This window comes from Pseudarthrobacter sp. NPDC055928 (assembly GCF_042270935.1).
In the GTDB taxonomy this organism is placed as follows: domain Bacteria; phylum Actinomycetota; class Actinomycetes; order Actinomycetales; family Micrococcaceae; genus Arthrobacter.
This window is the reverse complement of sequence record NZ_JBHJZH010000011.1, coordinates 111738-169408: the sequence shown is the minus strand read 5'-3', so window position 1 is coordinate 169408 and position 57671 is coordinate 111738. Positions and strand designations below refer to the sequence as shown.

The 57671-nt window shown below is 66.2% G+C and carries 49 protein-coding genes, 2 tRNA genes and 2 riboswitches (2 of these 53 cut by a window edge); of the genes, 37 read left to right on the top strand and 14 right to left on the bottom strand.

What is annotated here, in order from left to right; all coding sequences use genetic code 11:
• From ACFC25_RS14905 to ACFC25_RS14840, 14 genes are all read left to right on the top strand, one after another.
• On the top strand, positions 1 to 2563 hold the 3' portion of the coding sequence (locus ACFC25_RS14905; RefSeq protein ID WP_376046409.1) for a transglutaminase domain-containing protein. It extends 68 nt beyond the left edge of the window; only the last 2563 of its 2631 coding nucleotides appear in the window; its start codon lies beyond the left edge, outside the window; it ends in the stop codon at positions 2561 to 2563.
• Positions 2560 to 4245, top strand: a complete 1686-nt coding sequence (locus ACFC25_RS14900; RefSeq protein WP_376046406.1) for an RDD family protein — start codon at positions 2560 to 2562, stop codon at positions 4243 to 4245. Before ACFC25_RS14905 ends, ACFC25_RS14900 begins: the two co-directional genes overlap by 4 nt.
• Positions 4242 to 5162: a PP2C family protein-serine/threonine phosphatase gene (locus tag ACFC25_RS14895; protein ID WP_376046403.1), complete on the top strand. Its 921-nt coding sequence runs from the start codon at positions 4242 to 4244 to the stop codon at positions 5160 to 5162. The genes ACFC25_RS14900 and ACFC25_RS14895 overlap by 4 nt, the downstream gene beginning before the upstream one ends.
• Positions 5149 to 6990 carry an FHA domain-containing protein gene (locus ACFC25_RS14890; RefSeq protein ID WP_376046400.1) on the top strand — a complete coding sequence of 614 codons (1842 nt, stop codon included), beginning with the start codon at positions 5149 to 5151 and terminating at the stop codon, positions 6988 to 6990. Before ACFC25_RS14895 ends, ACFC25_RS14890 begins: the two co-directional genes overlap by 14 nt.
• Entirely contained in the window at positions 6987 to 8864 is a 1878-nt protein-coding gene (locus ACFC25_RS14885; protein WP_376046397.1) for a protein kinase, read from the top strand. Before ACFC25_RS14890 ends, ACFC25_RS14885 begins: the two co-directional genes overlap by 4 nt.
• Before the next feature lie 62 nt (positions 8865 to 8926).
• Positions 8927 to 9631, top strand: a complete 705-nt coding sequence (locus ACFC25_RS14880) for a hypothetical protein (RefSeq protein WP_337349153.1) — start codon at positions 8927 to 8929, stop codon at positions 9629 to 9631.
• Entirely contained in the window at positions 9628 to 14073 is a 4446-nt protein-coding gene (locus ACFC25_RS14875; protein WP_376046394.1) for an FtsK/SpoIIIE domain-containing protein, read from the top strand. The genes ACFC25_RS14880 and ACFC25_RS14875 overlap by 4 nt, the downstream gene beginning before the upstream one ends.
• 155 nt (positions 14074 to 14228) lie before the next feature.
• Positions 14229 to 14792, top strand: a complete 564-nt coding sequence (locus ACFC25_RS14870; RefSeq protein WP_376046391.1) for a hypothetical protein — start codon at positions 14229 to 14231, stop codon at positions 14790 to 14792.
• Positions 14793 to 15161: 369 nt separating this feature from the next.
• Positions 15162 to 15512 (top strand): hypothetical protein, encoded by a 351-nt coding sequence (locus ACFC25_RS14865; RefSeq protein WP_376046388.1) that lies wholly within the window; start codon positions 15162 to 15164, stop codon positions 15510 to 15512.
• 204 nt (positions 15513 to 15716) lie between these two features.
• The gene (locus ACFC25_RS14860; protein ID WP_066286164.1) at positions 15717 to 15980 is read left to right on the top strand and encodes a WXG100 family type VII secretion target; all 264 of its coding nucleotides are present in this window, start codon (positions 15717 to 15719) and stop codon (positions 15978 to 15980) included.
• Positions 15981 to 16074: 94 nt separating this feature from the next.
• Complete coding sequence (ligA, locus tag ACFC25_RS14855; RefSeq protein WP_376046385.1) at positions 16075 to 18357, top strand: NAD-dependent DNA ligase LigA; 2283 nt, start codon at positions 16075 to 16077, stop codon at positions 18355 to 18357.
• Between the two features lie 5 nt (positions 18358 to 18362).
• Complete coding sequence (locus ACFC25_RS14850; protein ID WP_376046432.1) at positions 18363 to 19172, top strand: inositol monophosphatase family protein; 810 nt, start codon at positions 18363 to 18365, stop codon at positions 19170 to 19172.
• 108 nt (positions 19173 to 19280) lie between these two features.
• On the top strand, positions 19281 to 19784 hold the full coding sequence (locus tag ACFC25_RS14845; RefSeq protein WP_337347511.1) for a GNAT family N-acetyltransferase: 504 nt from the start codon (positions 19281 to 19283) through the stop codon (positions 19782 to 19784).
• Positions 19785 to 19830: 46 nt separating this feature from the next.
• Entirely contained in the window at positions 19831 to 20214 is a 384-nt protein-coding gene (locus tag ACFC25_RS14840) for a RidA family protein (RefSeq protein ID WP_337352618.1), read from the top strand.
• A 15-nt stretch (positions 20215 to 20229) separates the two neighbouring features.
• On the opposite strand, the gene ACFC25_RS14835 is transcribed toward ACFC25_RS14840, so the two are convergent.
• Positions 20230 to 20892 (bottom strand): response regulator, encoded by a 663-nt coding sequence (locus ACFC25_RS14835; protein WP_376046380.1) that lies wholly within the window; start codon positions 20890 to 20892, stop codon positions 20230 to 20232.
• Entirely contained in the window at positions 20885 to 22615 is a 1731-nt protein-coding gene (locus ACFC25_RS14830; protein ID WP_376046377.1) for an ATP-binding protein, read from the bottom strand. The genes ACFC25_RS14835 and ACFC25_RS14830 overlap by 8 nt, the downstream gene beginning before the upstream one ends.
• 181 nt (positions 22616 to 22796) lie before the next feature.
• Here ACFC25_RS14830 and ACFC25_RS14825 point away from each other — a divergent pair, with 181 nt between their 5' ends.
• From ACFC25_RS14825 to ACFC25_RS14805, 5 genes are all read left to right on the top strand, one after another.
• Entirely contained in the window at positions 22797 to 24266 is a 1470-nt protein-coding gene (locus ACFC25_RS14825) for a CitMHS family transporter (protein WP_376046374.1), read from the top strand.
• A 146-nt stretch (positions 24267 to 24412) separates the two neighbouring features.
• Entirely contained in the window at positions 24413 to 24709 is a 297-nt protein-coding gene (gatC, locus tag ACFC25_RS14820) for an Asp-tRNA(Asn)/Glu-tRNA(Gln) amidotransferase subunit GatC (RefSeq protein ID WP_066286151.1), read from the top strand.
• A 7-nt stretch (positions 24710 to 24716) separates the two neighbouring features.
• On the top strand, positions 24717 to 26306 hold the full coding sequence (gene gatA / locus ACFC25_RS14815; RefSeq protein ID WP_376046370.1) for an Asp-tRNA(Asn)/Glu-tRNA(Gln) amidotransferase subunit GatA: 1590 nt from the start codon (positions 24717 to 24719) through the stop codon (positions 26304 to 26306).
• Positions 26306 to 27814 (top strand): Asp-tRNA(Asn)/Glu-tRNA(Gln) amidotransferase subunit GatB, encoded by a 1509-nt coding sequence (gene gatB, locus ACFC25_RS14810; RefSeq protein WP_376046367.1) that lies wholly within the window; start codon positions 26306 to 26308, stop codon positions 27812 to 27814. The genes gatA and gatB overlap by 1 nt, the downstream gene beginning before the upstream one ends.
• A gap of 198 nt (positions 27815 to 28012) precedes the next feature.
• Complete coding sequence (locus tag ACFC25_RS14805) at positions 28013 to 28615, top strand: hypothetical protein (RefSeq protein WP_376046364.1); 603 nt, start codon at positions 28013 to 28015, stop codon at positions 28613 to 28615.
• Positions 28616 to 28659: 44 nt separating this feature from the next.
• On the opposite strand, the gene ACFC25_RS14800 is transcribed toward ACFC25_RS14805, so the two are convergent.
• Entirely contained in the window at positions 28660 to 29580 is a 921-nt protein-coding gene (locus tag ACFC25_RS14800) for a LysR family transcriptional regulator (RefSeq protein ID WP_337347518.1), read from the bottom strand.
• 135 nt (positions 29581 to 29715) lie between these two features.
• On the opposite strand from ACFC25_RS14800, the gene tdh reads away from it, so the two are divergent.
• The 5 genes from tdh (at position 29716) to ACFC25_RS14775 (ending at position 35252) form a co-directional block, all read left to right on the top strand.
• Positions 29716 to 30762 carry an L-threonine 3-dehydrogenase gene (gene tdh, locus ACFC25_RS14795; RefSeq protein ID WP_337352611.1) on the top strand — a complete coding sequence of 349 codons (1047 nt, stop codon included), beginning with the start codon at positions 29716 to 29718 and terminating at the stop codon, positions 30760 to 30762.
• 8 nt (positions 30763 to 30770) lie between these two features.
• The gene (locus tag ACFC25_RS14790; protein ID WP_376046361.1) at positions 30771 to 31967 is read left to right on the top strand and encodes a glycine C-acetyltransferase; all 1197 of its coding nucleotides are present in this window, start codon (positions 30771 to 30773) and stop codon (positions 31965 to 31967) included.
• Positions 31968 to 32032: 65 nt separating this feature from the next.
• Positions 32033 to 33145, top strand: a complete 1113-nt coding sequence (locus tag ACFC25_RS14785) for an NAD(P)/FAD-dependent oxidoreductase (protein WP_376046358.1) — start codon at positions 32033 to 32035, stop codon at positions 33143 to 33145.
• Positions 33146 to 33156: 11 nt separating this feature from the next.
• Entirely contained in the window at positions 33157 to 34368 is a 1212-nt protein-coding gene (gene hutI / locus ACFC25_RS14780; RefSeq protein ID WP_337347522.1) for an imidazolonepropionase, read from the top strand.
• A gap of 95 nt (positions 34369 to 34463) precedes the next feature.
• The gene (locus ACFC25_RS14775; protein WP_376046355.1) at positions 34464 to 35252 is read left to right on the top strand and encodes a DeoR/GlpR family DNA-binding transcription regulator; all 789 of its coding nucleotides are present in this window, start codon (positions 34464 to 34466) and stop codon (positions 35250 to 35252) included.
• Between the two features lie 12 nt (positions 35253 to 35264).
• Here ACFC25_RS14775 and ACFC25_RS14770 read toward each other — a convergent pair whose 3' ends face one another.
• Positions 35265 to 35945, bottom strand: a complete 681-nt coding sequence (locus ACFC25_RS14770; protein WP_337352607.1) for a histidine phosphatase family protein — start codon at positions 35943 to 35945, stop codon at positions 35265 to 35267.
• 85 nt (positions 35946 to 36030) lie between these two features.
• Between ACFC25_RS14770 and ACFC25_RS14765 the strand changes: the two genes are divergently transcribed.
• The gene (locus tag ACFC25_RS14765) at positions 36031 to 36807 is read left to right on the top strand and encodes a type II CAAX endopeptidase family protein (protein WP_337352606.1); all 777 of its coding nucleotides are present in this window, start codon (positions 36031 to 36033) and stop codon (positions 36805 to 36807) included.
• Positions 36808 to 36958: 151 nt separating this feature from the next.
• Here the strand turns inward: ACFC25_RS14765 and ACFC25_RS14760 are convergent, their stop codons facing one another.
• The gene (locus tag ACFC25_RS14760) at positions 36959 to 37597 is read right to left on the bottom strand and encodes a VOC family protein (RefSeq protein ID WP_337347526.1); all 639 of its coding nucleotides are present in this window, start codon (positions 37595 to 37597) and stop codon (positions 36959 to 36961) included.
• Positions 37598 to 37769: 172 nt separating this feature from the next.
• A riboswitch (SAM riboswitch) is annotated at positions 37770 to 37885 on the top strand.
• A gap of 43 nt (positions 37886 to 37928) precedes the next feature.
• Here ACFC25_RS14760 and ACFC25_RS14755 point away from each other — a divergent pair.
• Positions 37929 to 39248: a bifunctional o-acetylhomoserine/o-acetylserine sulfhydrylase gene (locus tag ACFC25_RS14755; RefSeq protein WP_337347527.1), complete on the top strand. Its 1320-nt coding sequence runs from the start codon at positions 37929 to 37931 to the stop codon at positions 39246 to 39248.
• Between the two features lie 122 nt (positions 39249 to 39370).
• Positions 39371 to 39486, top strand: a riboswitch (SAM riboswitch).
• A gap of 12 nt (positions 39487 to 39498) precedes the next feature.
• Positions 39499 to 40614, top strand: coding sequence for a homoserine O-acetyltransferase (locus ACFC25_RS14750; RefSeq protein WP_376046350.1), 1116 nt, complete (start codon positions 39499 to 39501; stop codon positions 40612 to 40614).
• A gap of 52 nt (positions 40615 to 40666) precedes the next feature.
• Here ACFC25_RS14750 and ACFC25_RS14745 read toward each other — a convergent pair whose 3' ends face one another.
• Genes ACFC25_RS14745 through ACFC25_RS14735 form a run of 3 tightly spaced genes read right to left on the bottom strand, consistent with a single transcriptional unit; the run spans position 40667 to position 43276 of the window.
• A complete protein-coding gene (locus ACFC25_RS14745; RefSeq protein WP_337347529.1) occupies positions 40667 to 41161 on the bottom strand; it encodes a hypothetical protein in 495 nt (164 codons plus the stop codon).
• Between the two features lie 13 nt (positions 41162 to 41174).
• Complete coding sequence (locus ACFC25_RS14740; protein WP_337352604.1) at positions 41175 to 42380, bottom strand: winged helix DNA-binding domain-containing protein; 1206 nt, start codon at positions 42378 to 42380, stop codon at positions 41175 to 41177.
• Positions 42381 to 42424: 44 nt separating this feature from the next.
• Positions 42425 to 43276, bottom strand: a complete 852-nt coding sequence (locus ACFC25_RS14735) for an SGNH/GDSL hydrolase family protein (protein ID WP_337347686.1) — start codon at positions 43274 to 43276, stop codon at positions 42425 to 42427.
• A 95-nt stretch (positions 43277 to 43371) separates the two neighbouring features.
• Here ACFC25_RS14735 and ACFC25_RS14730 point away from each other — a divergent pair, with 95 nt between their 5' ends.
• Entirely contained in the window at positions 43372 to 44022 is a 651-nt protein-coding gene (locus ACFC25_RS14730; RefSeq protein ID WP_337352603.1) for a phospholipase, read from the top strand.
• 76 nt (positions 44023 to 44098) lie between these two features.
• On the opposite strand, the gene ACFC25_RS14725 is transcribed toward ACFC25_RS14730, so the two are convergent.
• Complete coding sequence (locus tag ACFC25_RS14725; protein ID WP_337352602.1) at positions 44099 to 44332, bottom strand: RNA-binding S4 domain-containing protein; 234 nt, start codon at positions 44330 to 44332, stop codon at positions 44099 to 44101.
• Between the two features lie 33 nt (positions 44333 to 44365).
• On the opposite strand from ACFC25_RS14725, the gene ACFC25_RS14720 reads away from it, so the two are divergent.
• The 3 genes from ACFC25_RS14720 (at position 44366) to ACFC25_RS14710 (ending at position 47923) form a co-directional block, all read left to right on the top strand.
• The gene (locus ACFC25_RS14720) at positions 44366 to 45355 is read left to right on the top strand and encodes a DMT family transporter (protein ID WP_337352601.1); all 990 of its coding nucleotides are present in this window, start codon (positions 44366 to 44368) and stop codon (positions 45353 to 45355) included.
• A 148-nt stretch (positions 45356 to 45503) separates the two neighbouring features.
• Complete coding sequence (locus ACFC25_RS14715) at positions 45504 to 46889, top strand: glycine--tRNA ligase (RefSeq protein ID WP_337347534.1); 1386 nt, start codon at positions 45504 to 45506, stop codon at positions 46887 to 46889.
• Between the two features lie 2 nt (positions 46890 to 46891).
• Positions 46892 to 47923, top strand: coding sequence for a GNAT family N-acetyltransferase (locus ACFC25_RS14710; protein ID WP_376046344.1), 1032 nt, complete (start codon positions 46892 to 46894; stop codon positions 47921 to 47923).
• Between the two features lie 79 nt (positions 47924 to 48002).
• Here ACFC25_RS14710 and ACFC25_RS14705 read toward each other — a convergent pair whose 3' ends face one another.
• Positions 48003 to 48803: a DUF1295 domain-containing protein gene (locus tag ACFC25_RS14705; protein ID WP_376046342.1), complete on the bottom strand. Its 801-nt coding sequence runs from the start codon at positions 48801 to 48803 to the stop codon at positions 48003 to 48005.
• Positions 48800 to 49528 (bottom strand): alpha/beta hydrolase, encoded by a 729-nt coding sequence (locus tag ACFC25_RS14700; RefSeq protein ID WP_376046429.1) that lies wholly within the window; start codon positions 49526 to 49528, stop codon positions 48800 to 48802. The genes ACFC25_RS14705 and ACFC25_RS14700 overlap by 4 nt, the downstream gene beginning before the upstream one ends.
• Positions 49529 to 49643: 115 nt before the next feature.
• Here ACFC25_RS14700 and ACFC25_RS14695 point away from each other — a divergent pair, with 115 nt between their 5' ends.
• From ACFC25_RS14695 to ACFC25_RS14670, 6 genes are all read left to right on the top strand, one after another.
• Positions 49644 to 51167: a YibE/F family protein gene (locus ACFC25_RS14695; RefSeq protein WP_376046339.1), complete on the top strand. Its 1524-nt coding sequence runs from the start codon at positions 49644 to 49646 to the stop codon at positions 51165 to 51167.
• An 80-nt stretch (positions 51168 to 51247) separates the two neighbouring features.
• On the top strand, positions 51248 to 52426 hold the full coding sequence (gene dusB / locus ACFC25_RS14690) for a tRNA dihydrouridine synthase DusB (protein ID WP_337347538.1): 1179 nt from the start codon (positions 51248 to 51250) through the stop codon (positions 52424 to 52426).
• Entirely contained in the window at positions 52410 to 53708 is a 1299-nt protein-coding gene (locus ACFC25_RS14685; RefSeq protein ID WP_337347688.1) for a deoxyguanosinetriphosphate triphosphohydrolase, read from the top strand. The genes dusB and ACFC25_RS14685 overlap by 17 nt, the downstream gene beginning before the upstream one ends.
• Positions 53709 to 53757: 49 nt before the next feature.
• On the top strand, positions 53758 to 55689 hold the full coding sequence (gene dnaG / locus ACFC25_RS14680) for a DNA primase (RefSeq protein WP_337347539.1): 1932 nt from the start codon (positions 53758 to 53760) through the stop codon (positions 55687 to 55689).
• Positions 55690 to 55777: 88 nt separating this feature from the next.
• Positions 55778 to 55850: transfer RNA gene (locus ACFC25_RS14675), tRNA-Asn, on the top strand.
• Positions 55851 to 55977: 127 nt separating this feature from the next.
• Positions 55978 to 56050 (top strand) — tRNA-Asn (locus tag ACFC25_RS14670).
• A gap of 85 nt (positions 56051 to 56135) precedes the next feature.
• Here ACFC25_RS14670 and ACFC25_RS14665 read toward each other — a convergent pair.
• From ACFC25_RS14665 to ACFC25_RS14655, 3 genes are all read right to left on the bottom strand, one after another.
• Positions 56136 to 56543, bottom strand: coding sequence for a hypothetical protein (locus ACFC25_RS14665; RefSeq protein ID WP_376046335.1), 408 nt, complete (start codon positions 56541 to 56543; stop codon positions 56136 to 56138).
• Between the two features lie 95 nt (positions 56544 to 56638).
• Entirely contained in the window at positions 56639 to 56818 is a 180-nt protein-coding gene (locus ACFC25_RS14660; RefSeq protein ID WP_376046332.1) for a hypothetical protein, read from the bottom strand.
• A 41-nt stretch (positions 56819 to 56859) separates the two neighbouring features.
• Positions 56860 to 57671, bottom strand: partial view of a multidrug effflux MFS transporter gene (locus tag ACFC25_RS14655; protein ID WP_376046329.1) — the 3' portion only. The gene runs 445 nt beyond the window's last position; 812 of the gene's 1257 nt are visible here — the last part of the coding sequence; the start codon falls outside the window, past its right edge; the stop codon is at positions 56860 to 56862.

Here is a 57671-nt window from a genome sequence, read left to right as displayed (position 1 = left end):
GTCAGCATTCGCGGATGGCCAGCCTGCGTGGCATTTTATGGTCGACGCCGGTGCGCTCACCATCCTGCTCGGGCTGGGCGTGCTGGGCTTCAGCCTCAGCTTCGGCGGGGACGCCTACTATCTCATCTCCGGGTTCGGCGGCATCATCCTCGGACTCGGCCTCGCCGCCGCCAACGCCCACCTGCGGCTTGGCCTGCTGATCACCTCCGCCCTGGCGCTGGGCGCCTACCTGGTGCTGGGAACCGTGCTGGCCGTGCCGGACGCAGCCATCGCGGGCTTCGTCCCCAGCCTGGACTCCCTCCGAACGCTGCTCCTGGGGGTGGTGTTCGCCTGGAAGGACATGCTGACCGTCGGTGTGCCGGTGGGGACCGCCGGGGGAGTCCTCATTGTTCCGTTCCTCAGCTCCCTGCTCACCGCGCTGGTGGCAGGAATCCTCACTTGGCGGGCCAAGGCTCCTTATTGGCCGCTGCTGCCTGTGCTTGCCCTCTTTGTCACGGGCATTGCATTCAGCACCAACGCCGCGTTCCTGACGGTGGAGCGGGGCATTGGCCTGACGGTCATTGCGATCGCTTGGGCCACGTTCCGCCGTGATGCACTGCGCCGAAGCGACACCCGGAAAGTGTCCGTCAACCGCCCCCAAAGCGACGCCGGCACTGCCCAGCGCGCCAGGATCCGCAGGCTCGGCACCGCCGCTGCCGTCATCGCCGCAAGCATGGCCATCACCGCCGTCGCGGCCCCGTTGGTCACGGCGAGCGACGACAGGAAAGTGCTGCGCAACGTGGTGGTCCCGCCATTTGACCCCAAGGACTACATCACGCCACTGGCAAGCTTCCGGACCTTCGTCAAGGACAAGAAGGACGACACGCTGTTTGTGGTCACGGGCCTGCCGCGGGACGGACGGGTGCGGCTGGGGGCGCTGGACGCGTTCAACGGCACCAACTACAACATGGACCCCAACGGTTCCGGCAATTTCAGCAAGGTGGGGGATACCAAATCCATCAACACCCTGGCCGATACTTCCAGTGTTGTGCCTACCAATGACTACGCCATTGACATCACCATCGAGGACTACCAAGGCTTTTTCGTCCCGGGGGGCCGAAAGACCACGGGGCTGAGCTTTGACCAAAGTGCGTCAGGGGCCGCTTCGGGCCTGTACTTCAATTCGGGCACGGACACCGCAGTGACCACCAAGGGCCTCTCGAAGGGTGACTCCTACAGTGTCCAGGTGTCCGATCCGGTCAAGCTGGAGCATGGCCAGCTGACCCAGTACGACTTTGCCAAAGTCACCCTGCCTGACGCTTTGGAGGTGCCGCCGGTGGTCGGCTCGCAGGCCAACGACCTCTCGGCCGACGCACCCACCGCCATCGACCGCGTCCGCCAGATCGAGGCCCACTTCCAGAAGACCGGCGCTTTCAGCAACGGGCTGGTCACCGAAGGGCAGCTGCCCAGCGTCTCCGGGCACAGCTCGTCCCGGATCAGGAACCTCCTGACGGCCAAGCAAATGCTCGGCGACGACGAACAGTATGCCGTGGCGATGTCGCTGATGCTCCGCCACCTGGGGATCCCCTCACGCGTGGTCATGGGCTTCTACCCCGATCCGACCAGCCCGGAGAACGGCGCCGGCGAAGTGAAGATCACCGGCAAGGACGTCCACGCCTGGGTGGAGGTGGCCTTCGACCGCGTGGGTTGGGTCAGCTTTGACCCGACACCGCCCAAGGACAACATCCCCATCCCGCCGGACCCGGAAAACAAATCCAAACCCAAGCCACAGGTGCTTCAGCCGCCCCCGCCCCCGCAGGAGCCCGCAGACCTGCCGCCGGACTCCTCCCCGGATGCGCTGGATGCGGACCAGAAGAAGAACAACCCCTGGCTGTTCTGGGGCGCGCTCCTAAGCGCCCTCGGGGTTGCCCTGATTCCGTTGTCGATCCTGGCGCTGCCGCTGCTGATCATCGCCCTGCTCAAATCACGACGACGGAAGTCCCGGTTCACCGAAGGCCACCCGGCGCAGCGCGTCGGCGGGGGCTGGAACGAGGTGCTGAGCCTCGCCACGGACATGGGGGCGGGAATCGACACCCGCGCCACGCGGCGGGAAAGCGCTGCGGTAGTGGCGGAAGCTTTCCCTTCGACCGGGACCACCACAACGATGCTGGCCCGCCGTGCGGACGCGTCAATCTTTGGCGCCGGGCAGCCGAGCGAGGAAGAGGTCAAGGAATACTGGACCATCGTGGACGGCTCCCTCAAGGAAATGACCGCGACCGTGGGCTTCTGGCGCAGGCAGCGGGCCAGGTTCTCACCCAGGTCCCTGCTGGCGGACGGGCGGGCAGCCCTCAAGCTGCGCAGCACCGGCCGGGGGCTGGCGTCGCTGCGGCGGCCAGGCGACGCCGCAAAACAGCCCCGCGACGTAAAGCAGCCCGGCGCCGCACCGCAGGCTGGCTCAGCTGTGCCGCAGTCGGCCGAAGGTAGGGTGGAGAGCGGTCCGGCGGCAACCCCCGCAGGCCCCTCCGAACCTGATGAGTCCACTGTTCTGAGGAACCCTGGCAGGAAGAACCACACCGAACCATGACGCAAGACTCCGAGCGCTGCCAGCGCTGCCAGCAGCTGATCCGCGCCGGTGCCACGTTCTGTACCGCCTGCGGAGCCCCTTTGCCCAACAGGGCTGCCCGGAATGCCCGCTACGTGGACCACGCCCAGCAGGCGTTGATGGAACGTGCGGCTGAGCATGCCGCCGCGATTCCCGGTACTATCCCGGTAGTACAACGGGTCCCGGCTGACAGCGGTCCCGGAATGGCACAGGCCGTCCACGGTCAAGGGGGAGGAACGGGCATGGCAGTTAATCTTGGGCTTGTTCCGGCTGCGTCGGGTAAGCGTCTCGGGGCTGCCGTGCTGGACTGGCTCGCTCCGCTGGTGGTCCTGGGAGTGACATTTGCCATTGGCTTCGCCGGGGTGACGCGCACCCAAAGCGGTGGATTCATCATTTATGACACGGGATCGCTGGTCCTGTTCGGCGGCATTGGCCTCGGGCTGACGCTCGTCTATATTGTCGTCCTGCTGGGTCTGGAAGGCCGGTCCGGAATCACGATCGGCAACCGGCTCATGGGCATCCGCAGCGCCGACAACGACGGCTATGCGCCGGGCGGGGGAGCAGTTTTCCTCCGCGGGCTTGTCACTGGAGCGGGCGTCCTGTTGGCCGTCGTTGCGGCGGCTGCGCTGGTCATTTTCAAGTGGTTCGACGCGGCACTCTTCATCCTGGCGCCGCTGGTCCTGGCCGGTGCCGCGTGGGCGGTACTCGTGGTGGTCTCGAACTCCTGGGACAAGAACGGCAAGCTCCGGGGCTGGCACGACACCGCCGCGAAAACCCTCGTCTTTGACGTCAAGGCCGGACGGAACCCCATTGCCACTGGCGGGATCCAAGGACCCTATAGTTTCGCGCCGCTGGACCTGCCGCCCGTGCAGCAGGTCGCGTCGCCCGTGGCCGGAGCAGCCAAAGCCCCGCAGGTCATCAACGCCCAGGCGCCCCTGAACCCCAACCAGTGGCAGCCGCCGGCAGGGCAACCTGCCAGCCAGGCACCACGCGCCGCCGTACACCCGGAGCCTGCACCAATGGCCCAGGCCGTTCCGCCCGCCCCGGCCACCCCTCAGGGGCCGGCAGCCCAGCCAGCCGCGCAGCTGCCTTACGCCGCTCCCCAGGCGTTCGCTCCGCAGCCTTTCACGCCGCCCGCCCCCGCAGCCGCACCCGTGCCGCCTGGCACTCATGGCACAGCCGGCACGCCGGGCCAACCCGCCGCGCCGATTCCCCCCGCCCATCCGGCTCCGAGGGAACACAGTGCCCCAGGCCAGGCTCCCGCAGCAGCCCACCCCGACGACGACCACGACCGCACGCAGATGCGCGGGGGATTCCGTGAGGTGGCGCCCGTGGCCGTCCTTCGGATCAGGCTCGACGACGGCCGGGACTTCCAGCTTGACCGGAACGTCCTGGTAGGCCGCAACCCCGTGGGGCAGGCGGGCGAGCAGCAGGCCCAGTTGCTGGCCGTGGACGACCCCGGCCGATCAATTTCGAAAACGCATCTTCACGTCCTCTCGGATGGCGCGGGCGTGTGGGTGACGGATCGGAACTCCACGAACGGGAGCGCCGTCACCACTCCGGACGGCCTGCGCACCCCACTCAAGCCGGGCGTGCCCGCCTTTGTCAGCCCGGGATCCACTGTCCACTTTGGTGACCGCTCCTTCCACCTAGGACAGGCATGAATTCCCAAGCCGCCAGTGTTCCCGCCGCCGCAGACCACGACTCCGGGCTGAGCCTCAGCTACGGCTACGGCACAGACCGTGGGCTGCGGCGGGAGCTCAATGAAGACTCCTTCATTGCTTCGGACCCGGTTTTTGCCGTGGCTGACGGAATGGGCGGCCATGAAGCCGGCGAGATCGCCAGCGGCATGTGCGTCCGCGCCCTGGCGGCCATGCCGCAACTGGCCACGGGAGAGCGGAGCGTCACCGCCGCAGTTATCCAGCAGTACCTGATGAAGGCCGACGACTCCATCCGCGAGGCCACCGGGGCCCGGGCCGGCACAACGCTGACCGGGGTTGTGGTGGTGGAGCAGATGGGCATGCCTTATTGGCTGGTCATGAACATCGGCGATTCCCGGACCTACCGCCTGAGCCAGGGCCAGTTTGCCCAGGTCAGCGTGGACCACTCCGAGGTCCAGGAACTTGTCGATGCCGGCGAAATCACGCCGGAGGAGGCAACTGTCCACCCTCGCCGCCATGTTGTGACCCGGGCCCTCGGTACCGGGGACGAGACCGAAGCCGACTACTGGCTGCTCCCGGTGGAAGAGGGCGACCGGATCCTGGTCTGCTCGGACGGGCTGAATGCCGAACTCACGGACGAGCACATGTTCCGGATCCTCAGTACCGTGGGCCATCCGCAGGACGCGGTGGATGCGCTGATCCAGGCCGCTCTCCGGAACGGAGGCAGGGACAACGTCACTGTCATCGTGGTGGACGCCAGGAACGTCATGAACGACGGCGGCATCGCCACTACGGCGCCTCGGCCCGGTTCGGACGCGGAGGACGAGATCACCCTGCCGCGGTCCCAGGTTGTGGACGCCGCACGGCCGGAAACGTCAGGCGAGGACGAAAGCGAGGAGCCAGACGATGACCGGGAATAACTATGTGCCAGGCACATGGCACGGCATTGTCCGGTCCCGCACGGCCGTCCTTCTGGGACCCGATACGCCCCCTCAGCTGGTCCACTCCCTGTGGGACATGCTGGAAAGCGGACCTGAGGTCCATGAGCTGCTCCACGCCGTCACCAGCAGCTTCGGCGTGTCGCTGGCCCAGATACCTCCGTTCGGAATCGTGGATTTCAACGACTCCCTGCGGGTTTTCCTGCGCGGAGACATTGACCTGACAGTGCAGCTGCCCACCGGACCGGTGGAGCTTCATGGGCGTGACGTGACGACGTGGGCCGAACGGCATCTCGCGGCCCCCGAGTGGTACAGCATCAGCGTTCCTGGTTTTGACGTTCCGGGCAGTGAAACCACGGGTCCTGCGCTGCCCCTTCAGGAGGGCGTGGTCCTCCTGCAGGCGTTGACCGTTGACTTGGACGGCAGCGCTGATGCTGCTGTCCCAACACCGCTTGTATCCGCGGTACCAGTTGCGGCCGGACCAGTTGCGGCCGCACCCGTTCCTATCGCTGTGGTGCCTGCAGGCGCGGTGCCGGCAACTGTGCCGGCGGTGGCGGCCACAGAGCCTGGCGCTATGGTGGCACTGGACCCTGAGGAAGCCGTGTTTGAGAAACCCGCGGCCCCGACCGGGGCTGTGGCCCAGTCCGTGCCGGATGCCACGTTTGCCGCTGATGCCCCGGAGCACGGCGCATCGGCCGAAACCGTCATCGGTGTCATGGATGAAGACTTCGAAGACCTTCCCGCCGAACATCCTGATTCCGGGCCGGCGGAGGATGTTGTCCTTCAAACCGGGGATGCGGCTTCCTTGGTGGAGGAAGAGCCGGCGCCGGACCCGGCCCCGGCCTCCGAACAGACCAGCACGTACGACCACCTCTGGGAGCGCACTGTGGTCCGCAGCATAGAAGACGCTGCTGTCCGTGACGATCCCGACGGCCTGCTGTCCGAGCCCCCTGCACAGCAGACATCCGCGGCTGCGGACGCTGCGGAGACGCCCTCGGCTGCGGACCCAGCGGAGACACCCGCCGCGGGGAACATGCTGTCGACTGAGGCACCAGCACCAGCACCAGCACCAGCACCAGCACCGGCACCTGCGCCGTCCGGCGGACTGATCGATTCAGTTCCTTGGAACACTGGCGGGGGAATGTCCTCACAGCCCGGGCCGGGCAGTGATGACCGAGGTGGCCGTGGTGACGGTGGCCGTGGTGACGCAGCCCGTGGTGAGGCAGCCCGTGGTGAGGCAGTCCGCGACGATGGTGACCACGACGGCCAGACGATCATGAAGAGCGATCTGGCCGGGATGGCCGTGCATCCCGCGCCCGCCGTCGCCGACACGGAGGCCGCGGGATCCGCCGGCCCCATGGTCCTTGCGCGGGTCTGCGGGCAGGGCCATGCGAATCCGCCGACGCACGCCCAGTGTGCGGTCTGCGGGCAGCCCTTGCCGTCGGATGCTGTCCAGGTTTCCCGGCCCCGGCTGGGCCGCATGCGGGTCTCCAGCGGCGAGCTTGTGGACCTTGACCAGTCTCTGGTGATCGGCCGCCAGCCGTCGGTCTCGCGCGTCCAGGGCGGCGTGATGCCGCGCCTGGTGCAGGTTGCCAGCCCCAGCGGCGACATCTCCCGCTCGCATGTCCAGGTCCGCCTCGAGGGCTGGCATGTGATGCTGTGCGACCTGAAAGCAACGAACGGCACCGTCCTCGTCCGGGAAGGCCAGCAGCCAAGGCGCCTGGCCCAGAACGAAATGGCCATCCTGCTTGATGGCGACATCGCAGAACTGGGCGACGGCATTTCGCTTCGCTTTGAGGAGATTCTTTGAGTTCCAAACGGCCCGTAGCGCCGCCACCCCACATTCCGGGGTTTTCCTACATCAGCCTGTTGGGGTCAGGCGGCTTCTCAGACGTTTACCTTTACGAACAGGACCGGCCCCGCCGCAGGGTGGCGGTCAAGGTCCTGCTTTCGGACCTGAAGACCGAAGGTGCGCGCCGACGGTTTGAGTCCGAGGCCAACCTCATGGCCCAACTGTCCTCGCACCCCTACATCGTGACCATATACGAGGCCGAGGTCACCGACGCCGGACACTCCTACCTGGCCATGGAGTACTGCTCCCGGCCCAGCCTGGACGTGCGGTACCGGAGGCAGCGCTTCAGCGTCGATGAGGTCCTTGCCGTGGGCATCCAGGTGGCCTCCGCCGTCGAAACCGCCCACCGTGCCGGTATTGCCCACCGGGACATCAAACCCGCCAACATCCTGGTGACCGACTACAACCGTCCAGCGCTCACGGACTTCGGAATATCCGGAACCCTGGGAGGGTCCGACGCCGACGACGACGCCGGAATGTCCATCCCCTGGTCCCCGCCGGAGCAGTTCACGGACGGCGGAACCGACGGCGTGATGGTTGACGTTTGGGCCCTCGGCGCCACGCTGTACACATTGCTCGCCGGCAGGTCGCCGTTCGTGATGCCCGGGGCGGACAACTCACAGCGGGAGCTCATTTCACGCATCTCCACCATGTCGCTGCCACGCCTTGGCCGGGCGGACGTTCCGGAATCACTGGAGCTCGCACTGTCCACGGCCATGGCCAAATCCCCCGCTTCCCGCTATTCCTCCGCCCACGCGTTTGCCCTTGCCCTGCAGCGGATCCAGGCCGAACTGAACCTGTCGGTCACGCCGTTCGAAGTGCTGGAAGAGCCGCACCCTGAAGAAAGCCATCCCGACGACGGATACGAAGAAACCCGTGTTCGGAGCATCGCGGCCATCGACCCGGAACGGACAGGCAGCGCCCCCACTTTCCCGGCACGAACCCGGCCGCAGGGCCCAGGCAGCGTCCCGCCGTCGTTGTTTCCGCCTGCCGGCGGGCCGTCCACGCCCGCACAGTCACCAACCCGGGCCTCGCCCGCGACGCAGCCGTCAGCGCTGCAGCCTGCTTCATCGCAACCGACGGACGGGCGCGGCACACCTGTTCAGCCGCAGGTCCCCGGCAGTCTCTTTGCCGGCCCTGGGACAGGCCCGCAGACCGGCAGCCAGCCTGCCGCCGAGTGGTCACACGCCACCATGCTGCGCGGCGGCGCAGCCGACTACGGGACAGCCGTGGGAACCGCTGACGCCACCGTCCAGCGTCCGGCACTGCTCCCGGGAGGACCGGAAGGTAACGATCAGCAGCCGGGCACAGGTTCGTCCGGCCGCCGCGAGCCTGAGCTTGACGCAACGGTCACCCGGGCGGTCCGCGGCGAGGAGCCCGTCACGGAGTCTGGCCCGGACCACGGAAAAAGGAATCTGTGGCTCGCCTTGACGGGTGCCGCGGTACTGGTCCTTGCGGTGGTCGTGGGGATTGTCCTGGCTACATCGGCGCCCCCTCCCAAGGTTGAAGACACGGAGCAGGCCAGCACGCCGCCGCCCGACGCACTGGACAATGGGTCAGTGCCGGACGTCGCCGGCCTGTCCGGATTCCGGGACAGCAGCGGCAAGGTGACTTTCACCTGGGAGAATCCGCAGCCCAAGCCCGGTGACACGTACAAATGGCGCGTGTACACGCTGGGTGAGAGCGGCTCCGAATACCAGTCCACCGATGGATTCAGTGCGCAGGTTGCGGCCAATCCCAACGAACCGACCTGCCTCCAGGTGATGATCGTCCGCAGCGACGGGGCGTTCTCACCGCTTGAGGACGACTCCATAGCCTGTGTCCGCGAATGAGCACGGCACGGCAGACCGAAAAACTTGGCGATACTGGCATTGCCCTTGAGGAGGCACGGAAAATGGGGGATCTGGCAATAGATTTCTGTGGCGAATGGTACGAACCCTCGGACGAGGATGTTTTCAACATCGGCCGCGAAGGCGACCTTGAGGTTGATGACAACCCGTACCTGCACCGGCAGTTCCTGCAGGTGGCCCGCTACGACGGGATCTGGTGGCTCAGCAACGTGGGCAGCATGCTCTCAGCCACCGTTGCAGACGGCTCCGGCGGAATGCAGGCGTGGCTTTCCCCTGGCGCGCGCATACCCTTGGTCTTCAGCCACACCAACATCATCTTCACGGCCGGCCCCACCACCTACGAATTCGCCGTCCACCTCAAGACGCCTTCGTTCCGGCAGGAAGCGCGAGACGACGACAGCAACGGAGACACTACGATCGGCCCGGTGGTCTTCACCGACTCCCAGAAGGCCCTCATCGTTGCCCTCGCCGAGCCGATGCTCCGCCGGGAGGGGACAGGCTTCAGCGCCATTCCGTCGTCGGCGGCCGCGGCCAAAACGCTTGGCTGGGCGCTGACCCGGTTCAACCGGAAGCTGGACAACGTCTGCGACAAGCTGGATCGGGTCGGTGTTGTGGGGCTGCGCGGCGGCGGCGGAAAACTCGCCACCAACCGGCGCGCCAGGCTTGTGGAGCATGCCGTGACATCCCATCTGGTCACCCCCGAAGACCTCTATCTGCTGGAAAAAATGAGGGGCGTGGACGAAGGATGAGAATCCGCCTGACACTCCGCCGGGATCCGGCGGAGACAAAGGACCTCGCGGTCACCGTGGACGGCCTGGCGACCGTGGCGGACATCGCCACCCAGCTCTGGGCTGCCGACCCCGACCGGAAAGGGACTCCGGCACCGGAGAACCTCTCGCTCCGGATCGATGAGGCCTTTGTGGCCGGCGGGATGCGCGGCAACATCCTGACCCGCACGGACAACCTCCTCGAATCCGGCCTGCGGCCTGGTTCCGTGGTGTCCCTGACGCAGGTCAGTGAACAGTTCGATGTCCCCGGCGCCAACCGGGGCCCGGCAGCCGCCACTTTGCGGATCCTTTCAGGTCCCGACGTCGGCCAGGAGTTTTCGCTTCCCTCCGGTACCAGCTACATCGGCCGGGACAGGGACGTGGACATCCGCCTTTCGGACCCGCTCACTTCCAAGCGCCATGCCCGCATCACCGTGGGCGAGAGCATCGAGATCGTTGACACCAACTCGGCCAACGGCCTCCTGATGGACGGCCTGCCCGTCACCCGGGCAACGCTTAATTCCTCCGACACGGTGACCCTGGGCGATACCACCGTGACGGTGGTGCCGCTGGGCCGCAACCATGCGGCAGCACCGACGTCGCCCCTTGTCGATTTCAACCGGTCCCCGCGGGTGGTCCCGCGCTTCGACGCGCCGAAACGTGTCCTGCCCGCCGGGCCCAAGCGGCCGGACCACCAGCCCTTCCCGTACATCATGCTGGTGGCGCCGCTCATCATGGGCGGGGTCCTGTTCGCCGTCACCGGGAACATGCTCTCCGTCATTTTCATGGCCATGATGCCGCTGTTCATCGTGGGCCACTACGTGGACCAAAAAATGCAGACCAGGCGGCAGCAAAAGGAACAGCTCAAGCATTTCCGGGCCTCCATGGCCGCTTTCCGGCAGGACATCACCGAGCTGCAGCATGTGGAACGCGCCGTTCGCCTGCAGGAAGCGCCCTCTGTCAGCGACACCGTGGACTCGATCTACAAGCTGGGCCCGCTGCTCTGGACCCACCGTCCCGAGCACAAGGGCTTCCTCGGCCTGCGGTTCGGACTGGGCACGGCGCCGTCGCGCATTACGTTCGAGGAGCCGGCCGAGAACGGCACGGAAGTCGAATACATGCGGGAGATCCAGGAGTGCATCAAGCAGTTCAGGGACATTGAAGGCGTGCCCGTCGTTTCGCAGTTGCGGACCGCGGGGTCATTCGGCGTGGCAGGTGCCCGCGGCCTGGTCGACGACGTCGCCCGCGGCATGGTCCTGCAGCTGGTGGGCCTCCACTCGCCCGCGGAAGCAGTTGTCACTGCCATCACCTCGGCGCAGTCCAGGGAACGGTGGAACTGGCTGCAATGGCTGCCCCACGTCGGTTCGGGCCACAGCCCGCTCAGTGGCGACCACCTGGCCGCTGGCTCGGCCAGCGGCTCCTCCCTCCTGGCCCGCCTGGAAGACCTGCTCGACGCCCGGGAAGCCGCGGCCGGCCGGTCAGGCCCGGACCTGCGCCCGGACATCGACCCCGCCAAGGACGAAATCCCGGGGCCGATGCTGCCGGCCGTGCTGGTCATCGTGGAGGACGACGCCCCCGTTGACCGCGGCCGCCTGACCCGCCTCGCGGAACGTGGTCCGGATTCAGGCGTCCACGTCATGTGGGTGGCTACCGACATCCAGGCCCTTCCCGCCGCCTGCCGCGACTTCATGGTGGTGGACGGCGACCACGGCACCACCACAGGCCAGGTCCGGCTGGGCCGCCACAGCTACCCGGTGAGCTGCGAAAGCCTGGACGCCGAACTTGCCGGCCAGCTGGCCCGGATGCTTTCCCCGGTGGTGGACGTGGGCAAGCCCATGAGCGATGACTCCGACCTGCCGCGTGCCGTCTCCTATGCAACCCTCATTGGCAAGGACTTCCTGGACAGCCCCCAGGCTGTGGCCGAACGGTGGACCGAGAACAACTCCGTCCACGCCACGGCAGTCGCCAACCGCAAGGACAACGGAACGCTCCGCGCGCTCGTTGGGTCCAAGGGCGTCGAACCCCTCTACCTTGACCTCAAGAATGAGGGCCCGCACGCCCTGGTGGGCGGCACCACCGGTGCCGGAAAGTCCGAGTTCCTGCAGTCCTGGGTGATGGGGATGGCCGCGGCCTACAGCCCGGACAGGGTGAGCTTCCTCTTTGTGGACTACAAGGGCGGCGCGGCGTTCGCCGACTGCCTGCACCTGCCGCACACCGTGGGCCTGGTCACGGACCTCTCCCAGCACCTGGTGCGCCGCGCCCTGACCTCCCTCCGGGCCGAACTGCACTACCGCGAACACCTCCTGAACCGGAAGAAGGCCAAGGACCTCCTGGCCCTCCAGCGTGAAGCCGACCCCGAAGCCCCGCCGTACCTGATCATCATCGTGGACGAGTTCGCCGCGCTGGCCACCGAAGTTCCCGAGTTCGTTGACGGCGTGGTGGACGTTGCCGCCCGCGGTCGGTCGCTCGGCCTGCACCTGATCCTGGCCACACAGCGTCCTGCCGGCGTGATCAAGGACAGCCTGCGCGCCAACACCAACCTCCGCGTGGCCCTGCGCATGGCGGACGAGGACGACGCCACCGATATCCTCGGTGTGCCCGATGCCGCCTACTTCGACCCGTCGATCCCCGGCCGTGGCGCCGCCAAGACCGGCCCCGGCCGGATTCAGGGATTCCAAACCGGCTACGCTGGCGGCTGGACCACCGAAAAACCCCAGCGGCCCCAGATCGACATCGTGGAGATGGCCTTCGGATCCGGACCCGCCTGGGATGTTCCCGCCCCGGAAAAACCGGTCCAGGAAGAACCCGCCGGCCCCAACGACATCGCCCGGATGACGGCGAACATTGTCAGGGCGGCCGACTCGCTGGCCATCCGTCCGCCACGCAAGCCCTGGCTGGACGAACTGGCGAAGACGTACGACTTCTCCAAGCTGCCGAATCCCCGGACTGACGAGCGGCTGCTGCTCGGCGTCGCCGATGACCCCGCCCGCCAGGACCAGCCCACGGTGTTCTACGAACCCGACAAAGACGGAAACATGGCCATCTACGGCACCGGTGGCTCAGGTAAGTCCGCGGCGCTGCGCGGAATCGCCATCGCCGCCGCCGTCACGCCGCGCGGCGGGCCGGTCCACGTCTACGGCATCGATTGCGGATCCTCGGGGCTCAAGATGCTCGAAGAGCTGCCGCACGTGGGCGAGGTCATCGGCGGGGACGACGTGGAACGAGTCGGCCGCCTGTTGCGCCTGCTCCGGGACATCGCCGACGAACGTTCCGCCCGGTTTGCCGAAGTCAGGGCCTCCACCATTGTGGAGTACCGGAAACTGGCCAACCGGCCGGATGAGAAGCGGATTTTCGTACTCGTGGACGGCATGACATCGTTCCGCGAAACGTACGAATACAGCCGCCTCTCCGCGTTGTGGGACATTTTCCTCCAGCTGGCCACCGACGGCCGTCCCCTCGGCATCCACCTGATAGTTACCGGTGACCGTCCCAACGCTGTGCCGGCGTCGTTGTTGGCCTCCATCCAGCGCCGGCTGGTCCTGCGCCTGTCCTCCGAAGACGACTACCTGTCCATGGACGTCCCCAAGGACGTCCTGAGCAGCACCTCCCCTCCGGGTCGGGGCTTGCTGGGCGGCCACGAAGTCCAGCTTGCAGTGCTGGGAGGCGACTCCAACCTTGCCCTGCAGGCCAGGGAAGTGCACAAACTCAGCGAGGCCATGCTGCGGCAGAGGCTGGACAGGGCGCCCCGGATCCAGCGGCTCCCGGACCAGGTGGACCTGGACGTGCTGCCGGCCGGCAGCCCGGACCTTCCGGTCATCGGTGTCGACGACGAAACGCTGCAGCCCGCCGAAATCATGGCCAAGGGTCCGCTGCTGCTGGCCGGCCCTCCCGGCTCAGGACGGACCGTTGCCCTCGTAACGATGGCGTACGCCCTCCGGCGCTCCAACCCGGACACGGAACTGGTTTACATCGGATCCCGCCGCTCTGCAGTCGCCTCGCTCCCCATCTGGAACCGGTCGATCGTCGGGCCGGACGACCTCGCCGACATCGTTGAGGACCTGACCGGGCACTCCTCCGGAAACCCTGGCAAGCTTGCCATCTTCATCGAGGGCCTGACCGAGTTCACCGACACGGTCGCCGAATCCGGGGTGGCGCAGCTCGTGACGGCCTCCATCAAGGCCGACCAATGGGTCATCGGAGAGTCCGAAACCTCCACCTGGTCCTCGGCCTGGTCGCTGTCGCAGCCGTTCAAATCAGGGCGCAGGGGATTGCTCGTCAACCCCGGCGATATTGAGGGTGACAGTCTGTTGAACACTTCGCTGGGCCGGGTCAGTCCGGAGTTCATTCCGGGCCGCGGCTACATTGTGGGGCGCGGCAAGGCACGCAAGCTCCAGATCGCACTGCCGCCGGAAAACAGGGACTAGAGCGTGGGCCAGACAGACGGCAAAGAGCGGGACGTTAAGCACGGGGGATTTAGTGCTTAACCGCGTGTTGTAGGAGACTCCAGGGAGCAGTTGTAGCAGACTGCCGGGAAACCAGTGATGCGCGGAGGGGGCCGCGCGCTGTCGAAAAGGTATCAATGAAACAAAAACCGTCCGCGCTCAGAGTTGTATCGGCGACGGCGGCCGCTTCGGTTTTGGCACTTTCGATCGGCCTCTGGGTGGTGGCGCCTGCGAACGCTGAAACGTCCGAACCAACACCCACGTGCGGACTGATCTGCCTTCCGGGTCTGTCTGAACCCGACCCGAAGGATCCGCGCACTCCCCGCCCCAAACCCACCTCGGAAGAACCCACTGCTCCGCCGGCCCCCGCACCTCCCGCGCCGCCGCCCGCGGAACCCGCCCCTGCGCCGGTTCCCACCATGGCCCCGGAGATGAGTGAGCTGGCCGGGCAAGCGTCCAGTGAGGCGGCCACCAGTGCCCAGAGTGCCACGCCGTCCACTGCCCTTCCATCCACAGAATCGAACTGGAACAAACCGATCACCAAGTCCACCAAACCAACCCAGGCTGCAGCCGTCTCCAACGGCGACGGCCCCGGCTTCGGGGACCCGGGGCTGCTGACCATCTTGGTCGGGGTGCTGCTGGTGGGCCTGGGCGGCCTGGCCTTCGCCTGGTGGGGTCGGAACCGGGCCTCCGCCCATTGAGCAATGGGGGACTGAGGCTCCTTATACGTTGGGTGCCGTGAATCCGGGGGGATTTGCGGCCCCGCGGCGTGTTGTAGCAGACTACCGGGAACACTAATTGCCGCGGAGGGGGAGCCGCGCGATGTCGAAAAGGTAACCATGATCCGATCCTCCCCAGTGCCGCGCGCTGTCCCCGCGACCATTGCTGCCGTTGGCATGGCGCTGGCGGTCGGCCTCGGTGCGGTGGGGGCTGCGCACGCGGATTCTCCGACGGCGGAACCCTCACCGACCGTCTGCGAGTCGTGTGAGCAACCTACAACCGGGCCTGGGGAAGACCAAGGCAAGCCGGATCCCAAGCCCACACAGGAGCCCCCGGTCCCGACTCAGCCGGTGGATCCCGCCCCAGCCCCACCCGCCAAACAGGTGCCCGCAGGGCCGGCGCCCGAACCGGAGCCCACCCTCGCGCCCGAGCCCAGCGCAACGGCCGAAGAGACAGCCACAGAAGAGCCAACCGCTGCGTCCCCCAGCCCCACGCCGTCGACGGCAACCCCGTCGACCGAATCCAACTGGAACAAGCCCATCACGAAGTCGGCAAGGCCCACCCACGCTGCTGCGGTATCGGATAGCGGTGGCCCCGACTTCGGCTCGGGGCTTTTGCCGATCATGGCAGGCGTACTGCTTGTGGCACTGGGCGGGGTTTCCTTCGCCTGGTGGAGCAGAAACCGCACCTCGGCCCACTAGCCCGTGTGGCTGACCCCCTGCCCCATCCTGGTTGCGGTCTTCCGCGATGGGCGGTGGTGCATGGGCGGTGGTGCATGGGCAGCGGTCCCCATCGACACTGTTTTGGGGCCGGGATAGGTTCTAGGTAATGGATCTTCCGGATCAGCCGGGGGCCGCTGGGGATGCCGACCTTGATCGGATCCAAGACTAAACGAGGAGAAACTGATGGCTATTTGGGGCGCAGATGTAGAGCAGCTCAGGACTCTTGGCACGAAGCTGCAGGCCGGTGCTTCGGAGATCGAGCAGCAGCGGACCAACCTGACCCGCGTGCTGGACAGCACCACCTGGGAAGGCCCGGACGCGCAGAACTTCCGCAGTGAATGGTCAGGGAACCACACCTCGGCCCTGAACCAGGTCATCCAGGCACTGAAGGACGCCGGCCAGAAGGCCACGAAGAACGCCAACGAGCAGGACCAGGCTTCACGCTAGCCACTGCCGCGCCACCACGCAGCACGCGAACCGCGGGCCCCGGACACAGCACAGTGTCCGGGGCCCGCGGGCATTCCGGCGGGATGTCAGTGCCATGAGGCAAGATAGGTCTGTGAGCACAGCACCAGGCCCCGCAGAACAGACCACCACCAGGACTGAGCCAGGAATCACGGCTCCGGAGGTGATCCCTTCCGAGTCCGTGCGTGAGGAGTACGAGAACCTGGCCGATCTCGTCAGGAAGTACAGGTTCGCCTACTACCAGGAGGACGAGCCCCTGGTTTCGGATGCCGAATTTGATGACCTCTTCCGCAGGCTGGAGGAGATCGAGGCCCTGCACCCCGAGCTGGTGTCCAATGACTCCCCGACGCAGGAAGTGGGCGGCGAGGTCTCCGCGGCGTTTGCCGCCGTCGAGCACCTGCAGCGCATGTACAGCCTCGAGGACGTCTTTTCCCTCGAGGAGCTGGAGGCCTGGCTTGCCAAGGCAGAAGCCTCCGTCGCAAAAATCGGGAACGGCACGGCCGGCCCCGTCTGGCTGACGGAACTGAAAATCGACGGCCTCGCCGTCAACCTGCTGTACCGCGATGGAAAACTGGTCCGCGCGGCAACCCGCGGAGACGGCTTTACGGGCGAGGACATCACCCACAACGTCCTCACCATCAAGGAAATCCCGCAGGAACTCAGGGGAACCGACTTCCCGGCCGAGATGGAGATCCGCGGCGAGGTTTTCATACCGTCCAAGGCTTTCGCGGAATTCAACGAAGCCCTGATCGAGGCCGGAAAGGCCCCGCTGGCTAATCCACGGAACGCCGCGGCCGGTTCACTCCGGCAAAAGGACCCTGCCGAAACCGCCAAGCGGCCGCTGCGGATGTTCGTCCACGGCATCGGCGCCCGGGAGGGCCTGGAAGCACAGAGCCAGTCTGACACCTATGCCCTCCTGGAAAAGTGGGGCCTTCCGGTCAGCCCATACTTCGAGGTCTTGAACAACCTGGACGAGGTCCTGGGCTTCATCAGGAAATACGGCGATCAGCGGCACAAGCTCCTCCACGAAATCGACGGCATCGTGGTCAAGGTGGATAACTTCGCCACCCAAAGGGCGTTGGGATACACCACCCGGGTTCCGCGCTGGGCGGTGGCGTACAAGTATCCGCCGGAGGAAGTCCACACCAAGCTCCTGGACATTGCCGTTAACGTTGGGCGCACCGGGCGGGTGACCCCGTTCGGCATTATGGAGCCCGTCAAGGTGGCAGGCTCCACGGTGGGGATGGCAACCCTGCACAACCAGGATGTTGTGAAAGCCAAGGGCGTAAAAATCGGCGACATCGTGGTCCTGCGGAAAGCCGGCGACGTCATCCCCGAAATCGTGGGCCCAGTCCTCGCCCTGCGCGAGCAGCAGGATCCGCCGGTGCGCGACTTCGTGATGCCCACCGAATGCCCCTCCTGCGGAACGCCGCTGGCGCCCGGCAAGGAAGGGGACGTGGATATCCGCTGCCCCAACGCACGGTCCTGTCCGGCCCAGTTGCGTGAGCGGGTCTTCCATCTGGCAGGCCGCGGAGGGTTCGACATCGAGGCCCTCGGCTGGGAAGCGGCCATAGCGCTCACGCAGCCCGCCGAACCCGAGGTACCGCCGCTGACCACCGAAGCGGCCCTTTTTGACCTCACCCCGGAATCCCTGGCGGACGTACGCATCAGGCGGGAAAAACGCTCCAAGGGCGTGGCCACCGGCGAGTTTGAGCTGGTGCCGTATTTCTGGAGCAAAGGGACGGCAAAAACTCCTTCCAAGCCCACGGCCACCACCGAAAAGCTGTTCCGGGAGCTGGAAAAAGCCAAGACCCAGCCCCTGTGGCGGCTGCTCGTGGCGCTCTCCATCCGGCACGTGGGACCGCGGGCGTCCCGGGCCCTCGCGCAGGCCTTCGGCAGCATGGACGCCATCCGGCAGGCCTCCGAGGAAGAACTCGCTCACGTTGACGGCGTGGGTCCCACCATCGCCGCTGCGTTGAAGGAATGGTTTGCCGAGGACTGGCACCTCGAAATCATCGACCGCTGGGCTGCTGCCGGGGTCCGGATGGAGGACGAACGGGACGAATCCACGCCCCGCACCCTCGAAGGCCTCACAATCGTCGTCACCGGTTCGCTGCCCAACTTCAGCCGGGACGAAGCCAAGGAAGCCATCCTCACCCGGGGCGGCAAGGCTGCCGGCTCCGTCTCCAAAAACACCAGCTATGTAGTGGCCGGGGAAAATGCGGGCACCAAGTTGGACAAGGCGGAGCAGCTCGGCATTCCGGTGCTCGACGAGGACGGCTTCCGGGAACTCCTGGAAAACGGTCCTGCTCCTTCAACTGAGGCAGAAGCCGGCGAGTCCGAACAGGCAGCGGAGTGAGTCGCCTGGACCTCACCGTTGAGTTGCTGGCGGTGGCCCGGCTGGCGGCTGCTGCCGGCGCCGCTGTACTGGCGTCGCGGAACGGTGATGCGCTGGGCGTCAGCAACAAGGGCGACGCCGGGGACTGGGTCACGGCCTACGACGTCGCGGCCGAGGACGCGGTACGCCGCGCCATTACCGCGGCGCGGCCGCAGGACACCATCACGGGCGAGGAGCATGGCACCACAAAGCCGGAGGCTCCCAGCGGATACCGCTGGTCCATCGACCCGCTGGACGGAACCACCAACTTCATCAGGAATATCGTCTACTACGCCACGTCCGTGGCGGTGGCGGATCCCGACGGCGTCTGGCTGGCCGGCGTCGTCCACGCACCTGCATTGGAACGCGTGTACTACGCCTCCCGTGGGCAGGGCGCATGGCTTGAAGCGCGCGGCAGGGTGACCCGGCTGGAAGGCCCGGTAGCCGGACGGAAGGGGCAGATCCTGGCCACCGGATTCAGTTACGATCCCACCGTCCGCGCGCAACAGGCCGTTGCCCTGGGCGGACTCATGGACGGTTTCGCGGACGTCCGCCGCCTGGGCTCCGCCGCCCTGGACCTCTGCATGGTTGCTGACGGAACCATCGACGCCTTTGGCGAACGCGGCCTCAACGAACACGATTTCTCCGCCGGAGCGCTGATCGCCGAGGAGGCAGGCTGCTGGGTACGGCGGCCGCGCCTCACCAGCCCGCTCCGGGGCGGGCCCAAGGACGGCGACAGGCTGGCAGCCTGGACGTGCGCCGCGAGCCTGGAGCTCTCGGGGAAGTTCCCCCTCTGAGGGCATCCCCGCCACGGCTGGAGTGCCACATCGGCGGGCAGTGATAGTTCAGTCACGGAAAGTGCCCTTTCAAGGCCGCCGCCCGGCGGACGCTACTAGCATTGTCAGGTGCAGCCGCAGATAACCGTCCGTCCCGCCGTCGAGTCCGACTTTGACGTCATCGCCCGGATCACCCGGGATTCCTACCTCGCCGCGGGCTACTTCGAGGACGCGGACCACCCATATATGCGGCAGGTCCAGGAAGTCGCCGAGCGTGCGGCGAAGGCCACCATCTGGGTAGCCGAGCGTGACGGCCAGGTGGTGGGCTCCGTGACGCTGGCGGTGGCGGGTGAGCCGTATGCGGACATTGCCCTTGCCGATGAGCTGGAGTTCCGCATGCTGGTGGTGGACCCCGCAGCGCAGCGCAGCGGAGCCGGCAAGGCCATGGTGGAGGCCATTATTGACCATGCCCGGTCCCTGGAGGGCATCAACGCGGTGGCGCTCACGACGGGAAAAACATGGGAAAGCGCCCACGGGCTATACCGCAAGACCGGGTTCCAGCGAGTGCCAAAGCGCGACTGGTTCGTTCCCGGCACTGACATAAAGCTGCTGGTTTACCGGCTGGACGTCTAGCCGCCCTAGAGTGGTGCCGACTCATTTCAGGACTGAAAGGCCCACCATGCGCAAAACATTCGGCACCGGCTCCGTCTGGGAACAGACCCTCGGATACTCCCGAGCCGTCCAGGTGGATAACACGCTGTACATCTCGGCGACGGCTGCCAGCGGCGAAGACGGCATTGTGGGCGAAGACTTCTACACCCAGACCCAGTACATCCTTCAGAAGCTCGGCGCTGTCCTGGCCGACGCCGGCTTCGGCTTCGGCGATGTTGTGCAGTCCAAGCTCTACCTCACGGACATCAGCAAGTGGGAAGAGGCCGGCCGTGCCCACGGCGAAGTCTTCGGCGAGATCCGCCCCACGCTCTCCCTGGTACACGTTCTGCCGTTCCTGGACCCGAAAATGCTCGTGGAGATCGAGCTCGTAGCCCAGAAGAGCGCCAGCTAAGAAGCCGTCCAGGGCTTAGCGGGCCGGGAGGCCGTAGCGGTGTTCGGGGCGGCCCGTGGTTCCGTAGCGCAGCTGGATGTCGACGGCGCCGTCGTCGGCCAGCGAGGACAGGTACCGTTGCGCCGTGGCCCGGGAGACGCCTACCCGGGTGGCTACTTCGGCGGCTGAGTACTGCTCCCCTGGAACCAGTGACTCCAGGACGGCGGCTTCCGTGGCGGACCTGGGCTTGGTTGATGGTGCCGCTTCGCCGGGAATGAGGGACCGCTTCGCGCGTTCCACCGCGTCCTGGTCCAGTGCGCCCGCCTGGCCCAGGATGCGCCGGTACCGGGCGTAGGACCGCAGCTGCTGGGACAGGGATTCGGCCGTAAAGGGCTTGAGTAGGTAGCCCAGGGCTCCCCGGCGGAAGGCCCTGCTGACCGAGGCAGCATCCGAGGCCGCACTCAGGATCATGGTGTCCACGTCCAGTTGCTGGAGCAGGTCCAGCCCTGACCCGTCCGGCAGGTAGACATCCAACAGGACCAGGTCCGGGCGCAGGCTGTGGATGGCCTGCAGCGCAAGGGACGCCGAGCCTACAGGGGACAACGCCAGGAAGCCCGGCACCGAATCCACGTACGCGGCGTGCAGCTTGGCCACGTGGAAATCGTCGTCCACTATGAGCACCCTGAAATCCTCAGGCATCGTTATCCTCTCCGGCGGAAGGCTTTATTCCCGCCGTAGTGTGCGGAAGGGAGGCCATAAAGACGGCGCCAGGTCCGCCTTCGGAGCCCGGCTCCAGGACCTTCACGTCCCCGCCGCGGCGCCGGGCCAGCTGACGGGCCAGGGCGAGTCCCAGTCCCTGGCCCCCGGCCCGGGCGGAGACAGCCGGTCCGGACGCAGGCGTTCCGGAGCCCGCCGTCGTAAACCCCTCCGCAAACACCGCTTCGGGTTCCGTCCCAGCCCCCAACCCGTCACCGGAGTCGGCGACGACGATGTGCAGGGTGCCGCCGGCGTCGTCCGGTTCATCCAAAACTTCCAGTTCCACCCAGCGGTCCGGAGAAGTACCGGCGACGGCGGCGTTCACCGCGTTGTCGATCAGGTTTCCGAGCACGGTGGTCACGTCCTGCGGCTCGGTGACCTGGCTCCGGACCAGCGTCTCCGGCCCGATGCGGAGTGTGACCCCGCGTTCGTCGGCTTCCACGCCCTTGGCGCCCACAAAAGCCTGAAGGTAGGGGTCCTGGAGCAGCTCGGCCTGGTCGACGGGGAACTTCAGCGGGCCAGTTGCGGCGAGCCGGGCCAGGTACTCCCGGGCCTGGTGGTGCTGGCCGATGCTCATGAACCCGGCGATGGTGTGCAACTGGTTGGCAAACTCGTGGCGCTGGGCCCGGAGAGCGGTGGACATGGTGCCCACGGCGTCCAGCTGCCGGGTGAGCTGCTGCAGCTCGGTGCGGTCCCGCAGCATCACCACCCAGCCCAGGTCCTCGCGCCGGTGCAGGGCCTTCCGCGCACTGGCCACCAGCACGCGCCCGCCCGCCACCAGCTCGATGGCATCCGCCTCTTCGGCGTCCGGCAGCGTCAACGACTTCAGCTGGCCGGGGACCGGAGCATCCGCCCACAGGCCCCCAGCGAGGTCGCGCTGGCCCAGGAGCCGCTGTGCTGCCGCATTGAAGACGCTGATCCTACCGTCGGCGGAAACGCCGATCACGCCGTCGTCCACGCCTTGCAGCACTGCCACCTGGTCATGGACCAGTGTGCTGATCTCCTCAGGCTCCAGGCCCAGGGTCAGGCGCTGCAGCCTGCGCCGCAGCAGGAAGGACGCCAGTCCGCCTGCCAGCAGGGCGCCGGCAGCGGTCAGCGCAACAGGCCCGATGTCGCGTTGCACGCTCTGGCCCACCGTTTCCATGGAGTAGCCAACACTGACCTCGCCCACCACAGTCTCTGTTCCCGGTGCGTACACCGGGACCTTGGCCCCGGCCGACGGGCCGAGCGTGCCGGTGTTGCGGGTGGTCACCTCCTGGCCGGCCAGTGCTTCGGTGGGATCGGTGCTGACTTTTTCGCCGAGCCGGGCAGGGTCCGGGTGGGCGAGCCGCAGGCCGGTTTCGTCGGTGATGACCACAAAAAGGGCTCCGGTGCGGGCGCGGGCGGCTTCGGCGGCGGCCATCAGGGGCCCGGCCGAAAGTTCGCTGGCCGGGGGAGTGCCGGCCTGCTCACTGATGGCAAGCACATCGGCACGGACGGACGGGTCCGACGCGACAGTGCGCGCCAGCGTCAGCGCCTGGTTTTCAGCCTCGGCGCCCACCCTGTCGTACGTCAGCCAGGAGTGGACGGCGGCGCTGAGCAGAACCACCAAAAGAACCACGCCAAGCTGCAGGAGCAGCGTCTGGGTGGAGAACCGCAAGGGCGGACGGGGCGCGGAACGCTGCATGATCCTCCTTGATTTCCTGGTGTGGTCGGCTGATGGGATGCCGTGAGCACAATGCGCAAAATGCTCGCAATAAGCAGTATGCCAATCAATTGAGGCAAAGGCACGGCGGTGATGGCCGCCACTATAACGTCTGTAGCACGCGTCACACCGTTGTGTCGCTGTTCACAAGAAGGAGCCGGCCGTGCTGGTATTACTTGGATTCGCCATGATCGCGGTATTCATGGTGCTGATCATGACGAAGAAGTTGACGCCAGTGCTGGCGCTGATCATCGTCCCCACCGTTTTTGGCCTCTTTGCAGGCGCCGGGCTTGGCATCGGGGACATGGTCCTTGATTCGATGAAGTCAATGACGTCCACCGCAGCCCTGTTGATGTTCGCGATCATCTACTTTGGCCTGATGATCGACGTCGGGCTGTTCGACCCGCTGGTGAAGTTCATCCTCCGCAAGCTGGGCAACGACCCCGCCAAGGTGGTGCTCGGCACCGCAATCCTGGCGGCCGCAGTTTCCCTGGATGGTGACGGCTCCACCACCTTCATCCTCACCACCGCGGCCATGTTGCCCGTCTACCTGCGCCTGAAGATGAGCCCGGTGGTCCTCACCTGCGTGGCCGGCCTGGCCAACGGCACGATGAACATCCTTCCGTGGGGCGGCCCCACGGCCCGCGCCGCCACCGCTCTCCACCTGGACGTCAATGACGTTTTTGTCCCCATGATCCCGTCGCTGATCGCCGGCCTCGTGGTGGTATTCGCCTTCTCCTGGCTGCTGGGACTGCAGGAACGCAGCCGCCTCCGCGCCACTGAGCCGGAAATCTGGGGAGTGCCGGATTCACCGGAAGCGTTCGACGGCGGCACCACCGCTGGTGGGTCGGGAACCGGCCGTTCGGGGTCAGGTACCCCCGCAAGTGGCACTCCCGCCGTCGGCGGTTTCCCGGCGGGGTCCTCCGTTGCCGTCCTGGAACGCACCGAGACCCTCGTGGACGACCACGACTCCGCGATGGCGGACACCGCTTTGGACCCCAACCGCAGCACCCTGCGTCCCAAGCTCATCTGGTTCAACCTGGTCCTGACCATCGCGGTGATGGTCATGCTGGTGGCCGACCTCGTGCCGTTGCCGTTCGTCTTTATGGTCGGTTCCGCCATCGCGCTGGTGGTGAACTTCCCCAACGTCAAGGAGCAGGGCGCGCAGCTGATCGCCCACGCACCGTCCATCGTGGCCGTGGTGAGCATGGTCATGGCCGCCGCAGTCCTGACCGGCGTCCTTACCGGAACCGGCATGGTGGAGGCAATGTCCGCCTGGCTGGTCCAGATCATCCCCTCGAGCATGGGCCCCTTCATGGCGGTGATCACCGGTGTGCTCAGCATCCCCATGACCTTCTTCATGAGCAATGACGCCTTCTACTTCGGTGTCCTGCCGGTACTCAGCGAGACGGCCGGCCACTACGGCATCAGCGCCGCCGAGATGGCCCGTGCCTCCATCACCGGCCAGCCGTTCCACCTGCAGAGCCCACTTGTTCCCGCCATCCTGCTGCTTGTCTCCCTGGCCAAGGTTGACCTGGGCGATCACCACAAAAAGGTCCTCTGGCGCACGGCCGTCATCTCCCTCGTAATGCTTGGTGTGGGAATGCTGACTGGAGCCATCGGAATCGGTTAGTCTTGTCCTGCCTGTGGCTGGCCCTCGTGGCCGGGACCACGGCACCGACGTGCCCGTCTGACGCCCGCTGGGGGTCGTCAGACGGGCACCGACGTTTCCCCACTAGACTGGTTCGGAAAACAATTCGAACTTTGCAGGGGAGATCCATGGCTGCGATCAACCGTGACGACGTCGCGCACCTCGCGCGGCTCGCTCACATCGAGATGAGTGCTGAAGAGCTGGACAGGATGGCCGGCGAACTCGCCGTCATCGTTGAATCAGTCAAATCCGTGAGCGAAGCCGCCGGAGACGACGTCCCGGCAACCTCGCACCCGATCCCGCTGAGCAACGTGTTCCGCGAGGACGTTGTGGGGCACACCTTCACCGCGGACCAGGCACTTTCGGGAGCTCCGGACTCCGATGAGAACCGTTTCAAGGTCCCGGCCATCCTGGATGAGGCATAAGACACCAATGACTGAAACCAATACCAACCAGCTCATCCGCCTCTCCGCAGCGCAGCTGGCCGAGAAGCTCGCCGCCCGCGAAATCACCTCCGTCGAGGTAGTGCAGGCCCACCTGGACCGGATCGCAGAGGTCGACGGCGGCGAACGGGGCGTGAACGCCTTCCTCCACGTCAACACGGAAGAGGCGCTTGCCGTTGCCGCCGAAGTTGACGCCATCCGCGCCGCCGGCGGCGCCGCGGCCGAGGCGCTGCACGAGCTCGCCGGCGTGCCGATCGCGGTCAAGGACCTCATTGTCACTATCGGCCAGCCCACCACGGCCGGTTCGAAGATCCTTGAGGGCTGGCACAGCCCGTATGACGCCACGGTGGTCAAGCGGCTGCGCGAGGCCAAAATGCCCATTCTGGGCAAGACCAACCTGGACGAATTCGCCATGGGCTCCTCCACGGAGCACTCCGCGTACGGGCCCACCAGGAACCCCTGGGACCTGGACCGAATCCCGGGCGGGTCCGGCGGCGGTTCGGCAGCCGCCGTCGCCGCCTTTGAAGCACCCTTGGCCCTCGGTACCGACACCGGCGGCTCCATCCGCCAGCCCGGTGCCGTCACCGGCACCGTGGGCGTCAAGCCCACGTACGGCAGCGTGTCCCGCTACGGCGCCATCGCCATGGCCTCCTCGCTGGACCAGATAGGCCCGGTCTCGCGGACAGTGCTGGACTCGGCGCTCCTGCACCAGGTCATCGGTGGGCACGACCCCTTCGACTCCACCTCCCTGCCCGACCCCCTGGAGGACCTCGTGGCTGCCGCCCGGCTGGGCAACGTGGACGGCATGCGGATCGGCATCATCAAGGAACTCCACGGCGAGGGCTACCAGGCCGGCGTCGAGAACCGTTTCAACGATTCTCTGGAACTGCTCAAGCAGGCCGGCGCGGAAATCGTTGAGGTTTCCTGCCCCAACTTCCAGTACGCCCTCGGCGCCTACTACCTGATCATGCCGTCGGAGGCGTCCTCCAACCTGGCAAAGTTCGACGGCGTCCGTTATGGCCTGCGCGTCCTCCCCGAAGACGGGCCCATGACCATCGAACGCGTCATGGGGGCCACCCGCGCCGCCGGCTTCGGCGACGAAGTCAAGCGCCGCATCATCCTTGGCACGTACGCCCTGAGCGCAGGCTATTACGACGCCTACTACGGCTCGGCCCAGAAGGTGCGCACGCTGGTCCAGCGCGACTTCGAAGCTGCGTTCACGGTGGCCGACGTCCTGATCTCGCCCACGGCCCCCACCACGGCCTTCAAGCTGGGGGAGAAGCTCGATGACCCCCTGGCGATGTACCTCAACGACGTCGCCACCATCCCTGCCAACCTGGCCGGCGTCCCCGGACTGTCCCTTCCGGGCGGCCTGGCTGACGAGGACGGCCTGCCCGTCGGCATCCAGCTGCTGGCACCGGCCCGCCAGGATGCCCGCCTCTACCGGGTGGGTGCGGTTTTGGAATCCCTCCTGGAGGCGAAGTGGGGCGGACCGCTCCTCGCCCAGGCCCCGGACCTGGCTGAGTCCACGTTGGCCGGACCGGTCCCCACCCTTGTCGACGCCAAGGAGGCAAAATAATGAGCACTGACGCTACCCTGAGCTTCGAAGAGGCCATGGAGAAGTACGATCCCGTCCTGGGCTTTGAGGTCCACGTTGAGCTCAACACCAAGACCAAGATGTTCTCTTCGGCGCCCAACGTCTTCGGCGACGAGCCGAACACCAACGTCAACGAGGTGGACCTTGGCATGCCCGGCGTGCTGCCGGTGGTGAACAAGACCGCGATCGAGTCCTCTATCAAGATCGGCCTTGCGCTCAACTGCAAGATCGCTGAGTCCTGCCGCTTCGCCCGGAAGAACTACTTCTACCCGGATACTCCGAAGAACTTCCAGACATCCCAGTACGACGAACCCATCGCGTACGACGGTTACCTGGACATCGAGCTCTCGGACGGCACCGTGTTCCGCGTGGAGATCGAGCGCGCCCACATGGAGGAGGACGCCGGAAAGCTGACCCACATGGGTGGAGCCACCGGCCGCATCCAGGGCGCCGACTTCTCGCTGGTGGACTACAACCGCGCTGGCGTGCCGCTCGTCGAGATCGTCACCAAGCCCATCGAAGGTGCCGGTTCCCGTGCCCCCGAGCTGGCCAAGGCATACGTGGCTGCGGTCCGTGAGATCGTCAAGAACCTTGGTGTGTCCGACGCGAAGATGGAACGCGGCAACGTCCGCTGCGACGCCAACGTCTCGCTCCGCCCGCACGGCCGCGAACGCTTCGGCATTCGCTCCGAAACCAAGAACGTGAACTCGCTGCGCGCCGTCGAGCACGCTGTGCACTACGAAATCAGGCGGCACGCTGCCGTTCTGGAGTCCGGCGAGCCGGTTATCCAGGAGACCCGCCACTGGCACGAGGACACGCGCACGACGACGTCGGGCCGGGCCAAGTCCGACGCCGACGACTACCGCTACTTCCCGGAGCCGGACCTGGTTCCGGTTGTTCCCTCGCGTGAGTGGGTTGAGGAACTGCGTGCCACCCTGCCCGAGCCGCCCGCGGCCCGGCGCAAGCGGCTGCAGGCCGACTGGGGCTACTCGGACCTGGAATTCCGGGACGTCGTCAACGCCGGTGTCATGGACGAAATCGAGGAAACCATTGCGGCCGGCGCCTCGGCCTCCGTGGCCCGCAAGTGGTGGATGGGCGAGATCGTGGGCCGCGCCAAGAACGCGGACGTCGATCCCGGCCAGTTGGGCGTCCAGCCCGCCACCATTGTTGAACTGAACAAACTGGTGGAAGACGGCAAGATCAACAACAAGATGGCCACCGAGGTCCTTGACGGCGTGCTCGCTGGTGAAGGCAGCCCGGCGGGAATCGTCGAGAAGCGCGGCCTGGCCGTCGTTTCCGACGACGGCCCCCTGCTTGAAGCCATCGATGCCGCCCTCGCCGCGCAGCCCGACGTCGCGGACAAGATCCGCGCAGGCAAGCTCCAGGCCATCGGTGCGATCGTGGGCGGTGTCATGAAGGCCACCCGCGGGCAGGCAGATGCAGGCCGCGTGAAGGAACTGATCCTGCAGAAGCTTGGCGTCGAGGGCTGACTCGCCTGATTTAACCCAACTGGGTCGCAGCAAATGTCGTTGAGAACGCTCATAACGACACTTGCTGCGACCCAGTTTTGTTTCTAGGTAGTACTCGTATCCTGCGGGCGTAAAAGTACTCGTGTTCAGCGGCGGTTCCCGGTCCTACACTGAAGTTCCAGGGCACAGGGGCCCTGCCCGTGCTGTGGAGGTATGGCCATGTCGGTCCGAGAACCGTTGAGAATCCGCAAGGCATTGCTGGCCGGCGTGGTGGCGCTGGGCCTGACCGGTACGGGGGTGGCGATCGCCTGGTCCGCCACTGACCCGCCGTCGCCTTCTCCGTCGGAGTCGGCCCCGGGTAAGCAGGACAAGAAGCAGGACAAGGCCGAGCGACCCCAGCATTTGCATAGCGAGAGCGTAGTGAAGAAGGCCGACGGGACGTTTGAAACCCACCTGAGCCAGCAGGGCACAGTGGAGGCCGTCAGCGAGACCTCAGTCACCGTCAAGAGCGAGGACGGCTTCACGCAGAGTTACGCCGTCAACGCAGAGACTAAGATCATCAAGTTCCCCGCTCCAGCGGCGGACGGATCTCCTGCCACGGGGGAGGACGGCAAGCGGCTTAAGCCCTCAGAGGTAACCATCGCGGAGATCGCTACGGGTGAGTCGGTCCGGGTCTCCGGTGTGAAAAGCGGCGACTCTGCCACGGCGGACAAGATCGTCGAGGGCGCGGGAACGGGTCCGGGACTTGGCCTGGGCAAAGGCATGGGCAAGGGCCTCGGCAAGGAAGCACGCAAAGGCCACGGGAAAGGGCTCGAAAAGTAGGTAGCAGCAGATGTCCTTTTGAGCCCTCATAGCGACATCTGCTGCTACTTAGTTGGGGGAGGGTCCACCAGCCCGGTCATGATCGCCTGTAGCGCCTCGCACACCATCGTCACCGCACGCCGCTTCAGGTTCTCCGGGCGGGCCAGGATGTCGATCCGCCGCCGGGTGCTGATGCCCTCGAGCGGCCGCAGCACAATCCCGGGATTGAGCACAGGCCGCGCCGTATGCCGCGGCAACAGTCCCACCACGCCGCCCGCCGCCACCAGGGCCGCCACGGTGGAGTAATCATTGATCCGGTGCACGATATTCAGTTCCTTGCTGGACACGGCCGCGACGGCGGACAGCACGTCCGCGGGAGAGTAACCGGTGTGGCTGGTCACCCAGGCTTCGCCCACGACGTCGGCCGCGGTCACCGTGGCCTGGCCGGCGAGGCGGTGGTCCGCCGGCAGGGCAACATCCAGCGGTTCATGAGCCAGCGGGATCACCGCGACCCGCTCCTGCGGCCAGCGCGGGCTGTGGTCCATGCGGTGGGCGAGCACCAAATCGTAGCGGGCGGTCAACGCCGGGAAATCGTGCTGCGCCACGTCCTCGTCGGAGAGCTGGATCCTCGGCTGGCCCGGCGCGTCCAGCATCCGCGCGAGCGGGGCGAACAAAGCCTGGCCCACGCTGTGGAACCCGCAGAGCGTCACTGGCGCCACCGGCGAACCGTGGTATGCGCCGATGGCGGTGCGCGCATCCGCCATGGCACTGACGACGGCGGCGCCGGCGTCGGCGAGCACCTGGCCGGCTTCCGTGAGCACCAGGTTCCTGCCCTCTTTGCGCGTCAGCGGCACCTCGACGTTCCGTTGCAGCAGGGACAGCTGCTGGGACACGGCGGAGGGTGTGACCATCAGCGTCTCCGCCACCGCTTTCACGCTGCCAAGGGCTCCAAGCTCGCGGAGGATTTCCAGCTGGTGAATTTCCATTCAGCCAGTCTACGCATAAGCCGTAGCTTCATCGTCGATTGAGAAAATACTGCTTGTGCTAACGCTTTGTAATAGCTCTAATGAAGGGAGATCTCCGCCCGCAGCCCAGGGCGACAACCAAGAGTTAGGAAGCCAATGAAGGCCCTTTACAAGTCCGGCGCACACGCCGGGTTCGAACTGGTTGACCGTCCGGAACCCGAAGCGGGGCCTGACGATGTCAAGATCCGCGTCCTGACTACCGGCATCTGCGGCACAGACCTGCACATCCAGTCCTGGGACTCATGGGCCCAGGGCATCATCGAAGCGCCGCTCATTCCCGGACACGAGTTCTATGGCGAAGTAGTGGAAACCGGCAAGGACGTCCGCGACGTCAAGGTGGGCGACCGGGTGTCCGGTGAAGGCCATGTGGTGTGTGGGATCTGCCGCAACTGCCGCGCCGGCCGGCGGCAGATGTGCATCCACACCGTCAGCGTGGGTGTTCAGCGGGACGGAGCCTTCGCCGAGTTCGTCGTGATCCCCGAGACCAACGTCTGGGTCCACCACGATCCCTCCATCACCCCCGAGCTCGGCGCGATCTTCGATCCGTTCGGCAACGCCGTGCACACGGCCCTCAGCTTCCCCCTGGTGGGCGAGGACGTGCTGATCACCGGTGCCGGACCCATCGGACTCATGGCCATCGCGGTGGCCCGCCACGCAGGGGCGCGCAAGATCGCCATCACCGATGTGTCCCAGCCCCGCCTGGACCTGGCCCGGCAACTCGGCGTGGACCTCGCCATCGACGTCTCCACTACCCGGGTCCGCGATGCCCAGCGGGAACTGGGCATGCGGGAAGGCTTTGACATCGGCATGGAAATGTCGGGCCACCCCACCGCGCTTCCTGAGATGATCGACAACATGAACCACGGCGGGCGTATTGCCATGCTCGGCCTGCCCAGCCAGGACATCACCATCGACTGGGGCAAGGTGGTCACGCACATGCTGACCCTGAAGGGCATCTACGGCCGGGAGATGTATGAAACCTGGTACGCCATGAGTGCCATGCTGTCCTCCAACCCGGTGCTGCACGCCGGCATCTCGGCCGTCGTGACAGACAGGCTTCCCGCCAGGGATTGGGAAAAAGGCTTTGACATTGCCCGCGCCGGCGTCGGCGGCAAAGTTGTCCTCGACTGGACCGAACTCTAAGGAGCACCATGTACACCGCCATCAAGGACCAACTCCAGGCAGAGCTGGACGACATCCGAACCGCCGGGCTCTTCAAGACCGAACGGAGCATCAACTCCCCGCAGTCCAGCCACGTCACCGCGGGGCAGATTGGCCAGCCCGGCACCTCGGTGCTGAATTTCTGCGCTAACAACTACTTAGGCTTGGCAGACCACCCGGAAATCATCGCCGCAGCCAAGGAAGCCATGGACACCCGTGGCTTTGGCATGGCCAGTGTCCGCTTCATCTGCGGCACCCAGGACCTGCATCTGGAACTCGAAGCCAGGGTCTCCAGATTCCTCGGGACCGAGGACACCATCCTGTTCTCCAGCTGCTTTGACGCCAACGGTGGGGTCTTCGAATCCCTCTTCGGGCCGGAGGACGCCATCATTTCCGACGCCCTCAACCATGCCTCCATCATCGACGGCATCCGGCTCTGCAAGGCCCCGCGCTTCCGGTACGCGAACCAGGACATGGCCGATCTCGAAGCCAAGCTCCTCGAAGCCAAAGATGCCCGGCGCAAGATCATCGTGACCGACGGCGTGTTCTCCATGGACGGCTACCTCGCCCCGCTGGAGGCGATCTGCGACCTCGCGGAGAAGCACGACGCCCTGGTCATGGTGGACGACTCCCACGCTGTCGGCTTTATGGGTGCCACCGGAGCCGGAACCCCCGAACACGCCGGTGTGTCCCACCGCGTTGATATCTACACCGGCACGTTCGGCAAGGCCCTGGGCGGCGCGTCCGGAGGCTACGTTTCTGGCCGCAGCGAAGTGGTGGCCATGCTCCGCCAGAAGGCGCGCCCCTACCTGTTCTCCAACTCCCTGGCCCCCGTGATCGTGGCAGCGACCATCAAGGCCCTGGACCTGGTGGAGAATTCCGGCGAACTGCGGACCAGGCTGTTCGAGAACGCCCGGCTTTTCCGGTCACGGATGACCGAGGAAGGCTTCGAACTCCTGGATGGCGAACACGCGATTGTCCCCGTCATGTTCGGGGACGCCGTGATGGCCGCCAAGGTGGCTGACCAGATGCTCCAGCACGGCGTCTTCGTCACTGCGTTCAGTTTCCCGGTGGTTCCGCGCGGTGCGGCCCGGATCCGGGTGCAGCTCTCAGCCTCACATTCGGCGGACGACGTCGAAGCGTGCGTGGGTGCCTTCGTCGCCAGCCGTGCCGCCGTAGCGGGCTAGGCCCCCGGGGCTGGTCTGGCGCCAGGCTCGGCGCGGCCGCACGGCAACTCTGCAAGGATGGAGCCATGGCAGCACATTACGATGTCCTCATTGTCGGCGGCGGTATCGCGGGCCTGTCCCTGGCGTCGGCACTCGCCGCCAGCTGCAGCGTTGCGTTGGTGGAGGCGGAACAGGAGCTGGCGTACCACACGTCCTCCCGCTCAGCCCGGCAGCTGATCCCCAGCTACGGTCCGGCCGTAGTGCAGCAGTTGACGGCCCGCACGCTGGAGCTGATGGCGGCAAGGGATGCGGAACTGCCCCGGCCGGTCCTGTCGCCGCGCAGCTTTATGCTCATCGGCACTGAGGAGGCTGTCCGTGCCGAGGCCAGCGGCCACATGAGCCCCATTTCAGTGGCCGAAGCACTGGAGCTGTGTCCGGCGCTGGTGCCGGACACGTTTTCCGCCGCGGGCCTGGATACCGGATCCTTCGGCTGCGACGCCCCCCTGCTGCTGGCCGACCACCGAGAGCGGGCGGAAGCCGCCGGCGCGGACATTATTACCGGCGCCCGAGTGCATTCCGCCCAACGGTTGGGCTCAGGCTGGGAGATCGGTGCCGGGCAGGAGGCTTTCCAGTCCGGTGTGATGGTCAACGCCGCAGGCGCCTGGGCCGACGAACTCGCCGTCATCAGCGGAGTGGAGAAGCTCGGGTTGCAGCCGTACCGGCGCACCGCGGCGATTGTCGGCGTCGAACGTCCCCTGCCTGAGCACAGCCCCATGGTGGCGGCAGCGGACAACACGTTCTACTTCCGGCGAGAGGGGACTGACGTGCTGATTTCGCCCTCGGAAACTGTCCCCAGCGGGCCGGAGGACGCCCGGCCCCGGCCCGGCGACGTGGAGCGGCTGATCGCCAAGCTCAACCAGGTCACCACCCTCGGGATCGGCCAAATCCGCAGTGCCTGGACCGGGCTCCGGACCGAAGCGGCCGACGGCGTGCCCGTGGCCGGCTTCGACGCGGAGGCACGCGGGTTCTACTGGCTCGCCGGCCAGGGCGGTTACGGGTTCCAGACCTCGGCGGCCATGGCCGAGCTCGCGGCCGCCCAGATCCTCGCCGGGCAGGGCTCCGGGACCGGCGTCGACCACAGTCCGGCATTCCGGACAGCGGAGGCGCTGGCCGCCACGCGCTGGTCCATTCGGCGTTGAAGAATAGACTCATGAGCACCCTGATCACCAATATCGCCGAGCTGATGACCCAGGACCTGGAACACCGGGTCCTGAAAAACGCCGCCATAGTGGTCGAAGGGGAACGGATTGCGTGGCTGGGTGCCGCCGCCTCAGCCCCGGCCGCCGATGACACCGTCGATGCCGGCGGCCGCGCGGTGCTGCCCGGCTGGGTTGACTCGCATACGCACCTGGTCTTCGCCGGCGACCGCACCGCGGAGTTCGAAGCACGGATGGCGGGAGAGTCCTATTCGGCCGGTGGGATCGCTGTTACCGTCGACGCCACCCGGCAGACGTCCGATTTCGACCTCACGAGGCTGGCGATGGCACGGGTTTCCGAGGCCGTCTCCCTGGGCACCACGTATCTCGAAACGAAGACCGGGTACGGGCTGGACACCGAAAACGAGGCCCGGAGTGCCCGGATCGCCTCCACCGTGGTCGACGAAGTCACCTACCTGGGCGCACACCTGGTACCCGCCGGCTCGGACGCCGATGCCTACACAGAGCTCGTCTGCGGGCCCATGCTGGACGCCGTCCGCCCCTATGTCCGCTGGGCGGACGTCTTCTGTGAGGAGGGGGCCTTCACTGCGGAGCAGTCCCGCCGCGTACTTGAGGCGTGCCGGGATGCCGGGCTGGGGATCCGGGTACACGGCAACCAGCTGGGCCAGGGCCCCGGGGTGCAGCTGGCGGTGGATCTGGGCGCGGCGAGCGTGGACCACGTCAACTACCTGTCGGCTGAAGACGTAGCCGCGCTGGCTGAGAGTTGGGCTGGCTGGGACCCCGCAACGGGCACCGGCGTGCGCGGGACCGTCGCCACGTGCCTTCCCGCCTGCGACCTTTCTACCCGGCAGGCGCTGCCCCCGGCACGGGCAATGCTGGACGCCGGGGTGCAGCTGGCGCTGGCGTCCAACTGCAACCCCGGCACCTCCTACACCAGTTCCATGGCCTTCTGTGTGGCAACGGCCGTGCTGCAGATGCGGCTCAGCGTCCATGAGGCGGTCCGGGCCGCGACGTACGGCGGCGCGCTGGCGTTGCACCGGGACTCCGGGCACGACGCCGACGGCGAACGGGCGGTGGGATCCCTCGCCGTCGGACACCGGGCGGATCTGCACATGCTCAACGCACCCTCCGCCACCCATCTCGCCTACCGCCCGGGCATGCCGCTCACGTACGCTGTGTGGCGGGCGGGTGTACGGGTGCGCTGAGCCTCAGGCAGTTTTTGACGCTTTATGATCGTTGCGGGTCTGATACAATCAGAAAACGTCATAATCGAGTGACTGTTTGACGCTGAGAGGCCCCCATGACCCGTACCGACCGCCTGACGGCCATCTTGGATATCCTCGCGAAGACCGGCCAGGTCGAGGTTGAGGAGATCGTCTCACAGCTTGCTGTTTCGCCCGCCACGGCCCGCCGCGACCTGGACAGCCTGGCCAAGAGGCGGCTGCTGACCCGCACCCGGGGCGGCGCCACCACCGGAGCGCTCGCCTACGACCTTCCCGGGCGATACAACCGAGACGACCACGCCGAAGCCAAGGAACAAATCGCCCAGGCGGCCTCGGCACTGATCAGGCCCGGGGCCGTGATCGGCCTGTGCGGCGGCACCACCAGCACCGCCCTGGCGCAGATCCTGGCAACCCGCGAGGACCTCAACGCCCCCGCCAACCAGCCAACGCTGACCGTCGTCACCAATGCGATCAACATCGCCTCGCAGCTGGCCGTCCGGCCCAACATCAAGGTCATGGTGACCGGCGGCATCCTGAATCCCCGCTCCTACGAGCTCGTGGGACCGTACACGGACATCATCATGCAGAAGGTGGTCCTGGATATCGCCTTCATCGGAGTCAACGGCATCGACCCGATAGTTGGCCCCACGAACACCGGGGAAGGGGAGGCATCGGTGAACGCACTCCTCGCCAGCCGGGCGCGCGTGTCCTACGTGCTGGCCGATTCCTCCAAGGTGGGTGTACGTGCCTTCGCCACTATGGACGGCTATGACTTCACCCGCCTCATCACCGATGCCGGGATTTCTGCCGAGGACAAGGCCGCATTCGAGGCCAACGGAACCGAAGTGATCGTGGCGCCGCATTAGGACGCCACAGCGCTAGAACACCATGGGCGGGGCGTCCAGGACCGTCTCGTCCACCCGGCGTTCCACCCACTGGCTGAACGGAATGTCCAGTTCGTACTTGTCCGCGTCAGTCCGCACCAGGGTCCGCACGTCGGCGTTGTCCGGGTTGTTGAGGGACTCGAAGTACTCCACCGACCAGTGGAACCAACGCATGCAAAACAGCCGCATCGTCAGCCCGTGGGTCACCAGCAGGGTGTTGGGCGCGTAGTCCGGTTTGGACCAGTGGCGGTAGAGGGTTTCCATAAAGGAGGAGATCCGGTCGTAGACATCGGAGCCGGACTCGCCTTCGCGGAAGCGGTAGAAGAAGTGGCCGTAGGCGTTGCGCAGTTCCTTCTGGTCCTCGATGTCTCCGCTGATCTGGAAGTTGGCCCAGTCCTGTTCCCGGAGGCGCGGCTCTTCGATCACCCGTTCCGTAAGGTTGCCGAGGTTGAGTGCTTCCAGGGTTTGATGGGCACGCAGGTACGGCGACACATAGACGCAGACCTGGCGGCCATCAAGTTCCCGGCGGATCCGTTCGCCTGCCTCGGTGGCCTGCTCCAGGCCCAGGGGAGTCAGCGGGATACGGTAGTCCGGCACGCGGTTGTAAATGGACGTATCAGCGTTGGCCATGGACTGGCCATGCCGGATCATGATGATTTTCCCTGGCGCGCTCATAAGCCCCAAGCATAAGTCCTGTGCCCACGCCCTCCCGGGAAGCCCAAATCAGGAAAGAACCAGAAACTGCAGGCAAGATGGGAACATGCTGGTTCCCTCCCGCCGTCGGCTGCGGCTCGAAGTATGGATCGTCCTGGGCCTGTCGCTGGGGCAGTCCGCTGTCTACTCAGTGGTGCAGCTGCTGGATAAGATGACGCGCGCCCCGCTGGCTGAAGGTACCTCCACGCTTAACCGCTCACAGAGCACCCGCGAATACTTTGATCTCACCTACCAGCTGCTGGACATCATCTTCGCGTTGGTTCCGGTCTTGCTGGTCATCTACTTCCTCACTGACCACCGGCAGTCCACCTCCGGGGCCCCGCAGGGCGGCTCGGCGTTCCGGAAGCTCGGCTTCGACTTTGCCCGGCCCGGTCGCGACATGCTCCAGGGGCTGGGCCTCGCAGCGCTGATCGGCGTTCCGTCCCTCGGCCTATATGCTGCGGGCCGGGCCCTGGGCATCACCACCGCCATCATCCCCAGCGCACTGGATGCGTACTGGTGGACGGTGCCTGTGCTGATCCTGTCCGCCCTGCGGCATGCCGTCGTGGAGGAAGTCATTGTGGTGGGGTACCTCCTGAACCGCTTCGGCGCGTTCGGCTGGAGCGTTCCGCTGGCGATCTTCGCCAGTTCCATGCTGCGCGGCAGCTACCACCTCTACCAGGGCTTCGGGCCCTTCATTGGGAACGCTGTGATGGGGGTGGTCTTCGCCTGGCTGTACACCAGGACCCGGCGCGTTATGCCGCTGGTCATTGCCCACGCCCTGCTGGACATCGTGGCGTTTGTCGGCTTCAGCCTCTTTGGGAAGGCCGTCGGCCTCGGTTAGGCAGACTAAGGCCGGGGAAGTTAACCGGGGAAGTTAAAGGGATTCGGCCGCCATCGGTGGGTGGCATCGTTGGCACCCGCTGATGGCGGCCGAAGTATGTTGCCGGGCATGGCTGCCCGACGGGCCGTGCTGGCCCGGCGGAAGAAAGCAATCAGATGGTGACTGCTCCGGAGGCGGTCTCGAACGTGACGGACAGGATGCCAGGGGTCCCGTGCGGAGCTACCCAGTCCACGGCGACGTCTTCAAGTGGCTTCTCCACCGGTTCGCCCAGCCATTCGGTCACCCGTGCAGCGGAACCGGCGATGGTCAGGCAGGACATCTTGACATTGCTGTCATAGGCGTTGGACGGGTGGAGGGCGGGATCGCCTTCCCACTTGAGCATGTACGGGACCTGCGGGTCCGCGATCAGGCCCAGGATGCCGATCTGCTTCCAGACCAGTTCGCGGCCGTCGGGAAACTTGCGGTTTCCGTTGACCGCGGAGCGGCCGAGGCGTGCTTCGAAGGGGGCGAGGTCGTCAACTTCGACGCACCACCCCATCCAGCCGCCGCCGGCAGCGGAGCGTGCCCGGACGGCCTGTCCGAACGGTGCCTTGTCCGATGCCGGGTGGTCAAGCACCTCGACTACTTCCAGATATTTGTGCCCCGCGAGAGGGATGATCATGTTCCGGGTTCCGAAACGGGGGTGCACTCCGCCCTTTACGGCTTCAACGCCGAGGGCGGACGAAATACGTTCGGTGGTGGCAGCCAGGCCATCGTGTTCACAGGCGTAAGAGACGTGATCCATGCGCATGCCCTCATCTTGGCACTTTGTGATCGGGCTCTCAGCTAAGGGTATCCTTACCAACTTTCGGGTGCGTCACGAGTGGACATCGGGCTTTCCATCACCCCCGGGAAGAGCGCCGGGTGACCATGTTCGTCACAATGCTGTTGCGCGCCGTCGAACGGTTCCTACACTGAACGCAGGTCATGAGCGCCAGCGCCAAGCCCCGGCTCGCTGGCCGGCAACCCTCCATCCGCGGTGGGGTGCCCCGGGTGAGGACCTGGCTGCCCCGCAACGGCCGGGCGGCAAGCGCGGCCCGTGGTGCTCCCAGCATGCCGGGCCCATGTCAAAGGAGCCTTGAATGTCCGACGGATGGTCTTTTGAAACCCGCCAGATCCACGCCGGCCAGGAGCCGGACAGCGCCACAGGGGCGCGTGCCCTCCCGATCTACCAGACGACGTCGTTCGTCTTCCCGAGTGCCGAAAGCGCCGCCAACCGCTTCGCGCTCGCAGAATTGGCACCGATCTATACGCGGATCGGCAACCCCACCCAGGACGCCGTGGAGCAACGGATCGCCAGCCTGGAAGGCGGGTTGGCTGCCCTCCTGTTGAGCTCGGGGCAGGCGGCCGAAACCTTCGCCATCCTCAATATCGCCGAAGCCGGGGACCATGTGGTGGCAAGCCCCAGCCTTTATGGCGGCACGTACAACCTGCTGGGGTACACGCTGAAGAAGTTCGGCATCTCGGTGACGTTCGTGGAGGACCCGGATAACCTGGACCAGTGGCGCGAGGCCGTCCGCCCGAACACCAAACTGTTCTTTGCCGAGGTCGTGTCCAACCCGCGCCAGGATGTCCTCGATATCGAAGGGGTGTCCCGGACCGCCCACGAGGCCGGCGTTCCGTTGGTGGTGGACAATACGCTCTCCACGCCGTACCTCATACGCCCGCTGGAGTGGGGCGCCGATATTGTGGTCCACTCGGCCACCAAATACCTTGGCGGACACGGATCGGCGATCGCGGGGGTGATCGTGGACTCCGGCAACTTCGACTTCGGTCAAGACCCGGATAGGTTCCCTGGTTTCAACACCCCGGATCCCACCTACAACGGGCTGGTCTATGCCCGTGACCTTGGCGCCGGCGGCGCCTTGGGCGCCAACCTGTCCTACATCCTCAAAGCCCGCGTCCAGCTCCTCCGAGACCTCGGCTCCGCAGTATCGCCCTTCAACGCCTTCCTCATCGCCCAGGGCCTGGAGACGCTGAGCTTGCGGGTGGAGCGGCACGTTGAGAACGCCGTTGCGGTGGCGCAGTGGCTGGAAGCCCGTGACGACGTCGAGTCGGTAGCGTACGCGGGGCTGCCTTCGAGCCCCTGGTACGAGCGCGGACGCAAGTACGGCCCCAAGGGCACAGGAGCCGTGGTGGCCTTCAACCTGGCCGGCGGGGCCGAGGCGGGCAAGCGGTTTGTGGACGCCTTGGAGCTCCACAGCCATGTGGCGAACATCGGCGACGTCAGGTCCCTGGTCATCCACCCTGCGTCCACCACCCATAGCCAGCTCTCCCCGGAGCAGCAGGCAATTGCGGGCGTTACGCCGGGGCTGGTCCGCCTCTCCGTGGGCATCGAACACATCGATGACATCCTGGCGGACCTGGAGGCAGGTTTCCGGGCGGCCAAGGCGGCTCTCTAAGGCGGTTTCAGCGCCGGATTCCCGGCCCCGGGAGTCCGGCGCCCGGCAGGAGAGGCATTGTGGAGTCACAAACCAGTCACACTCTTAGCCAGATCCGGGGCTGGTTTCGTACACTCGGAGAAGGTCATGAGTGCCAGCGACAGCCCCGGCTTGCTGGCCGGCAACCCTCCTTTCGCGGCGGGGTGCCCCGGGTGAAGACCTGGCCTGCCGGTCATTCGACGGCGGGCAAGCGCGTAGAAAAGGTCTCCACATGACGATTACCGTCTCCCGTACCGCAGTACCCGAAAACGGCGTGGTCCGTTACGCCAGCATCGGCGGCCTTGAATTGGAAGCGGGCGGATACCTGCCCGAGGTCACGCTCGCCTATGAAACGTGGGGAACGCTCAATGAGGACGGCTCCAACGCCGTCCTCATTGAGCACGCCCTGACCGGCAGCACGCACGTGACACGCGGTGACAGCGACGAGCCGGGCTGGTGGGAGCAACTTGCCGGTCCAGGCGCGCCGGTGGACACGGACAGGTTCTTTGTGGTGTCCATCAACATTGTGGGCGGCTGCTACGGTTCCACCGGGCCGTCCTCGCCTGCTCCCGACGGCCGGCCCTGGGGTTCCCGCTTTCCGCTGGTGACCCTCCGTGACAGCACCGCCGCCGAGGCCCGGTTGGCGGACCAGCTGGGCATTCGGAGCTGGTACGCGGTGCTGGGCGGTTCCATGGGCGGTGCCCGTGCCTTGGAGTGGGCGCTCATTTACCCCGAACGGGTGGAGCGTTGCGCCGTGATCTCGATCGGTGCCGCCAGCACCGCCGAGCAGATCGCCTTTGCGCAGGCCCAGACGCTCGCCATCCGCCAGGACGCCAACTTCAACGGTGGCGACTACTATGGAGGGCCTTTCCCGGAGGACGGGCTGGCCCTGGCGCGGCGGATCGCCCACATCACCTATCGATCAGCCCAGGAGTTCGATGGGCGGTTCGGGCGGACGGCCCAGACTCCCGAAACGCCGCTGCGGGCAGCCGCGCTGGGGGACCGTGGGCGCTACCAGGTGGAGAGTTACCTTGACCACCAGGGCAGCAAGCTTGTCCGCCGCTTTGATGCCAACAGCTACATCGCCATCACCGAGGCCCTCATGAGCCACGACGTCTGCCGGGGGAGGGGAACCCTCAACGAAACCCTGGCGAGGGCGTCCGCAAAGTTCTTTGTTGCCGCGGTGGACTCGGACCGGCTTTACTTCCCGTCGCAGTCGCAGGAGCTCGCTGCCGCGCTTCCGGGAGCCGTGGATGTCCACGTTATCGAAGCGCCCATTGGCCACGACGGCTTCCTGACGGAGATCGGCCAGCTGGGGAGCCAACTCCGGAAGAATTTCCTGGTCTGACCGGGCGCCTCACGGCGCCACGAACGTTCCGGAAGCCTAGGAAGCCGGCTGGTCAGCCGTCCATGATTTCGGAGCGCCGCTTCATGTATTCGTCCACGGCCATCTCGCCGTTGCTGTACTGCTGGTCCAGTTCCGCGAGTTTGCGGGCCCGGTAGCCTTGGGGGGCCGACGGCGGCGGGGGAGTTGCAGGGGCGGCAGGCTTTTGGGGTGCCTCCGCTGCCTGTCCCGGCACAGGCTGGCCGTAGGGCGGGAACTGCTGGTCTGCGGGCGGCACTGGCATCATGGGCGGCAGCGGCTGGCTGGGCGGCAGGGGCTGCGGGCCGTTGATCTGGCGGAATCCGCCGCTCATGTAATCCTGCTGCGTGTAGCCGTCCCGCGGCTGGCGGCTCTGGGGCCCGGGGAACTGGCCCCCGCCCGGAAACTGGTCGGGGTAACGCCCGGAAAAGCTCTGGTCCTGGTTCCGCTTGTTGACGGATTTCCGGTACATCCGCATCGCCATCGGAATCAGGAACGACAAAATGATGATCCAGAAGAACAAGCTGTTCACGGTGTAACGCCTCTCATGTGTGTCCTTCCAGCTTAGCCCCGGACGGCACCCGGACCGCGGGGATGCCCAGGAAAGCCGCATACCTGTCCACGGCGTCGCCGATGGCAACGTCCAGCGCAGAGCCTGGTGCCGGATCGGTGGAGGCGAACAGCCGGATATCCAGTTCGCAGCGGCCCGAAAGCAGTGTGTGCCGCCAGGAGCCCGCCATCCGACCGTCCAGCAGCACCACGTGCATCAGGGCACCGTCGACAGGAAGCGCCGGGGCGGAGCCGCCCAGGTAGTGCCTTGTTGCGGAGTAGCCCATCACATATTCGTCGTAGCACTGGATGAGGTCGATCCGAGGTCCGCTGGGCTGGCTGCCGGTCTCGTCACCGGAGCCGCCAGGCCCGGCATTGTGATAGAACACCACGCCGTCAATCGCCGTTGTGCCGAGGGCCCCGGGATCCCGGTCCAGGGCAAGAAGCACGCCCTGCCGGACATCGGCCATCGTGAGCCCCGACCAGTCGGCGCAATCTTTGACCGTCGCGGGGCCGCGGCTCGTGAAATACCGCACGGCGAGTTCGGCCAGCGCGTTTTCCCGGGTGGGAACTTTCACAGGTCCCGCCGGGACCCGCTCGTCAAAGTGGGCGTAGGTCTGCTTCAGAGCACCGCCCCGGCTCCGCACCGGCGAACCACTCACCAGCACGCCGCTGATTTCGGCGTGCATGATCAGGTAGGCGAGTTCCAGTCCTTTTCCCGCGTAGCCGGCAGACTGAAGAGTGGCCGCGAGCTGTTCCCGGGTCTTGTGGTTTCCGCCGGCGACGGCCCTGGCCAGCACCTCCCCGCTCCGGGCGGCCACGGCGGCGTCGATGCCGGTGCGGCGGTACATGCCTGCATTGCCTTGGTGGAGCCGGGGCGCGGACAATGCCAGCAGCCACCGCAGATCGTCCCGGTGGACGAAATGCCAGGTGGGCCGGAGGATATGCGTGCGCAGGATCCGGCCGTCTGCTACGGCCTCCTCGACGTCCGCGGCCGTGGCGGCTGGTCCTCCATCGGTGGAACGGTCCAGGTCCCCGAAGGTGTGCTGCGAGGCGCGCTGCGCCAGGCTCCAGCGGGCGTAGGGAAATTCCTGTGCCTGCACGGCCAGCAGCTTGCGCAGGGCAGCCTCGGGAGATTCCGCGGCCGATCCCCGGAGCATCTGGGACCGGAGACGCAGCCGCACCACCGTATCCGGTTCCATGGCCATCCCCCGTTGCACCCTGCCGGCCCCGGGCCGTTCCGCCGCTAGTGCCGGCCCGCGTCGGTGGAACCGAGCGGACCTTCACCGGATCCCAAGGGGACGCCCGGACCGAACACGGGTCCCGGCGTCGGGCGCTTAGCGGTGATCCCATCGCCGGAGGAACGGTGACGGAGCCTCCGCACTACCCACGGCACAAAGTATTCGCGTGCCCACACAAGGTCCCCGGTGCGGGCCTCACGCCAGGTGCGGGGTGGCAGCGGCTTGGGCTGCAGCGGCTCCAGTGTATGGCTGACGTTGAGTGCGTCCAGGACCATGGCCGCGATGGTGTGGTGTCCCAGAGGAGAGAAGTGCAGCCGGTCCTCGTCCCACATCTGCGGGTCGCTGAGCTGCCGCAGGGACCACATGTCGGCGATGATGGCGTCATGCCGGGCCGCGACGGTCCGCAGGTTCTCGTTATAGATGGCCACCTTGCTGCGGACCCGGCCCAGGACTGACGACCCGGTGTCCGGGCCGTTGAAGAGCACCACCGTGGCTCCGCCCATGCCCAATATCTGCACCACAGAATCGAGCTTCTCCGCGAGGGCGTCGGGGTCGCCGCCGGGCCGGATGAGGTCGTTCCCGCCGGCCGACAGCGTCACCAAGTCAGGCTTCAGGGCAAGGCACGGTGCAAGCTGCTGGTCCACGATCTGCTGGAGGAGCCTGCCCCGCACGGCGAGGTTGGCGTAGGCGAAATCCTCCTGGCCCCGGCCCAGCTCCTCTGCTACCCGGTCAGCCCAGCCGCGGTAGCCACCGGGGCGGGACGGTTCGGGGTCGCCGATCCCCTCCGTGAAGGAGTCGCCCATGGCCACATAGCGGGTCCAGGGATGGGATTCCACAGCGGAAGGCGGGTTCTGCATGGCTTTGGCTTCACTCACGGTCCTATCCTGCCTGTTCGTTCTCAAGCTACGCCAACGTAGGTTGTTACCGTCGGGTAACTGTAAGAATGGAAACCATGACTGAAGCCGAAGTATTTCCTGCCCCTGTTGTTTTGTGGTCCCAGCCCGAGGACCAGCGTGACGGAAAGCCGTTGCTGGTGCTGCTGCACGGGTACGGCGCCAACGAGCAGGATCTCCTGAGCCTTGCAGACATGCTGCCGGCGGACTTTGCGGTGGCTTCGGTGCGTGCTCCGATGGCCATGGGGCCGGGCTTTACCTGGTTCCCGCTGACGGCGTCGATCGACTACTCCCTGGACGCCGTGAAGAGGGCCTCCGGCTACCTACTGGAATGGATTGACACCATTAAGGTTGGCCATCCCTCGGTGACGCTGCTCGGCTTCTCCATGGGCATGGCCATGGCTACCACGCTGCTGCGGCAGCGCCCCACTGACTTCGCTGCCGTCGTCGGCCTTTCCGGCTTTGCGATTGACGCGGGCGATGATCCCACGTTCCGCGACTCCGAACTGGATGGCAGCATCCCCATGTTCTGGGGCCGAGACCAGCAGGACCCTGTGATCACCCCGGACAAGATCGACTTCACCATGGGCTGGGTCCGCAAGCACGTGAAGCTCACGAAGGTGCTCTACACGGGCATGTGGCACGGCATCAACCAGCAGGAAATCGGGCACGTGTCCGAGTTCCTGACGCACGAGGTCCTGAAGAAGTAAAGATTACTGAGCCAGAAAAGCGGACGACGGCGGCGCGCGGCCGCAGTGTCCGGCCCGCCGCACGCCGTCGGGAATATCAGGCCTGCGGCGCGACGACCTTCACGGTCTGACCGTTGACGGTGACGGTGTCGCCGTTGCGCAGCTGGCGCCCGCGGCGGTCATCTATATCCCCGTTGACTTTGACGAGACCGTTCTTGATCAGCTCGGCTGCCTCCACGCCGTCCTCCACGAGGCTGGCAAGCTTCAGGAGCTGGCCGAGGCGGATCATGCTGTCGCGGATGGGGATCTCTTCAATATCCGGGTTGCTCATACAAGCAATGATGCCTGACGTAAGGTGAATTCAATGACCCACACCCCCCGGCTGCCGTTGCTGGCAGGCCTTCCGATGGCAGTCGGAGCAGGCCTGGCGATCCCGGTCCAGGGAAGGATCAACGGCGCCCTCGGTGCCAGGCTCAATGACGGGATAGCCGCGTCCGTGGTGAGTTTCAGCACAGGCCTGGTCCTGATGGTGCTGATTTCGCTGGTCCTGCCTAAGGGGCGCGCCGGCCTGGCAAGGATCGTTCCCGCCGTCCGCAGCCGCGCCTTTCCTCCCGTTTATGTCCTGGCCGGCGGAATTGGGGCGCTCTTCGTCTTTGCCCAGTCCTTCACGGTCGGGCTCCTGGGCGTTGCCCTGTTCACCGTGGCCACCGTGACCGGCCAGACCCTGAGCGGCCTGCTGGTGGACCGTCTGGGCATCGGCCCTGCCGGCAAGAAGCCGGTGACCGGCATCCGGATCATCGGTTGCGTCCTGACCATCGCCGCTGTGGCTTGGGCTGTGTCCCCGCGGTTCGCAGCGGGGTCCGGGTCCGGTACAGCGGCCGACGGCGGCCCCGCCGCCTTGCTGCTGCCGCTCCTGCTCCCCGTGGCGGCGGGTTTCCTGATGAGCTTCCAGCAGGCCATGAACGGAACCGCCACTGTCCACTACGGCACGCCCATCGCCGCGACGCTGGTCAACTTCGTGGCAGGCACTGTGGTGCTGTGGACCGCCTGGGGAATCAAGGTTGCGCTGGCAGGGCCGGGAAGCCCGCTGCCGGGGGAGTGGTGGTACTACGTCGGCGGACCCATGGGCTGCGTGTTCATCGGACTCGGTGCTCTTCTGGTCCGCAGCCTCGGGGTCCTGGTCACCGGGCTTGGCATGATCGCCGGGCAACTGCTGGGTTCCCTTGGCCTTGACCTCCTGGTCCCAGCTCCGGGTACCATCGTGGCGCCCGCCACCGTGCTGGGCACCATCCTCACGTTGGCCGCCATCGTCTTGGCCACACTGCCCTGGCCCCGGGGCGCCTTCCGGAGGTAGCGGCCGGTAGGCTAGGACACGCAGCTTTCTGCAATGTTTCCTTCGCCCGCCCCGCCCGGCCACCAGAGGTGTTTCGCCCACGGTGATTCCGGGGGCCAGATAACCCGCGGACCGCACCCAGCGGCCCTGTAGAAATTGGAGTTCCACCATGGCACCAAAATCCGTTCTCGATCAGGTCATTTCCCTCTCCAAACGGAGGGGCTTCGTGTTCCAGGCCGGTGAGATCTACGGTGGTTCACGTTCTGCATGGGACTACGGGCCCCTTGGTGCCGAGTTGAAGGAAAACATCAAGCGCCAGTGGTGGCAGTCCATGGTCCGCGGCCGTGAGGACGTAGTTGGCCTGGACTCGTCCGTCATCCTTCCCCGCCAGGTCTGGGAGGCCTCCGGCCACGTTGACGTCTTCTCAGATCCGCTGGTGGAGTGCCTGTCCTGCCACAAGCGGTACCGCGCGGACCACCTCGAGGAAGAGTACGAGGAAAAGAAGGGCCGCCCGGCCGAAAACGGCCTGAAGGACATCGCCTGCGCCAACTGCGGCACCCGCGGCGAATGGACCGAACCGCAGGAATTCTCCGGCCTCCTCAAAACCTTCCTGGGCCCCGTCGCCAGCGACGAAGGCCTGCACTACCTGCGCCCGGAAACCGCGCAGGGCATCTTCGTGAATTTCAACAACGTCCTCACCACCTCGCGCAAGAAGCCACCGTTCGGCATCGGCCAGATCGGCAAGTCCTTCCGCAACGAGATCACACCCGGAAACTTCATTTTCCGCACCCGTGAATTCGAGCAGATGGAAATGGAATTCTTCGTAGAGCCCGGCACGGACGAGGAATGGCACCAGTACTGGATGAAGGAGCGTATGTCCTGGTATACCGGCCTGGGCATCCGTGAGGACAACCTGCGGTTCTTCGAGCACCCGCTGGAGAAGCTCAGCCACTATTCCAAGGGCACCACCGACATCGAATACCGCTTCGGCTTCCAGGGCTCGGAATGGGGCGAGCTCGAGGGCATCGCCAACCGTACGGACTTTGACCTCTCCACCCATGCCAAAGCCTCCGGCACGGACTTGAGCTACTTCAACCAGGCCACCAACGAGCGCTACACGCCTTACGTGATCGAGCCCGCCGCCGGCCTCACCCGGTCCTTCATGGCGTTCCTGATCGACGCCTATACCGAGGACGAGGCTCCCAACGCCAAGGGCGGCGTCGATGTCCGCACTGTCCTGAAGCTGGACCCGCGCCTCGCCCCGGTCAAGGCAGCCGTGCTGCCGCTGAGCCGCAACGAGGACCTGTCGCCGAAGGCGAAGGACCTGGGCACGCAGCTGCGCAAGAACTGGAACATCGACTTCGACGACGCCGGCGCGATCGGCCGCCGCTACCGCCGCCAGGATGAGATCGGCACCCCGTTCTGCATCACCGTGGACTTCGACACCCTGGACGACCACGCCGTGACCATCCGCGAGCGGGACACCATGACGCAGGAACGCGTGTCCCTGGACAAGGTGGAAGGCTACCTGGCCGCCCGCCTGATCGGCGCCTGAGCATGGCCATCGAATACCGCGAGTGGCGAGAGGGCGATGACCTCGCGCTCCTGGAAATCTGGGGCGATCCGGAAACCTTCCAGGCCGGCCAGTTCCGCGGGGCCCTGACGGTTTCCTCAGCAGGTACGGATGGGACTCCCTGGCGCCGGACCATCGTGGCCGAGGACGTCATTGACGGCGTCGGCATTCCGGTGGCGGCAGGCGTGGTCTACGAGGCTTCGCTGCACCCTGAACGCCTGTGGGCTTACATCGAAGTGGCGCGGGACCACCGCCGGTCAGGCATCGGTGCCACGCTCCTGACCATGCTCCGCCGCGAAGCCGAACACGCGCCGTCGGGCGTCACCAAGCTCCGCGCGAAGGTCCAGCCCGGCAGCCCCGGGGCCGCGTTCGCCGAAGCCTTCGGACTGTCGGCCATCCAGCGTTCCCGGCTGGTGGTAGTGGAACCCGGCGCCCTGAAGCTGCCGGTTTTCCCGGCCAAGGACGACGGCGGCCGGCCCGCCAACGACGAAAACGCCGGCTCCGACGTTGTCATGGATCTCGCTACCGGGTCCGTCGAGCTGACCGATGTGGTGGGGCGGTACTACACGTCCATCCACGACTGGGATTCACCGGGCGTGCTGTCCATGGGGCAGGTGCAGAAGCTTTTCCTTGACGACCTCACCGGCGCCCACGGTGCGATCGTGCTGCGGGCCGAGCCGGAGTCCGCCTTTGGCTCTGGGGTTGCGCCCAGCAAGAAAGGGCGGATCCGTGCGTTTGCAGTGAGCTATGCCGAGGCATCCCAGGACCCGCTGGCCCAGGAAGGTTCCGCACCTGGTTCGGCGGCCACGGACGTCTTTGTTGGGCATGATCCGGCCCTTGACGCCGCCGACGCCGCCGAAGCGGTCCGCGACCTGCTCTCGCTCATCGCGTACCAGCACCCGGTCATGCTGGAACTGGACGACTCCATGACGGCCCTGCGTGCCGCCGTCGAGCCTTTGCTGGACAGCGGCAAGGCGCGGCAGGCCGGTGCGGAAACGCTGATCGTCTCGGACTGACCCGCCCTTCCCAACTAGGTAGCAGCAGATGTCGTTATGAGCCCTCAAAACGACACCTGCTGCTACCTACTTGGGGGCGTCACCGTCGCTTTGGTGGCCAGGGGATGAACCCGCTGGTGGACTCGACGTACTCGCGGTAGCCCGGACGGCCGGACATCGCCTTCTCAGTCAGGGGCTTGCCCGTCTTGCCCGCCAGCGTCCACACCATCAGGGCTGGTGAGAGCAGCGTCAGGGCGCCCGGCCAGGACTCGGCAACAATGAGGAACAGGCCAGTCCACACCGCGGCATCACCGAAGTAGTTGGGGTGCCGCGTGTAGCGCCAGAGGCCCGAGTCCAGCACGGTGCCCCGACGGGACGGATCGTTCTTGAACTGCGCCAACTGCCAGTCGCCCACCGTCTCGAAAACGAAGCCGGTCAGCCAGAACATGACTCCCAGCGCTGCCAGCCACCCCGCAGGGCCTGTGGAGAACATTCCCACCTGGAGGGTGAGGGAGACAAAGAACATGACCACGCCCTGGGGCAGGTAGACACGTCGGAGCGCATAGACGTTGCGCGAATGCGGCGCCGCGTCCAGCATCGCCTTGTACCTGGGGTCTTCGTGGCCGTCGCGTGCGCGCCAGCCGATGTGCGTGCCCAGGCGGAGTCCCCAGATGGCCGTCAGGACCAGCAGGAGCAGCCGCCTCAGGTCATCGCCGGAGCTGGCGGAGAGAAACCAAGACACTGCAGCAACCGCCACAAAACCCGGTCCCCAGGCGACATCCATGACGGAATGCCTGTCCTGCCGGACGGCCACGGCGAACGTAACGGCCAGGACCAGGACAACGGTTAAGGCCGTCCAGGGGAGCGAAGCCACGAATTCCGGCCACGGGAAAGGGCTCACAAGGTGACCTGTACCGATGATGCGGGCAACAGTTCATCCAGCGCCCTGGACGAAATGGGTCCCGCCCCGGTTGCCTCGGCAAAGGCCTTAATGATGAAGCCTGTCGCCAAGGCATGCCATAAGCGGACCCGCCGGAACATAAAGTGCCCCGCCCCCCTGAGGGTCACGTACTGCATGGACGCGGCCTCACCGGTTGCGCGGCGGGCAAACTTAAGCGACTCCGAGGGGCTGGTCCAGCGGTCGGTGGTCCCGTGGACGATCAGTACCCTTTTCCCTGCAACCCGGGAGGAGGGCGTCGCGCCGCTGAGCCAGGGTGCGAGGGCAACTACGGCTGCCACCTGGGGATCGTCGGCCGCTGATACGGCGGTCAGCCCTCCCATGGAGTGGCCCAGCAGGAACACCGGGACGCCCGGGTGTTGCTGCCTGATCTGCTCCAACGCCCACCGGGCATCCTGCAGGGGCGTCATGTCCTGGCCGTTCCAGCCCCTTGTGCTGTTTCGCAACGACCACACGGCCAGGCCATGGTCCTTGCCGGCACGGTGCAGGTGCCTGGCAAAGGGAACCATCCGCGCCGGACTCAGGTGACGGGCCTCCACAGGTTCGAAACTGTGCGACTTGCCGCCGTGCAGTACCAGTGCCACGCCCAGGGTGGGCCCGGCAGGCTCCAGGACGCTCAGGACCGCCTGGCGGGAGGGCCTTCCTGTGGCCCCGGTGGAGTGAAGCAAGCCATTTCCCTCAGCCTTGCGCTTGGTCACGCGCTGTTCCTCCCGGTTCCTGGTGGTCCATTTATCAACCCTATGGCGCCGGACGTAGAGTTCAAGGTATGAGGTTCAACTGCTGATGGGTTCCGGTCACACCCACGTTTCACAACGTCATTCGGAGCCGACGGCTCAAGCGATTGCTGCCCGGAGGAAAGCGAACTACATCCTCGCTGCCATCCTGGTGCCGCTCACCCTGCTGACCCTCGCCGCGATGGCCATGCTGTGGCCGTCCGGCAGCAAGGAAGGCATTTCGCTGGCAAACCCGTATTCGGCCGCGCCGGGTGTGACGTTCGACACCGGCAAAATCCAGAGCGTGGTGGTGGAGCCCTGCATGCAGGGCTCCGTGGCGCAAAACCCGGCGGACGCCGGCGGACAGGATGCCGGCCAGCCGAATTCGGGCCAGGCCGGTTCGGGCAGCCAAGGCTCAGACTGTACGTTCGCCTTCACTGAACCGGACCAGGGAGGCAGCCCCGTCAAGGTGGTCATCAACCCCGACGTCGCCGAATCCCACGGCGTGAAGCCGGGGGACCAGATCCGCTACCTCAACCTGTCCAACGCCCAAGGGGCATCCGCGGGGCAGGGTTCGCCGGCCTACATCTTCGTTGACTTCGTTCGGACCCTCCCCATTGTGCTCCTCGCCCTGCTCTATGCGGTGGTGGTGATCGCGGTAGCCAGGTGGCGAGGGCTCCGCGCCTTGATCGGACTGGTGGGTGCCTACTTTGTGCTGGTCAGCTTTATGCTTCCGGGCCTCGTAGAGGGCAAACCGCCGCTGTTGCTGGCATTGGTCGGTTCCACGGTGATCATGATCGGGGTCCTGTATTTCGCCCACGGCTTTTCGGCACGGACGTCGACGGCGTTGCTGGGCACGATCTTCGGCCTCGCCATCACGGCGCTGCTGGCAGCTTGGGCCACCGACGCCGCAAACCTCGCCGGCGTGGGAAACCACGACGCCGCCACGCTGGTCAACACGTCGGCCAACATTTCCATCTCCGGGGTGATTCTGTGCGGCCTCATCATCTCGGGCCTGGGTGTCCTGAACGATGTCACCATCACACAGTCCTCGGCAGTCTGGGAACTGTACGAACTTGCGCCCGCCACCAGCGCACGGAAGCTCTTTACCTCCGCCATGAGGATTGGACGCGACCACATCGCCTCCACCGTCTACACCATTGCCTTCGCCTACGCCGGGGCAGCCCTGCCCATCCTGATCATCGTGATGCTTTACGACCGCCCGCTGGGAGACACCCTCACCAGTGCCGAGCTCTCCGAAGAAGTCATCCGGACCCTGGTCGGCTCCATCGGCCTCGTGCTCGCGATTCCCGTGACCACCCTGATCGCCGTGCTGGTGGTCAAGGCAACGGGCATCCGCAACACCGGTCTTCCGTCCGGCCACGGTGCGGGGGACCACGGTATCGGCCATGACCACGACGGCGGCCCGGTCCACAGTGTCAGCCCGGACGATGTGGACGATACCGGGGCGCTCGCGGCCGCGGCGGCCATAGCTGGAGAAACGCGGACTGCTGAGGCGGGGCCGGCAAGAACGCGCGTGGCAGAGACGGGGACCGCAGTAACTCGGCGGGGCCGCCGGGCAGACCGCCGCTGACTGGAACGCGCTACGCCCGCGGTGACAGCGGCTGCGCGGAGGTGCCGCCCCGATTTGCCCGGCTTTGCGACAATGGACAGGTGACTGTTACTGCAACGCCTCCCGCCCCCAAGCTGGAACTCCCGCCCCTGAAGCTGGGTCCCATCACAGTGGACACCCCCGTGATCCTGGCTCCCATGGCGGGCATTACCAACTCCGCTTTCCGACGCTTGTGCCGTGAATACGGTGGCGGCATGTACGTGGCGGAGATGGTCACCTCCCGCGCCCTCGTGGAGCGCACCCCCGAGTCACTGCGGATCATTTCGCACGACGACGACGAGAAGGTCCGCTCGGTACAGCTGTACGGCGTTGACCCGGTGACCGTGGGCGCCGCCGTGCGAATGCTGGTGGAAGAGGACCGGGCGGACCACATCGACCTGAACTTCGGCTGCCCCGTTCCGAAGGTGACCCGGCGCGGCGGCGGCTCGGCCCTGCCCTGGAAGATCGACCTCTTCACCTCGATCGTGCAGACCGCAGTGAAGGAAGCTTCCAAAGGCAACGTCCCGCTGACCATCAAGATGCGCAAGGGCATCGACGAGGACCACCTGACGTACCTCGACGCCGGCCGGATCGCGCGCGATGCCGGCGTCGCCGCCGTCGCACTCCACGGCCGCACCGCGGCTCAGTTCTATTCCGGCCAGGCAGACTGGACCGCCATCGCGCGGCTCCGCGAGGCGTTGCCGGACATCCCTGTGCTGGGCAACGGAGATATCTGGTCCGCCGAGGACGCCGTGCGCATGGTCCGGGAGACCGGGGTTGACGGCGTGGTGGTGGGTCGCGGCTGCCAGGGGCGGCCCTGGCTTTTCGGGGACCTCCAGGCGGCGTTCGAAGGCAGTGATACCAGGCACAAGCCGAACCTCCGCCAGGTAGCTGAAGGAGTGTACCGCCATGCGGAACTGATGGTGGAGACCTTCGGCGACGAGGGCAAGGCCCTGCGCGAGATCCGCAAGCACATGGCCTGGTACTTCAAGGGCTATGTGGTGGGCGGGGAACTGCGCACGCGGCTGGCACTGGTGACCAGCTTGCAGGTGCTGCGCGAGACACTGGCTGAACTGGACCATGATTCGCCGTACCCCGGAGTGGACGCCGAAGGCCCGCGCGGCCGTGCCGGATCACCCAAAAAGCCGGCGCTGCCCAAGGACTGGCTTGAATCCCGCGCGCTCAACGATGCCCAGTCCCAGGACATCGCGGCTGCGGAACTGGATGTTTCCGGTGGCTGAAACCCGCACCACGGCACCGGTTCTCCCCGGCTACGAACCCCACGATTCCGCCCGCTGGGTGGAGGAACCGCCCAAAACCACATACCGCTCCGACTTCGAGCGGGACCGCGCCCGGGTGCTGCACTCATCGGCGCTGCGGCGCCTGGGCGCCAAAACCCAGGTGGTGGCACCTGACACGGACGACTTCGTCAGGACCCGCCTGACCCACAGCCTCGAAGTCGCCCAGGTTGGCCGTGAACTCGGCCGCGCACTGGGCTGCGACCCCGACGTGGTGGACACCGCCTGCCTCAGCCACGACCTCGGCCACCCGCCCTTCGGTCACAACGGCGAGTCCGCGCTGAATGAGGTGGCGCACGCCATTGGCGGGTTCGAAGGCAATGCCCAGACACTCCGCCTGCTCACCCGGCTCGAGCCCAAGGTCCTGGCCACGGACGGCCGCCCGGCCGGCCTGAACCTCACCAGGGCCAGCCTGGACGCCGCCGCGAAGTATCCGTGGTCTGCCTTGGACGCACCGGTGATCCATGGGCAGCGCACCAGCAAGTTTGGCGCCTACGAGGACGACCTCCCCATTTTCAATTGGCTCCGGGAGGGTGCGCCGGTGCGCCGGTCCTGCCTGGAAGCGCAGGTCATGGACCTGGCCGACGACATTTCGTACTCCGTGCACGATGTTGAGGACGCGATTGTGGCCGGGCACTTCCAGCTGCGCTGGATGGACAACCCGGACCACCGCGCCCGGGTAGTGGGCTACGCCAAGCAGTGGTACCTCCCGCACAATGACCCCGCCGCCATAGATGCCGCGCTCGCCCGGCTGGAAGCCACCGATGTCTGGGTGCGCGAGGCCGACGGCAGCCGCAAATCCATGGCCGCCCTGAAGAACATGACCAGCCAGCTGATCGGCCGATTCTGCCAGAGCGCCCTGGAGACCACCCGCGCCCTGTACGGACCGGAAAACCTGACGCGGTACAACGCCGAGCTGATGGTCCCGGACGAGACGGTGATGGAAATCGCCGTGATGAAGGGCCTGGCCACCACTTTCGTGATGACCACCGAACACCGCCAGCCGATCTACGAGCGACAGCGCGAGGTGCTGCATTCCCTCGTTACGGCGCTGAGCGCCACCGGTGACCGCCACCTCGAACCCATGTTCGCGGCGGACTGGCGGGACGCGGCCGACGACGGCGCACGGCTGAGGGTGGTCATCGACCAGGTGGCGTCGCTGACCGACGGCTCGGCGCTGGCTATGTACGAACGGCTAGTGGGGAGCCTGCCGTCTCTGTGGTGACCGAGGCAGCACCGCGAGTCTGTTTGTCGGCCGGGACTAGGATGGCTTTGTGGCTGGCCTGATCAAACGCGAAGACATTGACGAAGTACGCCAGCGCACGGACATCAAGGAAGTGATTGACGGCTACGTCACGCTCAAGGGTGCCGGGCTGGGAACCTACAAAGGCCTGTGCCCTTTCCATGACGAGCGCTCGCCGTCGTTCACGGTGCGCCCCCAGGTGGGCAGGTACCACTGCTTCGGCTGCGGTGAAGACGGCGACGTCATCGCCTTTGTCCAGAAACAGGACCACACCTCCTTCCAGGAAGCCGTGGAGAAGCTGGCCGCCCGCATCGGCTATGAACTGCGCTACGAGGATGGCGGCACGGGGCCCAACCGCGAAGAGGTGGGCAAGCGCCAGCGGCTCCTCGATGCGCACAAGATCGCCGACGAATTCTTCCGTGCCCAGCTGCTGACTCCCGGTGCGGCTGAGGGCCGAAGCTTCCTGCATGGCCGGGGTTTTGACCGCGCCGCCGCCGAACAGTTCGGCGTCGGTTATGCGCCGCAGGGCTGGGACGCGCTGCTCAAGCACCTCCGCGGGCGGGGGTTCACGGACCAGGAACTCAAGCTGACGGGCATGTTCTCGGAAGGCAACCGCGGTATATATGACCGCTTCCGCGGGCGGCTCATCTGGCCCATCCGGGACATAGCCGGGGACACCATCGGCTTCGGCGCCCGCAAGCTCTACGAGGACGACCAAGGCCCCAAGTACCTGAACACCCCGGAAACCACGCTCTATAAGAAGTCCCAGGTGCTCTACGGGATCGACCTCGCCAAGCGGAACATCGCCAAGGACCGCCAACTGGTGGTGGTGGAAGGCTACACGGACGTGATGGCCTGCCACCTCGCAGGAATCCCGACGGCGGTGGCCACCTGTGGCACGGCGTTCGGCACCGAGCACATCAAGATCGCCCGCCGCCTGCTGTCCGACGACGGCACCGGGGGAGAGGTCATCTTCACTTTCGACGGTGACGCTGCCGGCCAGAAGGCTGCCCTGCGGGCTTTCGAGGAGGACCAGCGCTTCACGGCCCAGACCTACGTGGCGGTAGAGCCCACGGGGGCCGACCCCTGTGACCTGCGCCAGACCAAGGGTGACGCCGCTGTGCGGGACCTTATCAACACCCGCCGGCCGCTGTTTGAATTTGCCATCCGGGCCACGCTGAAGCGGCATAACCTGGACACCGTGGAAGGCCGCGTGGCCGCGCTGCGGGAGTCCGCGCCGGTGGTGGCCCAGATCCGCGATGCCGGCATTCGGCCCGCGTACGCGCGTGAACTGGCCGGCTGGCTAGGCATGTCGGTGGAGGACGTCAGCCGCGCCGTGGGGGTAGCAATGAAGCGTTCTGCCGCTGGTCCCTCGGCCGCTCCGGGAGGCGGTCCTGCCCCGGCTGCCCCCACGTCGGCTCCCACGCCGCAGGCGGGCGGACCCGGCGTAGCTGCCGGACCGGCGTCGGGCGCTGTTCCGTCCTATCACCGTCCGGACCCGCGGGATCCCGTTGCTTCCATGGAGCGGCAGGCACTCGAGGTTGCGCTGCAGGAGCCCTCGCTGCTCGGCGGAGGCATCTGGGAGCGTTTCTCGGCTGCGAGATTCGTCACACCGGCCTTCCAAGTGGTTCATGATGCCATGCGGGCATCCGGGTCCGGGCTCATCGGGGACCCTGTCCGCTGGGTGGAGCAGGTCATGCACGAGGTCCCGGAGCCCCTGCGGCCCCTCGTGTCCGAACTCGCAGTAGTTCCGTTGCCCGCGAGCACCGAGGAAGCCGTGCAAAAGTACTGTAAGGACATCCTTTCGAGGCTGTTCGAGCTGCAGATCACGCGGGTGAAGGCGGACAAAATGGGCCAGCTGCAGCGGCTGGATCCGGCCGCGGACCGGGAGGATTTCCAGCGGCTGAACAGGGAACTGATGATGCTGGAAATGGAGCGCCGGGCGCTGCGTTCGGACGCGTAGGCAACGCCGTCGCCATCGTGGCAGGCCCGGCTCCGGGGTTCAATTTCGTTTCCGCGCGGGGTGTTTGCTAGGCTAGTACCCGCTTCATTCCTCCTTAGCTCAATTGGCAGAGCATTCGACTGTTAATCGAAGGGTTGCTGGTTCAAGTCCAGCAGGAGGAGCGCTCAGTCCCCGTTCCGGGCTTCCGGAACGGGGACTTTTTCTATACCCGGGGAGGGTATTGCTTCCCTGTAATGGCGCCGATTTCCCATAGGCCTGAAACGTTTGCTAATGTCATACCTGCTTCATTCCTCCTTAGCTCAATTGGCAGAGCATTCGACTGTTAATCGAAGGGTTGCTGGTTCAAGTCCAGCAGGAGGAGCAAACACAAAATCCCCGCCCTCTTCGTGAGGGCGGGGATTTTTTTGCTTGCACAGAAACCTGGCATTGCATCCTGTGGAAGGTACTCAAACGAAGTCCATTTCCACCTGCAGGAAGCGCTCTGCCTCGGCAATGGCAGTCTGGAAGGCCTCCTGCTCGGTGGGGGACTTGCGGGGCTCGCGCGGGTGCCATTCATGGGGTGCGGAGTGGACGCGGGCGAAGCCGGAGTCCGGTGGAGCGTAGAAGATGCCGAAGCGCTGCACGGGCCATTCGGGGGAGGTTTCGGGGGCTACCAGCAGCGCCGCGTTGAAAGCCGGGTTAAACCACTGCGCGATGGGCCGGCGCCGGTCTTCGGTAAAAAGCCCCGCGGCGTAGAGAGCCGCGGACTGCTCACCGGTCTGGGCGCACAACCGGTCCCACCACAGGGGCAATATGCCGGTGTCGCATCGTTGCCACGTGGCCGGAAGTGGCGGATGGGCCTGCCAGCTGTGCACGGACTTATTTTATCCCGCCAAGGCTCCGGCGCGGCAGGGGGTGTCCCGGGGCAGTGAACGGCCCAGTGGAGCTTTGCAGGGCCGCCCCAAGAACGTCAGGAGCGGTTCCAGGGGCCCGGGTTAACGCGGTACAACAGGGCCGATCCGGCCAGCATGCCCAGGATGATGCCTATGGCCGGACTACCCAGCGCCCTGCCGGCAAAGTAGCCCCCGACGGCGCCCAGCACCGCCCCGAGGAAAAGTCCCCTTCGGTTGCGGTGTGGCTTGCGAGTCATCGTCCCACCCTACTGCCGTCGGTCGCCAGGGGTGCCGGCCATCAGTGGATGGACGGAACGGTGCGGGGCCTGACGACCAGCCAAAGAGCGGCGATGGCCAGGAGGATGCACGCCGCCTGCACGGCGCCCATGGGCGTGGCCGTCTCAATCCCCAGCCAGCCCACTACGGGCGAGATGAGTCCGGCCATCATGAACGTGGCGGCCCCCAGGAGTGAAGCGGCCGTCCCGGCCTTGTCCCCATGGCTGGCCAGTGCCAGGACCTGCACGCACGGGAAAGTAAAACCTGTGCCGAGGATGTAGAACCAGAGGGGCACCATGACCCCCCACAAGCCCATTCCCAACTGGTCGAACAGCACGATCAGCAGGGACATCAGGAACATCCAGGCCGTGGAGCACGCCAGGATCCACTGTGGCGGCACGCGCTTGATCAGCCGGGAACTCGTCTGGACGCCAGCGACGATACCCAGCGAATTGATGCCGAAAAGCAGGCCATACTGCTGGGGGGAGAAGCCAAACACGTCCTGGAAGAGGAACGGCGAAGCGGACAAGTAGGTAAACAGGCCGGCAAAGTTCATGCCGCCCACCAGAAGGAGCCCCACGAAGATCCGGTCCGTGAAGAGGACCTTGTAGCGCTGGCCGGCCGTCAAGCCGGATTGGCCACGCTTTTCCGGCGGGAGCGTCTCGCGCACGAGGAACAGCGCAGCAATGATCACCAAAGTGCCGTAGCCGGCCAGGAACACAAAAATCCCGGGCCACGGCATGACCAGCAGCAGTTGGGAGCCGATGACGGGCGCCAGGATGGGCGCGAGTCCGTTCACCAGTGCCATCCGGGAGAACATCCGCACCATCGCGT

Bases quoted from the DNA above. Each gene is read 5' to 3' on its own strand.
- ACFC25_RS14890 (WP_376046400.1), top strand. From the start codon at position 5,149: ATGACCGGGAATAACTATGTGCCAGGCACATGGCACGGCATTGTCCGG.
- ACFC25_RS14720 (WP_337352601.1), top strand. From the start codon at position 44,366: ATGACCCACACCCCCCGGCTGCCGTTGCTGGCAGGCCTTCCGATGGCA.
- tdh (WP_337352611.1), top strand. From the start codon at position 29,716: ATGAAGGCCCTTTACAAGTCCGGCGCACACGCCGGGTTCGAACTGGTT.
- ACFC25_RS14770 (WP_337352607.1), bottom strand. From the start codon at position 35,945: ATGAGCGCGCCAGGGAAAATCATCATGATCCGGCATGGCCAGTCCATG.
- gatC (WP_066286151.1), top strand. From the start codon at position 24,413: ATGGCTGCGATCAACCGTGACGACGTCGCGCACCTCGCGCGGCTCGCT.
- ACFC25_RS14685 (WP_337347688.1), top strand. From the start codon at position 52,410: ATGTTTCCGGTGGCTGAAACCCGCACCACGGCACCGGTTCTCCCCGGC.
- ACFC25_RS14900 (WP_376046406.1), top strand. From the start codon at position 2,560: ATGACGCAAGACTCCGAGCGCTGCCAGCGCTGCCAGCAGCTGATCCGC.
- ACFC25_RS14730 (WP_337352603.1), top strand. From the start codon at position 43,372: ATGACTGAAGCCGAAGTATTTCCTGCCCCTGTTGTTTTGTGGTCCCAG.
- ACFC25_RS14775 (WP_376046355.1), top strand. From the start codon at position 34,464: ATGACCCGTACCGACCGCCTGACGGCCATCTTGGATATCCTCGCGAAG.
- ACFC25_RS14830 (WP_376046377.1), bottom strand. From the start codon at position 22,615: ATGCAGCGTTCCGCGCCCCGTCCGCCCTTGCGGTTCTCCACCCAGACG.
- ACFC25_RS14860 (WP_066286164.1), top strand. From the start codon at position 15,717: ATGGCTATTTGGGGCGCAGATGTAGAGCAGCTCAGGACTCTTGGCACG.
- ACFC25_RS14725 (WP_337352602.1), bottom strand. From the start codon at position 44,332: ATGAGCAACCCGGATATTGAAGAGATCCCCATCCGCGACAGCATGATC.
- ACFC25_RS14785 (WP_376046358.1), top strand. From the start codon at position 32,033: ATGGCAGCACATTACGATGTCCTCATTGTCGGCGGCGGTATCGCGGGC.
- ACFC25_RS14880 (WP_337349153.1), top strand. From the start codon at position 8,927: ATGGGGGATCTGGCAATAGATTTCTGTGGCGAATGGTACGAACCCTCG.
- hutI (WP_337347522.1), top strand. From the start codon at position 33,157: ATGAGCACCCTGATCACCAATATCGCCGAGCTGATGACCCAGGACCTG.
- ACFC25_RS14790 (WP_376046361.1), top strand. From the start codon at position 30,771: ATGTACACCGCCATCAAGGACCAACTCCAGGCAGAGCTGGACGACATC.
- ACFC25_RS14895 (WP_376046403.1), top strand. From the start codon at position 4,242: ATGAATTCCCAAGCCGCCAGTGTTCCCGCCGCCGCAGACCACGACTCC.
- ACFC25_RS14805 (WP_376046364.1), top strand. From the start codon at position 28,013: ATGTCGGTCCGAGAACCGTTGAGAATCCGCAAGGCATTGCTGGCCGGC.
- ACFC25_RS14875 (WP_376046394.1), top strand. From the start codon at position 9,628: ATGAGAATCCGCCTGACACTCCGCCGGGATCCGGCGGAGACAAAGGAC.
- gatB (WP_376046367.1), top strand. From the start codon at position 26,306: ATGAGCACTGACGCTACCCTGAGCTTCGAAGAGGCCATGGAGAAGTAC.
- ACFC25_RS14710 (WP_376046344.1), top strand. From the start codon at position 46,892: ATGGCCATCGAATACCGCGAGTGGCGAGAGGGCGATGACCTCGCGCTC.
- ACFC25_RS14740 (WP_337352604.1), bottom strand. From the start codon at position 42,380: ATGGAACCGGATACGGTGGTGCGGCTGCGTCTCCGGTCCCAGATGCTC.
- ACFC25_RS14870 (WP_376046391.1), top strand. From the start codon at position 14,229: ATGAAACAAAAACCGTCCGCGCTCAGAGTTGTATCGGCGACGGCGGCC.
- ACFC25_RS14695 (WP_376046339.1), top strand. From the start codon at position 49,644: ATGGGTTCCGGTCACACCCACGTTTCACAACGTCATTCGGAGCCGACG.
- ACFC25_RS14755 (WP_337347527.1), top strand. From the start codon at position 37,929: ATGTCCGACGGATGGTCTTTTGAAACCCGCCAGATCCACGCCGGCCAG.
- ACFC25_RS14715 (WP_337347534.1), top strand. From the start codon at position 45,504: ATGGCACCAAAATCCGTTCTCGATCAGGTCATTTCCCTCTCCAAACGG.
- ligA (WP_376046385.1), top strand. From the start codon at position 16,075: ATGAGGCAAGATAGGTCTGTGAGCACAGCACCAGGCCCCGCAGAACAG.
- ACFC25_RS14840 (WP_337352618.1), top strand. From the start codon at position 19,831: ATGCGCAAAACATTCGGCACCGGCTCCGTCTGGGAACAGACCCTCGGA.
- ACFC25_RS14750 (WP_376046350.1), top strand. From the start codon at position 39,499: ATGACGATTACCGTCTCCCGTACCGCAGTACCCGAAAACGGCGTGGTC.
- ACFC25_RS14760 (WP_337347526.1), bottom strand. From the start codon at position 37,597: ATGCGCATGGATCACGTCTCTTACGCCTGTGAACACGATGGCCTGGCT.
- ACFC25_RS14735 (WP_337347686.1), bottom strand. From the start codon at position 43,276: ATGCAGAACCCGCCTTCCGCTGTGGAATCCCATCCCTGGACCCGCTAT.
- ACFC25_RS14765 (WP_337352606.1), top strand. From the start codon at position 36,031: ATGCTGGTTCCCTCCCGCCGTCGGCTGCGGCTCGAAGTATGGATCGTC.
- gatA (WP_376046370.1), top strand. From the start codon at position 24,717: ATGACTGAAACCAATACCAACCAGCTCATCCGCCTCTCCGCAGCGCAG.
- ACFC25_RS14660 (WP_376046332.1), bottom strand. From the start codon at position 56,818: ATGACTCGCAAGCCACACCGCAACCGAAGGGGACTTTTCCTCGGGGCG.
- ACFC25_RS14800 (WP_337347518.1), bottom strand. From the start codon at position 29,580: ATGGAAATTCACCAGCTGGAAATCCTCCGCGAGCTTGGAGCCCTTGGC.
- ACFC25_RS14835 (WP_376046380.1), bottom strand. From the start codon at position 20,892: ATGCCTGAGGATTTCAGGGTGCTCATAGTGGACGACGATTTCCACGTG.